This window comes from Cronobacter sp. HA18006 (assembly GCF_011605445.1).
Classification (GTDB): domain Bacteria; phylum Pseudomonadota; class Gammaproteobacteria; order Enterobacterales; family Enterobacteriaceae; genus Cronobacter; species Cronobacter sakazakii.
In genome coordinates, this window is sequence record NZ_JAANQB010000022.1 from 171,032 (window position 1) to 228,702 (window position 57,671).

The window sequence follows — 57,671 nt, forward strand, 5'->3', positions numbered from 1 at the left end:
ATCTCTTTACTGGCTTTCCAGATAAGGAACAGACCACCCAGCAGCAGGATCAGATCCCGCATCGAGATCGCTTGATCGAAAACGGTAAACAGCGGATTAGTGAGCTTCACGACCCAGGCGATCGACGCCAGAAGCGCGAGGCGCATAATCATCGCCGCGCCGAGGCCCATTTTGCGCGCCAGCGCCTGCTGAGATTTCGGCAGTTTCGCCACGACCAGAGAGAGAAAAATAATATTGTCGATCCCAAGCACAATCTCCAGCAGCGTCAGCGTACCGAGTGCCAGCCAGGCGTTGGGATCCGTTATCCATGCAAACCACATTCAAAAAAGTCCTGCTCAAAGAAACAAAACGCTAATTATATGCGTCGGGGGAGGGCTGTTGACAAAATTTTAAGGGATTCATAACAAAAAATGGCGCGCCAGCAGGGCGGCGGTAAAGTTTTTCTTCAGATAAAAGCCGCGCGGCAGCGTCATTATCGGCTCGCCATGTACGCCGAACGCGGGCGTCAGCGCTTTGCTGTTGGCGGCTTTTGGACGCAGCTGCAACACCTCGCCGTGTCGCGCGGTGATGCGCTCTACCTGACCTAACACAATCAAGTCCATTAACTCTTCCCAGTCACGACGTAGCTGATCGTCTTCCTGCGGCGACGGGCTCCAGAGCAACGGCGCGCCAACGCGGCGCTCTGCCAGCGGGATTTCGCGCTCGCCTTCTACCGGCACCCACAGTACGCGTTTGAGCTTGTGGCGCACGTGACTGGTTTCCCACGTCACGCCGGTATTGCCGGTAAGCGGAGCGACGCACACAAACGTCGTCTCAAGCGGGCGGCCCTGGCTGTCGATGGGGATCGTTTTCAGCTCCACGCCAAGCGCTGCGAAATCCTGCTCGGGTTTACTGCCTGCGCTCGCGCCAAGCCAGCGCTCCAGCAGCACGCCGATCCAGCCCTTATCACGACGCAAATCGGTGGGCGTTTCGAGGCCTGCCAGCGCCGCCAGTTCGCCAAGCGTCAGCCCCGCCAACTGCTGCGCCTGATGCAGCAGCTGTGCTTCATCGACGGGCGGTTGAACAAGAGGAGCAAGGGAAGTCATAATGATTACCTTCTGTTTAAAAAATGAACAGCAAAATGCCTGCTTGTGGAAAGAGTTTACCTGCTTGTGAGCAAGCAATTCAATTACATGATTTTAAATGATTTTTATGAAAAAGAAGGATTTCTCAGGCGTCAGAAATAAAGGTTGTTCAAATCTGGTCACCGACAATAAACAGGATCTTACACCAGTTTATCCACAGAAAAATGGGATAACTGTGTAAATCCCTCACTACTGTTTCGATTTACAGCCTTGACGGACGGGGAAAAACGCCTTTTTCAACAAATTGTGACTAAGTTATTGGCATAATCTGTGGATAAAAACGACGCTGGTCGATCTTTCGTCAGAGTAAGGATCGTGAGTGTGATGATCGTCACACTGAGCGGTGAATATCACGTTTTTTTTAGTTTAATTGTTTGAATAGCAATGCAATTTTCTCTATAAGAATAATCCCTGGTTTTGGGTTGCTTTGGGTTTTCCCTGGGAAATAAGACACTTCTTCACAAAGATATCCACAGAAAAAGTGAATAAAAGCGGGTCTTAACCGCTTCCCCTGTTTATAACCCCGCATATTTTTGTGAGTTATTCAAATGTTATTCCTGTTCACAGCGGCTAACAGAGTGGTTTACCGTCAATGAGGAGTATGAAACAATCGTTACTATCCAGGTTTATTTTGAGGTAGTCCGGTGATCGATGATGATGGCTACCGCCCGAATGTTGGTATCGTGATCTGTAATCGTCAGGGACAGGTAATGTGGGCCAGGCGTTTTGGTCAGCACTCCTGGCAATTTCCGCAAGGGGGTATTAATCCTGGCGAGTCGGCGGAGCAGGCGATGTACCGCGAGCTTTTCGAAGAGGTCGGTTTACAACGAAAAGATGTGCGCATCCTTGCGACTACCCGAAACTGGTTACGTTACAAATTACCAAAACGTTTGGTGCGTTGGGACACAAAGCCGGTATGTATCGGCCAGAAACAAAAGTGGTTTCTTCTGCAGTTAATGAGCAACGACGCCGATATCAACATGCAAACCAGCAGTACGCCAGAATTTGACGGCTGGCGGTGGGTAAGCTTCTGGTATCCGGTGCGCCAGGTGGTCTCTTTCAAGCGCGATGTCTATCGTCGGGTGATGAAAGAGTTCGCAAGCGTTGTGATGCCGTTGCAGGAGAGCGCGCCACCGCAGCGTAATCCTTCGCCTGCCTGGCGACGTAAAAGAGGTTAAGCCACGCAAATTATGCTCACCCGGTTGCGAGAAATAGTCGAGAAAGTGGCCAGCGCCCCGCGCCTCAACGAGGCGCTGGATATTCTCGTTACGGATATCTGTCTTGCGATGGATACCGATGTTTGTTCGGTTTATCTCGCCGATCACGACCGGCGTTGCTATTACCTGATGGCAACGCGTGGGCTGAAAAAACCGCGCGGGCGCACCGTAACGCTGGCCTTTGATGAAGGTATCGTCGGCCTGGTCGGGCGCCTCGCCGAGCCGATTAACCTTGCCGATGCGCAAAAACACCCCAGCTTTAAATACATTCCCTCTGTGCGTGAAGAACGTTTTCGCGCTTTTCTCGGCGTGCCGATTATTCAGCGCCGCCAGCTGCTTGGCGTTTTAGTCGTCCAGCAGCGCGAGCTGCGCCAGTATGACGAGAGCGAAGAATCCTTCCTGGTGACGCTCGCCACCCAGATGGCGGCGATTTTGTCGCAGTCTCAGCTGACTGCGCTGTTTGGCCAGTATCGTCAGACGCGTATCCGCGCGCTGCCGGCCTCGCCGGGCGTGGCGATCGCGCCGGGCTGGATGGACGCCACACTGCCGTTGATGGAGCAGGTCTACGAAGCCTCGACGCTCGATACCGGGCTTGAGCGCGAACGCCTGACCACCGCGCTTGAAGAAGCCGCTGGCGAATTCCGCCGCTACAGCAAACGTTTTGCCGCAGGCGCGCAAAAAGAGACGGCGGCGATTTTCGATCTCTATTCCCACCTGTTGTCCGACGCGCGGCTGCGTCGTGAGCTTTACGACGAGGTGGATAAAGGCTCGGTCGCCGAGTGGGCGGTCAAAAAGGTTATCGAGAAATTCGCTGAACAATTTGCCGCGCTGACCGATGGTTATCTGAAAGAGCGCGCGGGCGATCTGCGCACGCTCGGGCAGCGGTTGCTGTTCCATCTCGACGATAATATTCAGAGCCCGAACACCTGGCCTGAGCGTTTTGTGCTGGTGGCGGATGAGCTTTCCGCCACAACGCTCGCCGAGCTGCCCCAGGACAGGCTGATGGGCGTCGTCGTGCGTGACGGGGCCGCCAACTCCCATGCCGCTATTATGGTGCGCGCGATGGGCATTCCAACCGTGATGGGCGCGGATATTCAGCCTTCTGTGCTGCATCATCGTATGCTGGTGGTCGATGGTTATCGCGGCGAACTGCTGGTCGACCCGAGCCCGGTGCTGCTTCATGAATATCAGCGGCTCCTCAGCGAAGAAAATGAACTTAGCCGGATTGCCGAAGATTATGTCGAACAGCCCGCCTGCCTGAAGAGCGGCGAACGGGTGCAGGTCATGCTCAATGCGGGTTTGAGCCCGGAGCATGAAGAAAAACTCGGCAGTCGTATCGACGGCATTGGTCTTTATCGCACCGAAATCCCGTTTATGCTGCAAAGCGGTTTTCCGTCCGAAGAAGAGCAGGTAGCGCAGTACCAGGGCATGTTGCAGATGTTTAACGACAAGCCAGTGACGCTGCGCACGCTTGATGTCGGCGCGGATAAACAGCTGCCCTATATGCCCATCAGCGAGGAAAACCCTTGCCTTGGCTGGCGCGGGATACGCATCACACTCGATCAGCCGGAGATCTTTTTGATCCAGGTGCGCGCCATGTTGCGTGCCAATGCTGCAACGGGCAATCTCAGCATCCTCTTACCGATGATCACGAGCATCGACGAAGTGGACGAAGCGCGTCGGCTTATCGACAGAGCTGGCCGCGAAATGGAAGAGATGCTCGACTATGAAATCCCTAAACCGCGGCTGGGCATTATGGTGGAAGTCCCGTCGATGCTGTTTATGCTGCCTCACCTGGCAAGCCGCGTTGACTTTATTTCCGTCGGCACCAATGACCTCACCCAATATCTGCTGGCGGTAGACCGCAATAACACGCGCGTCGCCAGTCTCTATGACAGCCTGCATCCGGCGATGCTGCGCGCGCTGAAAATGATCGCCCTTGAGGCGCAACGCCTCGGCATCGATCTCTGCCTGTGCGGCGAAATGGCGGGCGACCCGATGTGCGTCGCGCTGCTGGTTGGCATGGGCTATCACCATCTCTCGATGAACGGCCGCTCGGTCGCGCGCGTGAAGTATCTGCTTAGACATATCACGCTGGAAGAGGCCGAGACGCTCAGCGCGCGCAGCCTCGAATCGCAATCAGCCACAGAAGTGCGTCACCAGGTGGCGGCGTTTATGGAGCGTCGCGGCATGGGCGGTCTCATTCGCGGCGGCCTGTAACACTGCTATAACCGGTTGTGCTCTTACATATCTTTTACAACTTCCTGCCCTCGCCCACGCCAGGCTTTATGCTATGATCCGCAGCCTCAGGAGCGTCCGGAAAAGGGCGCAGCATCTCACCCGCTGTCCACTTTCAGCGGGATAACAACAGGTTTTGGTGACAGATGAATAGTGGCTATCTGCATTTTCCCGATTTTGATCCGGTAATCTTCTCTCTTGGACCGGTTTCGCTTCACTGGTACGGGCTGATGTATCTTGTGGGCTTTGTGTTCGCCATGTGGCTCGCCGTTCGTCGCGCTAATCGTCCTGGCAGCGGCTGGACAAAAAACGAAGTGGAAAACCTGCTGTATGCGGGCTTTCTCGGCGTCTTCCTTGGCGGGCGTATCGGTTATGTGCTGTTTTACAATCTGCCGCTCTTCCTCGAAAACCCACTCTATTTGTTCCGCGTCTGGGATGGCGGGATGTCCTTCCATGGCGGACTCATCGGCGTAATCTGCGTGATGATCTGGTTTGCGAAGCGCACCAAACGTAACTTCTTCCAGGTCTCCGATTTTATCGCGCCGCTGATCCCCTTCGGGCTTGGCGCGGGCCGTCTGGGTAACTTTATTAATGGCGAGCTGTGGGGCCGTGTCGATCCGGGCTTCCCGTATGCCATGCTTTTCCCCGGTTCGCGCAGCGAAGATATCGGCCTGCTGGCCTCGCATCCGGAATGGCAATCGCTGTTTAACACTTACGGTGTGCTGCCCCGCCATCCGTCGCAGCTTTATGAGCTGTTCCTCGAAGGCATCGTGCTGTTTATCATTCTGAATCTGTTTATCCGTAAACCGCGTCCGATGGGGGCGGTCTCCGGCCTGTTTCTGATTGGTTACGGCGCATTCCGTATTATTGTTGAATTTTTCCGTCAGCCGGACGCGCAGTTTACCGGCGAGTGGGTGCAGTACATTAGCATGGGGCAAATCCTCTCCATTCCGATGATCGTCGCAGGCGCAGCCATGATGATCTGGGCTTATCGCCGCCGCCCACAGCAGCAACTTTCGTGAGACGCCATGAAACAGTATCTTGAACTGATGAACAAAGTGCTCCATGAGGGAGCACAAAAAGATGATCGTACCGGCACCGGGACGCTTTCGATTTTTGGCCACCAGATGCGTTTTAACCTGCAGGAAGGTTTTCCGCTGGTTACGACTAAACGTTGTCATTTGCGCTCCATCATCCATGAGCTGCTCTGGTTTCTGAAAGGCGACACTAATGTCGCTTATTTACATGAAAATAACGTCACCATCTGGGACGAGTGGGCAGATGAAAACGGCGATCTGGGCCCGGTATACGGCAAACAGTGGCGCTCATGGGCGACATCCGATGGCCGCCATATCGACCAGCTGGAAACCGTCCTGAACCAGCTGAAAAACGATCCAGACTCGCGCCGTATCATTGTTTCTGCCTGGAACGTCGGTGAGCTGGATAAAATGGCGCTGGCGCCTTGCCACGCGTTTTTCCAGTTCTACGTAGCGAACGGCAAGCTCTCTTGTCAGCTCTACCAGCGCTCCTGCGATGTGTTCCTTGGCCTGCCATTTAACATCGCCAGCTACGCGCTGCTGGTGCATATGATGGCGCAGCAGTGTAACCTTGAGCCCGGCGATTTCGTCTGGACGGGCGGCGATACGCACCTCTACAGCAATCACCTGGAGCAGGCGCGTTTGCAGCTCACACGCGAGCCTCGTCCGCTGCCGAAGCTGGTTATCAAGCGTAAGCCGGAATCGCTCTTTGATTACCGGTTCGAAGATTTCGAAATCGAAGGCTACGATCCTCACCCGGCCATCAAAGCGCCCGTCGCGATTTAATGCTTACCCTGCCATAACCGACGCACTTCCGCGTCGGTTTTTTTATTCCTGTTATTCATTCTTCGGCACATTTTCCAGCGCTTATGCAAGCACATGCAAACGAGCCGATTTCTTTCGAGATGTCTTCCGGTTTCGCGGATTACCGCTGGTCACGTTTACTGGCAGTGGCACACTTGCGCCATGAACCGAAAACAGCAGGGCTATAGCCTGATTGAAGTGATGGTGGTGCTGGTGATTATTATCAGCATGAGCGCGGCGGGCGTGTATGGCTGGCAGCGCTGGCAAAACCAGCAACGTTTATGGCAGACCGCGCAGCAAACGCGTGATTTTCTTGAGGCACTCAGGGAGGAGGCGAACTGGAGTAATGTTGACTACAAACTCTGGGTAAATCGTGGTTCGCAGGGATGGTGCATGGGCACACAGACGAGCAGCGAGCAGACGTGTCGTAAAGGAGCAAAGGATCAGTTTTCACCACCGTGGCCGGAAGTAGAGATCGCTGAAATGACGCCCGGGCTGGCCTTCTTTGGATTACGCAATACAGCCTGGCCAGGACACATCATTTTACGTAGCCCCGTTGGGGAGTGGCGCATCATTATTTCGGTCTGGGGGCGGATCCGGCTATGCGAGCCAGGAGAAGAGACATCATGCGTGTAAAGGAGAAAGGATTCTCTCTGCTTGAGGTGCTGATTGCGCTTGGCATAAGCAGCGTATTGTTAACCGGAGCCGCAAGGCTGCTTCCCGCGTTGCAGCTCGGCATACTGCGTCAGGCGCAACAAACGCTCTTGCAAGAAGAGCTCTGGCAGCTGGCATTTACGGTGGGCAAACAGATACAGCGAGCCGGTTACTGCTATGGCGGTTGTGATAGCCGCGCACTGCAACTCAATAGCGACGGCAGCTGTTTGCTGGTGCAGTGGGATGCGAACAGCAATGGCCATTTCGAGAGCGCGCCTTCATCCGAAGCTGAGCAAACGGGGTATCGCCTGCGCGACGGTAGCCTTGAGACACTAAGGGGCGCTACATCCTGCGAGGGGAAAGGGTGGGAGAAAATGACGAATCCCGCCATGGTGCGCATCGACAAATTTCAGGTGCAAGAAAAACGGCGGCCCGGCTTCTCTCCGCTATTTACCGTGGCGTTGCGCGCAACAATGCTCCGCTACCACGGCGATCCGGTGGCTGTGGAGCATAGCGTCAGTGGGTTTAACTTATGAGCGCCAGAGAGAAGGGCATGTCGACCATTGCTATGGTTCTGGCTTTGTTGCTGCTGGGCAGTCTGATGTTAGGTGGGCTTCAGCAGCAACTGGACAGCCGTTTTGGCCGCGCGGCAAACGAAAGTGCGGCGATTAAAGCGTTTAACGCGGCGCTTTCAGCGCTGGCATTGTCGCAAAGCCAACGCTGGGTGTTTACACCACAGTGGCAATGCCAGACGTTGCCTGAAGTCAAAGGACGGGCTTGCGTCAGGCAGATGCAAACATATCTGCTGGTCGCAGCAGAGGGCGCGGATGAGAATGCCGTGCCCCTCACGCTCTGGCGCTGGGCGCAGCCTGACGGTGATCGCCTGCGTTTTATGCCGCATGGCTGGAGCGACTTCTGTCCGCTCACGGAGGCGAAGCAATGCCAGTTACCTTAGCTCGCCAGCGTCAGGCCGGGTTTAGCTTGCCCGAAGTGTTGGTGTCTCTGGTTTTGTTCATCGTCATCATCGGGGCGTTAACGGGGTATTACCAGGTACTGGCGCAAGGGTTTCTTAATCAGTGGCACTATCGGGAGCTCTGGCGTTTTGCGAGTCAGCAGGCAGAAATCAACCCGCCACCTTTGCCTGAAGGCTGGAAAGCGACGCGGGTGGAGACTTCCGTAGCGGGATGTGTCAGCATTTCGGTTATTGTGTCGAGCCCTGGGGGCAGGCAAGGGCAGTTAAGACGTTTACATTGCCCCTCTGAAAAGCAGTAGTCAGGAGTCACTATGTTACGGGTTTATCACTCCAACCGGCTTGATGTGCTGGAAGCGATTATGGAGTTCATTGTTGAACAACAGCCGCTTCCCGATCCCTTCGAGCCTGAGATCGTCCTGGTGCAAAGCACCGGTATGGCGCAGTGGTTGCAGATGAGCCTGGCACAGAAATTTGGCATCGCCGCGAATATCGAGTTTCCACTTCCGGCAAGCTTCATCTGGGACATGTTCGTGCGCGTGCTGCGCGATATTCCACAGGAGAGCGCCTTTACCAAACAGAACATGAGCTGGAAACTCATGAAGCTTTTGCCAGGTATGCTCACTTTGCCTGACTTCGACATGCTGCGGCACTACCTGCACGATGACGAAGATAAACGCAAACTGTTCCAGCTCGCCTCACGCGTGGCGGATCTCTACGATCAGTATCTGGTGTATCGCCCCGAATGGTTGACCCGCTGGGAGGCAGGAGATGTTGTCGATGGTCTTGGCGAGCCACAGCGCTGGCAGGCGCCGCTCTGGAGGGCGCTGGTTGAACACACCGCAGCGCTCGGGCAGCCGCAGTGGCACCGCGCTAACCTTTATCAGCGTTTTATTCGTACGCTTGAGACGGCGGAAAGCCGCCCGGAAGGGCTGCCCGCCCGCGTGTTTATTTGTGGCATCTCGGCACTGCCCCCTGTCTATCTACAGGCTTTACAGGCGCTGGGTAAACACATTGATGTGCATCTTCTTTTTACTAACCCGTGCCGTTATTACTGGGGCGACATACAAGACCCGGCTTTCCTCGCGCGTCTGTTAAGCCGCAAGCGTAAACTGCATGCGAAAGAGGGAACGGCACCGCTTTTTAAAGACAGCGAAACGGCCCCCGCTCTGTTCAATGAAGAAGGCGAGCAGGAAGTGGGAAACCCGCTGCTTGCTTCCTGGGGCAAATTAGGCCGTGACTACACGTACCTGCTTTCAGGCCTTGAGCGTTTTGAGGAGATGGATGTATTTGTCGATCTCGAACCCGATAACCTGTTGCACAGTCTGCAGTTCGATCTGCTGGAACTACGTAATCAGGCGCAGGCGGGCGTGACGCTAGAGGAGTTTGAGCGCAGCGATGGAAAACGCCTGCTGGATCCTGACGATCGCAGTATCAGTGTGCATGTCTGTCATAGCCCCCAGCGCGAAGTGGAAATTCTCCATGACCAGCTTCTGCAAATGCTGGAGGCCGATCCACAGCTGACGCCGCGCGATATCATCGTGATGGTGGCGGATATCGACAGCTACAGTCCGTTTATTCAGGCTGTCTTTGGCAGCGCGAGCCAGGAGCGATACCTGCCGTTCGCCATCTCTGACCGGCGCGCGCGTCAGGCTCACCCTGCGCTTCAGGCATTCATTACGTTACTCTCGCTGCCGGACAGCCGTTTTGTCTCTGAAGATGTCCTGGCACTGCTGGAAGTCCCGTCGCTTGCCGCCCGTTTCAATATCAGCGAAGAGGGGCTGCGCTTCCTGCGACAGTGGGTGAATGAGTCCGGCGTACGCTGGGGCATTGATGATGACAACGTGCGTGAACTGGCGCTGCCAGCGACCGGTCAGCACACCTGGCAGTTTGGTCTTACCCGTATGCTGCTGGGCTACGCCATGGAAAGCCATCTTGGCGAATGGCAGTCGGTGTTGCCGTATGATGAATCCAGCGGGTTAATTGCTGAACTGGTCGGCCATCTTGCTGAACTCTTAATGCAGCTTAACCTGTGGCGCAAAGGCCTTTCGCAGGCGCGGCCGCTGGCGGAATGGCTGCCGGTCTGTCGGGAAATGCTCGATAGCTTCTTTGCCCCTGATGCTGAGACCGAAGCCGCGCTGGCGCTCATCGAACAGCAGTGGCAGGCGATTATCGAGCAAGGCATTAGCGCACATTATGAAGATGAAGTGCCACTCACGTTGCTGCGTGATGAGCTGGCGAAAATGCTCGACCAGGAGCGCATCAGTCAGCGTTTTCTCGCCGGGCCGGTAAACTTCTGTACGTTGATGCCGATGCGCTCGATTCCTTTTAAGGTCGTATGTTTGCTGGGCATGAACGATGGCGTTTATCCAAGAACACTCGCGCCACTGGGTTTTGATCTGATGAGCCAGAAGCCGCAGCGCGGGGATCGCAGCCGTCGCGACGACGATCGTTACCTCTTCCTGGAGGCGCTGATTTCCGCTCAGCAGCAACTTTACATCAGCTACATTGGCCGTTCGGTACAGGATAACAGCGAAAAGTATCCATCAGTGCTGGTGCAGGAGCTGGTGGATTATCTTGCCCAGAGCCATTATCTGCCGGGCGACGAGGCGTTGAACTGTGATGAAAGCGCCAAAAAGGTAAAAGCCCATCTGATGCGGCTTTATCCCCGTACCCCTTTTGATGCGGAAAACTTTCAGCCTGCCAGAGAGACTCAGAGCTACGCCCGCGAATGGCTGCCCGCCGCCAGCGAGCAGGGTGAGGCGCATCCGGAATTTATCAAACCGCTGACACCAGTCACGCTTGAGGAACTGCCATTTGAACAGTTCCAGCGCTTCTGGCGCCACCCGGTGCGGGCCTTTTTCCAGTTGCGGCTGAAAGTTAACTTCCGCACGGAAGAGAGCGAACTGCCGGATGCCGAGCCTTTTACGCTGGATAGCCTCGGCCGCTACCACATGAATCAGCAGCTACTGAATACGCTGGTGGAGCAACAAGATCCTGAAGCCCTCTATCGTCGATACCGTGCGGCAGGAGAGCTCCCCTACGGCGCGTTCGGCGAGCTGTTCTGGGAAAGCCAGCTACAGGAAATGCAGGCTCTGGCCGAGCGAGTGCTGGCTGAGCGCGATGGCGGCGAAAGCCAGGAGATTGCGCTTGAGCTTGGTAATGTCGAAATGACGGGCTGGTTGCAGCATGTGCAGCAGGACGGGCTGTTACGGTGGCGGCCTTCCATACTGCGTGTTGAACATGGAATGCAACTTTGGCTTGAGCATCTGGTCTACTGTGCCTGTGGCGGTGAAGGAACCAGCCGCCTTTATGGCCGTAAAGATAGCTGCTGGCGCTTTCCGCCCGTACCGCGTGAGCAAGCGGAACACTATTTGCGCGAGCTTACCGAGGGGTATCAGCAGGGAATGCGCGAACCGCTGATTTTGTTGCCGCAGAGTGGTGGTGAGTGGCTAAAAGCCTGTTATGACGTGAAGAACGATGCCATTTTGTGGGATGAAGAAACCCAGTTGAAAGCACGTAATAAGCTGATTCAGGCCTGGACGGGTAACCAGATGGTAGAAGGCGAGGGGATGGATATCTGGTATCAGCGTCTGTGGCGTAACCTGGAGCCGGAGTATTACGAGGCCATCATCCGCGAGGCGCAGCGTTATCTGCTGCCGCTGTTCCGCCATCACCAACCCTGACCATTAAGCGCAGACGGCGACGTTGACGCCCTCATAAGAAGGACGTAGCCGTATGCGCCGCATGTTAATGATGAATAGCAGAAGCAGTAAATGAGAGGTTTATTGATGCCTGGATGTCGTAACTGGTACAAAGCGCTGTTGTTATGCATGGCCTTCTGGGCTCCCTTGTCTCAGGCCGATACAGGCTGGCAACCACTGAAAGAAACGATCCGTAAAAGCGATCGTGATAACCGTCAATACCAGGCTATCCGGCTCGATAACGGAATGGTGGTTTTACTGGTCTGCGATCCGCAGGCCGTAAAATCGCTCTCCGCGCTGGTGCTGCCGGTAGGTTCGCTGGAAGACCCTGACGATCATCTGGGGCTTGCGCATTATCTTGAGCACATGACGCTCATGGGCTCCAAAAAATACCCTGAGCCTGACAGTCTGGCGGAATACCTGAAGCTGCACGGCGGAAGCCATAACGCCAGCACGGCACCTTACCGCACCGCCTGGTATCTGGAAGTAGAAAATGACGCTCTCGATGGCGCGATGGACAGGCTTGCGGACGCGATCGCTGCACCGAATCTCGATAAAACTTATGCCGATCGTGAACGCAACGCGGTAAATGCGGAATTAACCATGGCGCGTGCGCGCGACGGGATGCGTATGGCGCAAATCAGCGCCGAAACGTTAAACCCGGCGCATCCGGGCTCGCGTTTTTCCGGCGGCAACCTGGAGACGCTGCGTGATAAGCCTGGCAGTCCGCTCCATCAGGCACTGGTGGGCTTTCGGGATAAATACTACTCCGCGAACCTCATGAAAGCCGTGGTCTACAGTAACCGCCCGTTGCCGGAGCTTGCCCGCATGGCCGCGCAAACCTGGGGACGCGTGCCGAATAAAAACCTGACGGCGCCTGAAATCACTACCCCTGTCGTAACACCCGCACAGCAAGGCATTTTTATTCACTATGTCCCTGTGCAGCCGCTTAAGGCGTTGCGCGTTGAATTTCGCATCGATAACAACAGCGACAAATTCCGCAGTAAAACCGATGAACTCATCGGCTACATGATAGGCAGCCGCAGTCCTGGCACATTATCTGACTGGCTGCAAAAAGAGGGGCTTGCCGAAAGCGTCAGAGCGGACTCCGATCCGGTTGTCGCCGGAAACAGCGGCGTGATGGTCATTTCCGTCTCGCTCACAGACAAAGGGCTCGCACAGCGCGACCGCGTTGTGGCAGCTATTTTCCGCTATCTTCAGACGCTGCGCGATAAAGGCATTGATAAACGCTATTTCACCGAGCTCTCTCATGTGCTGGATCTCGATTTCCGCTATCCCTCTATCACCCGGGATATGAACTATGTTGAGTGGCTGGCTGACAGTATGCTGCGCGTGCCCGTTGAGCATACGCTGGATGTGGTGAATATTGCGGATCAGTTTGATCCCGGGGCGGTGAACGCGCGCCTTGCGATGATGACGCCGGAAAACGCGCGAATCTGGTATATCAGCCCTGAAGAACCGCACAACAAAACGGCCTATTTTGTCGGCGCGCCTTATCAGGTTGAGAAAATCCCGGCTGCAACGCTAAAACAGTGGCAAACGCTGGGGCAGCAGATTGCGCTTACCCTGCCGGAGCCAAACCCTTATATCCCGAGCGATTTCAGCCTGATTAAACCGCAGAAGCCGTATGCGCATCCTAAGCTGCTGGTTCAGGAGCCGGAGCTACGCGTGCTCTATATGCCAAGCCGCTATTTCGCCAGCGAGCCGAGAGCGGATATCACCCTGGTGCTGCGCAATGAGCAGGCGATGAACAGCGCGAAAAACCAGGTGTTGTTCGCGCTGAATGATTATCTGGCCGGGATTGCCCTTGATCAGCTGAGCAACCAGGCCTCCGTAGGCGGCATCAGTTTCTCCAGCAGCGCCAACAGCGGGCTGATGATTAGCGCGAATGGCTACACCCAGCACTTACGTAAGCTGTTCCTGACGTTGCTGGACGGCTATTTCAGCTACGAGCCTACCGAGGATCAGCTGGCGCAGGCGAAATCCTGGTATAAGCAGATGCTGGCATCGGCGGAGCAGGGCAAAGCCTACGATCAGGCTATTATGCCGGTACAGATGGTCTCTCAGGTGCCGTATTTCCAGCGTGAAGCGCGCCGCGCGCTGTTGCCGGAAATCACACTAAAGGACATCCTCGCTTATCGCGAGAGCCTGAAAACCCATGCCCGCGCGGAATTCCTTGTGGTCGGCAACCTCGCCCCTGAGCAGGTGAAAAATTTCACACAGGAGGCCGTTCGTCAGTTGGGCCTGAAAGGGAAAAGCTGGACGCGCACCCGGGACGTCAGCGTAGATAAAGCGCAGCAGGCTATCTTTAACAAAGCGGGCAGCAGCACGGATTCCGCCCTGGCCGCGTTGTTTGTGCCTGTCGGGTATAACGAATCGACCAGCTCTGCCTGCAGCGCCATGCTTGGGCAGATTATTTCGCCCTGGTTCTACAACCAGCTGCGTACGCAGGAGCAATTAGGTTATGCCGTCTTCGCCTTCCCGATGCCTGTTGGCCGCCAGTGGGGGATCGGTTTCTTGCTGCAAAGCAGCGAAAAGCAGCCCGATTATCTCTGGAAGCGCTATCAGGCTTTCTTCCCGCAAGTGGAGTCGCGGCTTCGCACGCTGAACGCGCAGGATTTTGCGCATATACAGCAAAGTATCATTAACGACATGCAGCAGGCACCACAGACGCTTGGCGAAGAAGCCTCGCAGGTGAGTAAAGACTTCGATCGGGATAATTTAAACTTCGATTCTCGTGATAAAGTTGTGGCCGAAATCAGACAGCTGACGCCGCAAAAACTGGCCGACTTTTTCCATCAGGCCGTACTGGCCCGACAGGGTATGACCATCCTCTCACAGGTCTCCGGCAGCCAGAGCCCGCAGGCGCGTTATGCAGCGCCTGAAGGATGGCCGGTGTATCAGAGCGTCAGCGACTTGCAACAATCTTTACCGCTTCTGAGTGATACGCAATGACCGATGAGCCCGCAGCCTCCCTTGATCCCCTCCGCCTGCCCTTAACGGGCGAGCGGTTGATAGAAGCCTCTGCTGGCACCGGGAAAACCTATACCATCGCAGCGCTGTATCTGCGTCTGCTGTTAGGCCTGGGCGGCGAGGCGGCTCACCCGCGCCCGTTAACCGTTGAAGAGCTGTTAGTCGTAACCTTTACCGAAGCCGCGACGGAAGAGCTACGCGGGCGTATCCGCAGCAATATTCACGAACTGCGTGTGGCCTGCCTGCGCGAGCGCACCGACGATCCACTCTACCAGCGGCTGCTGGATGAGATTCCGGATAAACCACTGGCGGCCCGCACGCTGCTGCTGGCGGAACGGCAGATAGACGAGGCGGCCATCTTTACCATTCACGGCTTCTGCCAGCGCATGCTGAGCCTGAATGCCTTTGAATCGGGGATGCCATTCGAGCAGCAGTTAATTGAAGATGAATCGCTGCTGCGTTATCAGGCCTGCGCCGATTTCTGGCGTCGCCACTGTTACCCGCTCGCCAAACCCCTGGCGCGCGTGGTCTGCGAACAGTGGGACGGGCCGGAATCGCTGCTGCGCGATGTAAACAGCTTTCTGCATGGCGAAGCGCCGAAGCTCAAAACGCCACCGCCGGATGACGAAACGATTGAATCGCGCTATGAAAACGCGATAGCGCGTATTGACGAGGTCAAAGCCCTGTGGCGTGAAAACGCTGAAGAACTGGCGGCGCTGATTCAAAATTCGGGCGTCGATAAGCGCAGCTACAGCAGCCGTTATTTGCCCGCATGGCTTGACCAGATGGCCGCCTGGGCGCAGGAAGAGACCACTTCCTGGCAACTGCCGGGCGCGCTTGAGAAATTTGCCCAGAGCACGCTACTTGAGAAGACCAAAAAAGGCGATGCGCCGCGCCATGCGGTATTTGATGCAATCGATGCGTTGCTGGCCGAGCCTTTCACCATCCGCGATCTGCTCATTGCCAGAGCGATGGCGGAAATCCGCTACACCGTTGCTCAGGAGAAGCGCCGCCGCGGCGAGCTGGGCTTTGACGACATGCTGAGCCGCCTCGACGAGGCGCTGAATCAGCCGGGCGGCGAGGCGCTGGCGGCGGCGATTCGCACCCGTTACCCGGCGGCGATGATCGATGAGTTTCAGGATACCGACCCGCAGCAGTACCGTATTTTCCGTCGCATCTGGCTGGGCCAGCAAGAGACCACATTGCTGCTTATCGGCGACCCGAAACAGGCAATTTATGCGTTTCGCGGTGCGGATATTTTTACTTACATGCGCGCTCGCGGCGAAGTAAACGCTCACTATACACTTGATACGAACTGGCGTTCGGCACCAGGCATGGTGGAGAGCGTCAATAAAATATTCAGCCAGATGGAAAACGCGTTTATGTTTCGCGATATCCCTTTTCTGGCGGTGAAGCCTGCCGCACGCAACCAGTCGCTGCGTTTTACTTTTGCCGGGAAGACTCAGCCCGCCATGAAGCTTTGGCTTATGGAAGGCGACGGCGCAGGAGTAAGTGATTACCAACAAACAATGGCGCGCGTCTGTGCGCAGCAGATCCGCGACTGGTTAAGCGCGGGTATGAAGGGTGAAGCGCTGTTGTGGCGCGAAGAGCGTGCGAGACCGGTTCAGGCGTCAGATATTACGGTGCTGGTGCGTAACCGCATCGAAGCGAATCTGGTGCGCGAGGCGCTGAATGCGTTAAACATTCCCTCTGTTTATCTTTCTAACCGCGACAGCGTCTTCGCCACCCAGGAGGCGCTGGAGATGCTCTGGTTGCTACAGGCCGTGCTGGCACCAGAGGTGGAAACGCGGCTTCGCAGCGCGCTGGCGGCAAGCATGCTCGGGCTGGATGCGCCAGCCATTGAGGCGCTCAATGAAAATGAAAACGCCTGGGATGCGCTGGTAGAGGAGTTCGACGGCTACCGGCAGATCTGGCTGCGGCGCGGCGTGATGCCGATGCTGCGCGCGCTGATGACGCACCGGCAGGTGGCGGAAAACCTGCTCGCCACACCGGGCGGCGAGCGCAGGCTGACGGATATTCTCCACCTGAGCGAATTGCTCCAGGAGGCTTCTGCGCAGGCCGACAGTGAATATGCGCTGGTGCGCTGGTTAGCCCAGCATATCGCCGAGCCGGACGCGAGCGCCTCCAGCCAGCAGCTGCGTCTGGAAAGTGATAAACATCTGGTTCAGGTCGTCACTATTCATAAATCGAAAGGGCTTGAATATCCGCTGGTCTGGCTGCCCTTTATTGCCGATTTCCGCGAACAGAAACAGGCCTTTTACCACGATCGCGAGACGTTTACGCCGATGCTCGATCTGAGCAACGCCGAAGAGAGCCTGGAGCTGGCAGAGATGGAGCGGCTGGCGGAGGATTTACGTCTGCTTTATGTGGCGTTGACGCGCTCCGTCTGGCATTGCAGCCTGGGCGTGGCGCCGCTGTTTCGCCGCCGTGGCGCGAAAGAAGGCGAAACCGATCTCCACCGCAGCGCGCTTGGCAGGCTGATTCAACAAGGCGAAGCGCTGGATGCGAACGGCCTGCGTCGCTGTATTGAAGCCTTGTGCGATGAAAATCTGGCGCTGGAGATCCCGGGCGAGCCGGATAACACGCCCTGGATGCCGCCGGAGTCAGCGCCGCCGACGCTTGCCGCACGTGAGCTGCAACGACGCATTATTGATGAATGGCGCGTCACCAGTTATTCAGGTTTACAGCAGCATGGTGCAGGGCGCGCGCTGGATCTGCTGCCAAAGCTGGATCTGGACGGTGCGGGCGCGCGTGACGTGCCTGATGAACCGGTAATGTCTCCGCATACGTTTCCACGCGGCGCGTCGCCAGGCACTTTCCTGCACAGCCTCTTTGAGGAGATCGATTTTACCCAGCCGGTATCGCCGGAGTGGGTAACGCAGCAGTTGCAACTGGGCGGTTTCGACGAAGCCTGGCAGCCGGTCTTGAGCCGCTGGATAGATGACGTGTTGAGCGCGCCGCTGAACGAGACCGGCGTGTCGCTGAATCAGCTTGGCGCGAAAGATAAACAGGTGGAGCTGGAGTTTTACGTGCCGATTGACGCCGCGCTGCGACCTGAGGCGCTTGACGCGCTGATTCGCGAGCACGACCCGCTTTCCGCGCAGTGTCCGCCGCTCGATTTCCGCCAGGTGCGCGGTATGCTGAAAGGCTTTATCGATCTGGTTTTCCGCTGGCAGGGGCGTTATTACCTGCTGGATTATAAATCGAACTGGCTTGGGGACAGCCCGGAAGCGTATACGGTGGAAGCGATGTCGCAGGCGATGCAGACGCACCGATATGATCTGCAATATCAGCTATACACGCTGGCGCTGCACCGCTATTTGCGCCATCGCCTGCCGGACTATGATTACGAGCGTCACTTCGGTGGCGTGATTTACCTGTTTTTGCGCGGCGTGACGAAAGAAGATATGCGCCAGGGCATCTTTACGACTCGCCCGGCGCAGGCGCTGGTCACGGCAATGGATGCGCTGTTTGCCGGCGCGGAGGAGAAAGCGTCATGAAAATGCATCAACTGATCCAGCAGGCCGTAGTGCAAAAGCTTCTGCGCCCGCTGGATGCCCAGTTCGCGATGATGGTGGCAAGCGATGATGAACCGGCGGTGATGCTCGCCGCCGCGCTGGTGAGCCGCGACGCCGGTGAAGGCCACGTCTGTCTGCCGCTCTCCCGGCTGTGTGCGACGCACTGCTTCGCCGGGCGTCACGATGAAATGGCGCAAACGCTGTTTGAGGCGGCGGGCAATCCGGACGACTGGCGCTCGCTGTTACTGGCATCGCCTGCGGTGAGTGAGGACGACGCGCCGACGCCGCTGAAGCTCATCGGCGAGCGTTTGTATCTGAACCGTATGTGGCGTCATGAGAGGGCGGTCGCGGCGTTCTTTCGCGAGCGTAACCATAGTATTGAACTGGAAGAAGCGCGCCTGAGCGCGGTACTGGAGGCGCTTTTTGGGCCACCAGGCGATGAAGTGGACTGGCAGAAAGTGGCGGCGGCAGTCGCGCTCACCCGGCGCATCTCGGTGATTTCCGGCGGGCCGGGCACCGGGAAAACCACCACGGTGGCGAAACTGCTGGCGGCCATGGTGCAGCTCTCGGAAGAGAAACTGCCGCGTATCCGCCTTGCCGCGCCGACCGGTAAAGCCGCGGCGCGCCTGACGGAATCGCTCGGTGCTGCGCTGCGTCGTTTGCCACTGAGCGACGCGCAGAAAAACGCGCTGCCGGAAGAAGCCAGCACGCTGCACCGCCTGCTGGGTGCGCAGCCGGGCAGCCAGCGTCTGCGCTACCACGAAGGTAACCCGCTGCATCTGGATGTTCTGGTGGTGGATGAGGCTTCGATGATAGACCTGCCGATGATGGCGCGGCTTATCGCGGCGCTGCCGGACCATGCGCGGGTGATTTTTTTAGGCGATCGCGATCAGCTGGCGTCCGTGGAAGCGGGCGCGGTGCTCGGTGATATCTGCCACTACGTGAACCACGGTTTTACCACTGAACGCGCCACCGAGCTTGCCCGCATCACGGGGTGTCACATTAACGGCGGCGAGCCTCATCCGGCAGGCGCGCTGCGCGACTGCCTGTGCCTGCTGCAGAAAAGCTATCGTTTTGGCAGCGATTCCGGCATCGGCCAGCTCGCGTTTGCTATTAATCGCAGCGATCATCGCGCCGCCAGAGCGACGTTTAGCCGGGGATTTGACGATATCGCCTGCAAAACGCTGGCGGGTAACGACGATTACGCACAGATGATTGACGAGACGCTGGCAGGCTACGAGCGGTTCTTAACGCTGGTCCGCGAGCGTGCCGAGCCGGAGGCCATTCTTGCGGCCTTCAGCGAATTCCAGATGCTCTGCGCGCTGCGTGAAGGGCCGTTCGGCGTCGCCGGGCTTAACGAGCGTGTGGAACATGCGCTGGCGCAGCGGCGGCTGATTCGTCGCACGCCGCTGTCGCGCTGGTATGAAGGGCGGCCGGTGATGATTTCGCGCAACGACAGCGCGCTGGGGCTGTTTAACGGCGATATCGGCGTGGCGCTGGATCGTGGCGATGGCCTGCGCGTCTGGTTCCCGATGCCCGGCGGCAAGCTGAAACCCGTCGTGCCAAGCCGCTTGCCGGATAATGACACCGCGTGGGCAATGACGGTGCATAAATCACAGGGTTCGGAGTTCGATCATGCGGCGCTGCTCCTGCCGGGGCAGTTCGCGCCGGTGGTCACGCGAGAGCTGGTCTATACGGCGATTACGCGCGCGCGGCGACGGTTGTCGCTGTATGCGGATGAGCGGGTGCTGGAGATGGCCATCGCGACCAGAACGGAACGGCGCAGCGGCCTGATGGCCTGCTTTGAACAATAAGCGCGGCCCGGTGATGGCCAGGCCGCAGCGGGGCTGTCAGGTTAAATCCGCCATCAGCACCTTCGAGCGGCGCTGATAGTTGTACATCTGCTTTTTGCTTTCGGGCAGCAGGTCGATATCCACCGGCGCGAACCCGCGCTCCTGGAACCAGTGAATGCTGCGGGTGGTTAGCACAAACAGTTTGGATAATCCCATCTGTTTGGCCTGGGTGGCGATGCGCTGCAACAGGACTTCGCCGCGCGCTGAGCTGCGGTAATCCGGATGCACAGCCACGCATGCCATTTCACCGATTTTCTCTTCCGGGAAGGGGTAGAGCGCGGCGCAGGCGATGGTCAGATTATCGCGCTGGATAATCGTGAATTTGTCTATTTCCATCTCCAGCTGTTCGCGCGAGCGGCGCACCAGAATGCCCTGTTGCTCCAGCGGCCGGATAAGCTCCAGAATGCCGCCGATGTCATTAATGGTGGCGCGGCGGATCTGCTCGGCGCTTTCCATCACAATCTGCGTGCCAATGCCGTCACGGGAGAACAGCTCCTGCAGCAACGCGCCATCTTCCTGATAGCTAATGAGGTGGCAGCGACGCACGCCGCTGCGGCAGGCTTTAACCGCGCCACGCAAAAAGCGCACGGTGCCGGAGTGGTAGTCGCCTGCGGCTTCCAGCGTGTCGAGCCGCGCCTGCGCCTCGTTCGGGAACAGCTCGGAAATAATGTCGCCGTCGTCGCTCATCACGCCCTGCGACGAGCAGAACCCGATCATCTTCTCAGCCTTAAGCTTGATGGCAAGCTGGGTGGCGACTTCTTCAGACGTCAGGTTAAAGCTCTCGCCCGTTACCGACACCGCCACCGGCCCGAGCAGCACAATCGCGCCGCTGTCGAGCTGGCGGTGAATAGCGTCTTCATCGATGCGGCGAATACGCCCGCTGTGGCAGTAATCGACGCCGTCATCCACGCCGAGCGGCTGTGCGATGATAAAGTTGCCGCTCACCACATTAATATGCGCGCCCTGCAGCGGCGTGTTGCCGAGGCTCATTGAGAGACGGGCGGTGATATCGAGCTGCAACAGCCCGGCGGCCTGCTTTACCAGCTCCAGCGTTTTGGCGTCGGTGACGCGGGTGTGTTTGTGATAAACCGGTTCATGATGGTGTTCGGCAAGGTTAGCGTCGATTTGCGGACGCGCGCCATAGACCACCACCAGGCGGATGCCAAGACTGTGAAGAAGACCTATATCGTTGACGATACTGGAAAAGTTTTCATGCTCAATGGCCTCGCCGCCAAGCATGATGACAAACGTTTTGCCCCGATGGGCATTAATATAGGGAACAGAATGGCGGAATCCCTGGACCAGTTCAGTTCGACGCTCCTTCACCACGGCAAAACCTCTCAGTGAATGGTTATTCGTAATTTGTGTATTTTTATTCTTTTATTATCCCATGCGCAAGTGGCAATTTTATGGCGGCGGCGCGTCATTACCGCGAACTTAGACGTTCAAAGGCATTTGTTTACCCTTTTATAGATGACAGTTTCGCTACCATTCGCTAAAGTTTTTGGCCATTTTGGTCGTAAGTTGAGTTATTCGCATTAGTGCTCGGGAGTGGCATGTCAGGTTCCAGTCATCTTTTTAGTCGCCGCCAGCTGTTACAGGGCGCGGGGGCGATGTGGTTATTGAGCGTCAGCCAGGCAGGCCTGGCTGCGTCGGGCCAGGTTATTGCGGTGCGCGTCTGGCCTGCTTCCGCCTATACCCGCGTGACGCTGGAATCTAACCGTGTGCTGAAATATCGCCAGTTCGCGCTAAGTAACCCGGAACGCATCGTGGTCGATCTCGAAGGCGTTAACCTGAACGCGGTGCTAAAAGGCGTGGGCAGCCAGATCCGCGTCGACGATCCGTTTATAAAATCCGCGCGCGTCGGGCAGTTTGACCCGAAAACCGTGCGCATGGTGTTTGAGTTAAAGAAAAACGTGACGCCGCATCTCTTTGCGCTGGCACCGGTCGCCGAGTTCCGCGAACGTCTGGTTATCGATCTCTACCCGGCTAACGGCACTAACGAGCAGGATCCACTGCTGGCGCTGCTTGAGGATTACAACAAGGGCGAGCTGGATAAACAGGTGCCGCCTGCCACCAGCGGCCCGCAGCCGGGCAAAGCAGGGCGCGATCGCCCGATAGTCATTATGATCGACCCCGGCCATGGCGGAGAAGACCCCGGCGCGATTGGCAAAAATAAGACGCGTGAGAAAGATGTGGTGCTGCAAATCGCCCGCCGCCTGCGCGCGCTGATTGAACGCGAAGCGAACATGAAAGCGTTCATGACCCGCAACGAAGATATTTTTATTCCGCTGAAAGTGCGCGTGGCGAAGGCCCAGAAGCAGCGCGCCGACCTGTTCGTCTCTATTCACGCTGACGCCTTTACCAGCCGCGCCGCGCGCGGTTCGTCCGTTTTTGCGCTCTCAACTAAAGGCGCGACCAGTACGGCGGCGAAATACCTGGCGCAAACGCAAAACGCCGCGGACCTGGTGGGCGGCGTGAGTAAAAGCGGGGACGTTTATCTCGATCACACCATGTTCGATATGGTGCAGTCGCTGACGATTTCCGACAGCCTGAAATTTGGCAAAGAGGTGTTAGGGCGTCTCGGGCGGGTGAATAAACTGCATAAGAATAAAGTGGATCAGGCGGGCTTCGCCGTGCTGAAAGCGCCGGATATTCCGTCGATTCTGGTCGAAACCGCGTTTATCAGTAATGAGGAAGAGGAGCGTAAGCTTCGCACCGCGACATTCCAGCAGGAAGTGGCGGAGTCGATTCTGGCAGGGATAAAAGCGTATTTCGCCGATGGCGGGACGCTGGCAAGGCGCGGATAACGCGCCTTTTTGACTGGCCGTAAAAGGCAGACAAAGGGAATGCTGAATTGCAGGCATAAAAAAACACCCGTCAGGGTGTTCATTTTATTGGTTGCGGGGGCCGGATTTGAACCGACGACCTTCGGGTTATGAGCCCGACGAGCTACCAGGCTGCTCCACCCCGCGTCCGTCTTACTGCTTCACATTGTCGCGCTGTGCGCGTTAATTGGTTGCGGGGGCCGGATTTGAACCGACGACCTTCGGGTTATGAGCCCGACGAGCTACCAGGCTGCTCCACCCCGCGTCCGTGGATGCGCACTATACTCCGCTGAGCTTTCGTTGCAACCTTTTTTTAAAACAATAAGCTGAATCGGCGTCAGCTTGCCGAAATATTATCCGTGTTGATGATTCTTTAATCCCGATGCCTGTCTGAAAGGGCTTATGCGTTTCCTTGCGAGCGCCGGTTTGCTATCTTCGCCTGCGGACAGCGCAATAGCGGAGAGAGTCATGAAAGGACGTTGGGCAAAATATCTGGCGGCAGGGGCGATGATCGCGCTGCTTTCCGCCTGTTCCTCCAAACCGACCGATCGCGGTCAGCAATATAAAGACGGCAAATTTACGCAGCCGTTTTCGCTGGTAAACCAGCCGGACGCCGTTGGCGCGCCCATTAACGCCGGAGATTTCTCCGAGCAGGTCGCGGCTATTCGCAGCGCCTCGCCGCGTCTTTTTGGCTCTCAAAGCAGCGTCTATAATGCCGTACAGGAGTGGCTGCGCGCCGGTGGCGATACCCGTTCGCTGCGCCAGTTCGGCATCGACGCCTGGCAGATGGAAGGGGCGGATAATTACGGTAACGTCCAGTTCACTGGCTATTACACGCCGGTGGTGCAGGCGCGCTATACCCGTCAGGGCGAATTCCAGTACCCGATTTACCGTATGCCGCCGAAACGCGGACGCCTGCCGTCGCGCGCCGAGATTTACGCTGGCGCGCTCAGCGATAACTACGTGCTGGCATACAGCAACTCGCTGATGGATAACTTCATTATGGATGTGCAGGGCAGCGGCTATATCGATTTCGGTGATGGACGCCCGCTGAATTTCTTCGCCTATGCCGGTAAAAACGGCCATCCGTACCGCAGCATCGGTAAAGTGCTTATCGATCGCGGTGAAGTGAAGCGTGAAGATATGTCGATGCAGGCGATTCGCCACTGGGGCGAAACCCACAGCGAGCAGGAAGTACGCGCGCTGCTGGAAGAAAACCCGTCTTTCGTTTTCTTTAAACCGCAAAATTACGCGCCGGTGAAAGGCGCAAGCGGCGTACCGCTGATTGGCCGCGCGTCGGTGGCCTCTGACCGCTCGATTATTCCGGCAGGCACCACGCTGCTGGCAGAGGTGCCGCTGCTGGACAATAACGGCAAGTTCAACGGACAATATGAGCTCAGGCTGATGGTGGCGCTGGATGTCGGCGGCGCGATTAAAGGCCAGCATTTCGATATTTATCAGGGCATCGGCCCGGACGCCGGGCACCGCGCAGGCTGGTATAATCACTACGGCCGCGTCTGGGTGCTGAAAACCGCGCCGGGTGCCGGCAACGTGTTCAGCGGCTGATTATGCTATTCTGAGCAACCTGTCGCCCGGCGGCGTAACGTCTGCCGGGCCTGCGGATTTCTGAGCAAGGGTGAGGGAGAACTCTCACCCTTTTTATATCTGAGGTTTTATGGCTGTAGTTATCACAGACGCCTGGCGCAGCCGCTTTGGCGGCACGGCCCGTTTATATGGCGAAGCGGCGTTGCAGCTCTTTGCCGACGCGCATGTCTGCGTGGTGGGTATCGGCGGTGTCGGCTCGTGGGCGGCGGAAGCGCTGGCACGCACCGGTATCGGCGCGATTACGCTTATCGACATGGATGACGTGTGCGTCACCAATACCAATCGTCAGATCCATGCGCTGCGCGATACGGTCGGGCAGGCGAAATCCGAAGTGATGGCCGGGCGTATTCGCCAGATCAACCCGGAGTGCCGCATCACCGTGGTGGATGATTTCGTCACTGTCGATAATGTGGCGCAATACATGAACGCCGGGTTTAGCTATGTTATCGACGCTATCGACAGCGTGCGGCCAAAGGCGGCGCTGATTGCGTACTGCCGTCGTAATAAAATTCCACTGGTCACCACCGGCGGCGCGGGCGGGCAGACCGATCCGACGCAGATCCAGGTGGTTGATCTCGCCAAAACCATTCAGGACCCGCTGGCCGCGAAACTGCGCGAGCGGCTGAAGAGCGATTTCGGCGTGGTGAAAAACAGCAAAGGGAAACTTGGCGTGGACTGCGTTTTCTCCACCGAAGCGCTGGTCTATCCGCAGGCCGACGGCTCGGTGTGCGCGATGAAAAGCACGGCGGAAGGGCCGAAGCGTATGGACTGCGCTTCAGGTTTCGGCGCGGCCACGATGGTGACCGCCACGTTTGGTTTTGTGGCGGTGTCGCACGCGCTGAAGAAGATGATGGCGAAAGCGGCGCGCAGCGCCGTGTGATCAGGCGTTGCGGGCGGCGTTCTGTACCGCCTGCGCCAGCGCCGCCAGGCCCTGGCCGCGAGACGCGCTGAGCTGGGCGCGCAGCCCTAACTCGTCAAATAACGCCAGCGGAGAGTGTTCCTGTAGCTCCTGCGGCGTTTTGCCTTCCACGGCGGTGAGCAACACCGCCAGCAATCCGCGCACGATGCGCCCCTCGCTGTCGCCATAAAAGTGCAGGCCGCCGTCGGGGCGTTTTTCATAGCCGAGCCAGACCCGGTTTTCACAGCCGGGGATCTCCTGCGCCTCTTGTTTTAATTCCTCCGGCAGCGCCGGAAGCTGTTTGCCGAGCAGGATCAGCTGGCGATATTTATCTTCCCACTGGGTGAGCGGGCCAAACGTCTCACGCAGCGTGTCAGGGGTAATGGAAGCGCCGAACGGGTGCCCGGCAAGGTAAGCAGTCGTCATTTAATCCACCAGTATGTCCAGCGCGCGGTCGATGGCGGCGATCAGCGCCTCGACGTCGCCTTGCGTGTTATAGGGCGCGAAAGAGGCGCGCAGCGTGCCACTGACGCCAAGCGCCGCCAGCAGCGGCTGGGCGCAGTGCTGGCCGGCGCGCAGCGCGATGCCGGATTCCGCGAGCAGTGTCACCAGATCGCTGTGGTGCACGCCTGCGAAATCAAACGCCAGCAGGCTGGAATCCTGACAGCGAAACGAGCGAAAGCCCGTGCGTTTCGCCAGTTCCGCCTCGGCAAGCGTCGCAAGCCCCCGGCTGTAACTTTCAGCTTTCACCAGATCGATATCCTCAAGCCAGGCGAGCGCGGCGCTAAGACCGATAACGCCCGCGACATTCGGCGTGCCCGCCTCAAAGCGGTACGGCACCGGCTGGGTTTTAAAGCCATCGAACGTCACTTCGGTTACCATTTTTCCGCCGCCCAGCCACGGCGACATCTGCGCCAGCAGGTCCGTTTTGCCATACAGCACGCCAATGCCGGTCGGGCCATAAAGTTTGTGGCCGGAGAAAGCGTAAAAATCGATATCCAGATGCTGAACGTCAGGCGGGCAGTGAACCACGCCCTGCGCGCCATCCACCACCACCACCGCGTCTGCAGCATGGGCACTGGCAATCGCCAGCGCGAGATCCGGGCAGCCGCCGGTGACGTTGGACATCTGGCCGAGCGCCAGCAGGAATGTGCGTTCATTAATAAGCGTGGGCAGAGCTGAGAGATTCGGCAGACGGTCGGCACCCAGCGGCAGTTTCACGACCTTCGCGCCGGTCTGTTCCGCCACCATCAGCCACGGCACCAGGTTGGCGTGATGCTCTGCTTCGCTGACGATAATCTCATCGCCCGGCTTCAGGCGCGGACGCGCGTAGCACTGGGCAATGAGATTAATGGATTCGGTGGTGCCTCGCGTCCAGACGATATCGCGGCTGTCTGGCGCGTTAATCAAGCGGGCGACGCCGTCACGCGCGGCTTCGTAACGCTCGGTAAGGCGCTGCGCCTCGGCAAACTGGCTGCGATGCACATTGCCTGCGCTCAGCGAATAGAACTGCTGGCTGGCGTCGATAACCGGCTGTGGCTTTAACGCCGTGGCGGCGCTGTCGAGATAGACGCCCGCGTCACGAAGCGAGGGAAATTGCGCGCGAAATTGGGCGGGACTGAATGCTTTCATGATACTCCTCTTTCCAGTCCTTCGATCGTGGCCCATTTGACGTCGTTAAACAAGGTCATTGATAACCATCGGATAAGTCTGTTTATTCTGGCAAACGGCAGAAAGCAGGTTATGCTGAATAGTGTTAGGTGAATATTTCAGCCTGTTAGCAGACGAAGTTTACATAGCATTAAACTCTAAAGGAGAAGAACCATGAATAAACTTGCCGCTGTAGTATCAGCATGCATGATGACTTTTGCTCTGAGCGCTTGTTCCGGTCCTAACTACGTAATGCATACCAATGATGGCCGTTCTATCGTGACCGACGGGAAACCGAAAACCGATGACGATACCGGTATGATCAAATATAAAGACGCCAACGGTAATCAGCAGCAGATCAACCGTACTGACGTGAAAGAGATGGTTGCGCTGGAGAAATAATCGACTCGCGCAGGCAAAAAAAAGCACCGCAAAGTGCGGTGCTACATTAATCACTATGGACAGACAGGGTAAATGTACAGGAAGTGAAAGAGTAGCTTAGCTACGATGGTCTGAATCGCAGACCAAATGCAAACACAACAACACAACATCACAACCGTAAGCCAAAAGCCCTCCAGAACTCTCATTCCTAAAGACTTTTCGTTCCGGCTCAGGAAGTGCCGCCACTATAGGTATTTGCTGGTGTAACCTCAACGGACAAATTATAATGGCTCAGATAAAAAAAACTAATGGGTGACGACTTGTTTCTCGTTTGTTAATACGCATTTACACATAAGCCAAATCATCATGTCCAAGCGATTACCGCCGTTAAACGCATTACGTGTTTTTGATGCCGCCGCACGCCATTTAAGCTTCACCAAAGCCGCCGAAGAGCTGTTTGTCACCCAGGCTGCCGTCAGCCATCAGATAAAATCACTGGAAGATTTCCTGGGGCTTAAGTTATTCCGCCGACGCAACCGTTCTCTTCTGTTAACGGAAGAGGGGCAGAGTTATTTCCAGGATATCAAAGAGATTTTCTCACAGCTGACGGAAGCGACGCGCAAACTCCAGGCGCGCAGCGCAAAAGGCGCGTTGACGGTAAGCCTGCTGCCGAGTTTCGCGATCCACTGGCTGGTGCCGCGGCTCTCCAGCTTTAACAGTAGCTGGCCTGGGATCGACGTGCGTATTCAGGCGGTGGACCGGCAGGAAGATAAGCTTGCCGATGACGTAGACGTGGCGATTTTTTATGGGCGAGGCAATTGGCCGGGCCTGCGCGTAGAAAAACTCTACGCCGAGTATCTGCTGCCGGTCTGCTCGCCGCTGCTGCTCACGGGCGACAAGCCGTTAAAAGCGCCCGAGGATCTAGCCCGCCACACGCTTTTGCATGACGCTTCGCGCCGCGACTGGCAAACTTATACGCGCCAGCTTGGTCTCAATCATATTAATGTCCAGCAGGGGCCCATTTTCAGCCACAGCGCGATGGTACTGCAGGCGGCCATTCACGGCCAGGGCGTGGCGCTCGCCAACAATGTGATGGCGCAGTCGGAGATCGAAGCGGGCCGTCTGGTCTGCCCGTTCAACGATGTCCTGGTCAGTAAAAACGCTTTTTACCTCGTTTGTCATGACAGCCAGGCAGAACTGGGTAAAATAGCGGCCTTTCGACAATGGATACTGGCGAAGGCGGCGAGTGAACAAGAAAAATTCCGTTTTCGCTATGAACAATAACGACGATTCGCGCGATGTAATCGCGCTTTACTGTAGGGTTACATCATGACCAGCCGTTTTATGCTGATTTTCGCCTCAATCAGTGGCTTTGTTTTTGTGGCGCTGGGTGCCTTCGGCGCGCACGTCTTACGTAAAACGCTCGGCGTTGCGGAGATGGGCTGGATCCAGACCGGCCTTGAATATCAGGCGTTTCATACGCTCGCGATTTTAGGGTTGGCGGTCGCGATGCAGCGTCGCATCAGCATCTGGTTTTACTGGAGCAGCGTTTTCCTGGCGCTCGGCACGGTACTTTTTAGCGGCAGCTTATATTGTCTGGCGCTCTCTCATCTGCATTTATGGGCCTTCGTTACGCCGGTCGGCGGCGTAAGTTTTCTGGCCGGTTGGATATTAATGTTAATTGGCGCGGTGCGTCTGAAGCGTAAAGGTTCGGTTCATGAATAAGGTCATTTTGTACTGCCGTCAGGGTTTTGAGAAAGAGTGCGCGGCAGAGATAACCGACAAAGCCGCGCAGCAGGGCGTGTTTGGTTTCGCCCGCGTCAAAGAAAACAGCGCCTATGTGATTTTCGAGTGTTATCAGCCGGAAGAGGCCGATAAGCTTGCCCGTGAGCTGCCATTCAGCTCGCTGATTTTTGCCCGCCAGATGTTTGTGGCAGGCGAGCTGTTGCAGGATCTGCCGCCGGAAGATCGCGTGACGCCGGTCGTCGGGATGTTACAGGGCGTGGTGGAGAAGGGCGGCGAGCTGCGCGTTGAAGTGGCGGATACTAACGAAAGCAAAGAGCTGATGAAGTTCTGCCGCAAATTCACCGTGCCGCTGCGCGCTGCGCTTCGCGACGCAAAGATTCTGGCGAATTTCGAAACGCCGAAGCGCCCGGTGGTGCATGTCTTTTTCATCGCGCCGGGCTGCTGCTACACCGGGTATTCCTATACCAATAATAACTCGCCGTTTTATATGGGCATTCCGCGCCTCAAATTCCCGGCGGACGCGCCAAGCCGTTCAACGCTGAAACTGGAAGAGGCATTCCATGTGTTTATCCCGGCGGATGAGTGGGATGAGCGTCTGGCAAACGGCATGTACGCAGTGGATCTGGGGGCCTGCCCTGGCGGCTGGACCTATCAGCTGGTGAAACGAAACATGTGGGTCGCGTCCGTGGATAACGGCCCGATGGCGCAGAGCCTGATGGATACCGGGCAGGTGACGTGGCTGCGTGAAGACGGCTTTAAATATCGCCCGACCCGCACCAACATTACCTGGATGGTGTGCGACATGGTGGAAAAACCGGCCAAAGTCGCGGCGCTGATGGCGCAGTGGCTGGTGAACGGCTGGTGCCGCGAAACCATTTTCAACCTCAAGCTGCCGATGAAAAAGCGTTACGAAGAGGTGTCGCAGAATATCGCCTCGATTCAGGCGCAGCTGGATGAACACGGTATTAACGCGCAGATCCAGGCGCGTCAACTTTATCACGACCGTGAGGAAGTGACCGTTCACGTGCGCCGCTGGTGGGCTGCCGTCGGCGGGCGTCGCGACGAGCGATAAGCGCGTTGAGTGACGCATAAGGAAACGGCGGGTGCGCTGCGCTTACCCGCCCTGGGGAATATGCGGTTAAATAATTATGGTATGGCGGGTGCTCGGCGCTTACCCACTCTACGGGATATGCTGTTGAATAATTATGGTATGGCGGGTGCGCTGCGCTTACTCACCCTACGGGATATACGGTTGAATAATTAATGTAGGGCGGGTAAGCGTGAGCGCACCCGCCTTTTTACTGGAAGCGCCCCAAAATCATCCATGCAACCGCAGCTGCTGCAAATTCCCGTCGAGTTGTAAATCCGTTTTCAATGTCGCCACCGCGCGGCAAACAAAGGCGCTCTCACGGTGCGCTTCGAGCTTTTTACGCCACTTCTCCGGCACGTCGTCAAGCTGCTCGTAGAGCGCTTCGAGCGTGCCAAAGTCATTAATCAGCTGCGTGGCGCTTTTCGGGCCAATCCCCGCAACCCCCGGTATTTTCGAGCTACTGATCCCCGCAAGCCCCCAGAAATCCGCCAGCTGGCCTGGCGACACGCCAAATTCACTCTCGATAAACGGCGCGTCCAGCCAGCGTTTCTGGAAATAGTCGCGGATGCGAATTTCCGGACGTAAGAGCTGGCAATAGCCTTTATCGGTCGACACGATGGTTGCCTCATGGCCCGCTGCCGCCACTTTCACTGCGAGCGTCGCGGCGAGATCGTCAGCCTCGTTGCCTTCCACATGCCAGCAGGGCACGCCGCGGCGGGTAAAAGCGTCGCGAAGCGCGGGCATCTCCTGATGCAAATCGTCCGGCATTGGCGGGCGTCCGGCTTTGTAATCGGGCAGAAGCTGGTGACGCCAGCCCTGCGCGCGGGCTTCATCGTCAAACACCGCGACGGCGTGTGTCGGCTGACTGTTACCAATCAGTTGCTCCAGCGCGTGCAGACAGGTATCCACGCACGGCGTGCCCTGCACCGCATGTATCCGGCGGATCAGGTTTAGCGCATCGACTATCAGCAAATGAACGGGCATGGCGGCACCCCTTACGAAAATGACAGGCCGTTACCGTAACATTTTTGCCGGATGCTCACCATTAAGCCGTGTGGATTCAGGAAGATAACGCGCAAAAAAACGCCCTGCGAACAGGGCGGTGAGGAGGGGGTTAATCGCAGGCGACCACTTTAACTGCCAGTCCGCCGCGTGAGGTTTCACGATAGCGTGCGTTCATATCCTTGCCAGTCTCGAACATGGTTTCGATGACTTTATCGAGGCAGACGCGCGGCTCGCTGGTGCGGCGCAGCGCCATGCGCGCGGCATTGACGGCCTTCACTGAGGCGATGGCGTTACGCTCGATGCATGGCACCTGTACCTGTCCTGCCACCGGGTCGCAGGTCAGCCCCAGGTTGTGCTCCATGGCGATTTCCGCTGCGATGCAGACCTGCGCCGGGCTGCCGCCGAGCAGTTCCGCAAGGCCCGCCGCCGCCATTGAGCAGGCGACGCCCACTTCGCCCTGACAGCCAACTTCGGCACCCGAGATAGACGCATTCATCTTATAAAGTGAGCCAATCGCGCTCGCCACCAGCAGGTAGCGCGCCAGTGAGTTAGCGTTTACTTCACGAATGAATTTGTCGTAGTACGCCAGTACCGCCGGCACGATACCGCACGCGCCGTTGGTCGGTGCGGTGACCACGCGACCGCCTGCGGCATTTTCTTCATTGACTGCCAGCGCGAACATGTTGATCCAGTCCACGACGTTCATCGGATCGGCGTCGTTCTTGTCGTGGCTGACAAGCATGCGACGCAGCGCGGCGGCGCGACGCGGGACGCGCAGTTTGCCGGGCAGAACGCCTTCGGTGGTAGTGCCGCGCTCAATACCTGCGCGCATCACGTCCCACACCTGAGAGAAATGGGCTTCGAGTTCTTCTTTGCTGTGCAGCGCCAGCTCGTTTTTCATCATCAGGCCGGAGAGCGACAGGCCGGTTTCACGGCAGTGGCGCTGAAGATCTGCGGCGGTGTTATACGGATACGGTACGTCGATTGCGGACGATTGCGTCTGGCCGAAGTGGGCTTCGTCAACAATAAAGCCGCCGCCAATCGAGTAATACGTCTGGCTGTAGACAACATCGTCGCCCGCAAGCGCGGTAATACGCATGCCGTTTTCATGCAGCGGCAGGTTATCGGCATGAAAATTCATGCACTGATCTACCGGGAACGCCACTTCGTGCGCGCCGTTCGCCAGCATCAGACGGCTGTGGGTATTTACGTCCTGAATGAAACCGGGAATGGCGTCGATGTCTACGGTGTCCGGCAGGTTGCCGGCAAGGCCCATAATAATGGCGATATCGGTATGGTGGCCTTTGCCGGTCAGCGACAGGGAGCCATACACATCCACCACCACTTTCGTCGTCTTATACAGCAGGTTCTGCGCGACAAGGTCGTCGGTGAACTGTTTGCCCGCTTTCATTGGCCCTACGGTATGGGAGCTGGAAGGACCAATACCGATTTTGAAAATATCAAAAACGCTGATCATGATGTGTACCATCGAATAAATAACGGGGGAGGGCTCGCGCCGCCGGGCGGCGGCGCGGACAAAACATTAGCTGAAGAGTGAGTAGAAAATCGCGGAGATGGCGATAAGACCCATGATGGTCACAAATACGTTGCTGATGTGGCCGCTGTATTTGCGCATCGCCGGGACTCTCGCAATGGCGTACATCGGCATCAGGAACAGGATCATCGCGATAATCGGGCCGCCCAGCGTTTCGATCATGCCGAGAATGCTCGGGTTCAGGGTCGCTACGATCCAGGTGGTGATCAGCATGAACAGCGCGGTGATGCGGTTCAGTTTGTTTACTTCGATGGTTTTGCCACGGCTGCGCAGCGATTTAATCACCATGCCGTTGAAGCCTTCACGTGCGCCCAGATAGTGGCCCAGGAACGATTTGGTGATGGCGATGATTGCGATAACCGGACCTACCCAGGCGATAACCGGCACATTGAAGTGGTTAGCCAGGTAAGACAGGATGGTGATGTTCTGTGCTTTCGCTTCCGCCAGGTTTTCCGGGGAGAGGCTCAGTACACAGCTGAATACGAAGAACATCACGGTAACGACCATCATGATGTGCGCGTACGCCAGAATGCGGGAGCATTTTTTCTCAGCTTCAGCGCCGTACTCTTCACGTTTCGCCACGGCGAAAGCGGAGATGATGGGCGAGTGGTTAAAGGAAAACACCATTACCGGGATAGCCAGCCACAGGGTCATCAGCAGGCCATTACCGGTAGAAGCATGGCTGAAAGAGAGAGTTTCCAGCGCTGCACCACTCCAGTTCGGGATCAGGAAGCAGGCCATCAGCATCAGGACAGCAACGAACGGGAACACCAGTACGCTCATCGCTTTCACGATCATCTGCTCGCCGAAACGCACGATAGTCATCATGCCGACAATCAGAATCAGAGAAAGGATCGCGCGCGGCGGAGACGCCAGCCCCAGCTGGTGCGTAATGAAGCTATCAACCGTGTTAGTGATCGCTACGCTGTACATCAGCAGGATAGGGTAAATCGCGAAGAAATAGAGCAGAGTGATGACTTTACCTGCACCAACGCCGAAATGTTCTTCGACCACTTCGGTGATGTCTTCACCCGGGTTTTTACCGGACAGCACGAAGCGGGTCAGCGCGCGGTGTGCGAAGAAGGTCATCGGGAATGCAAGAATTGCCATGATAATCAGGGGAATCAGGCCACCAACACCGGCGTTGATCGGCAGGAAAAGCACCCCTGCGCCAATCGCGGTGCCGTACAGGCCAAGCATCCACATGGTATCAGTTTTTCGCCACGCGCTGCTTTTGGCTGCTGTAGCAACATTGACGGTTTGAGTCGTTTCCATCTGTGTATCTCCTGGAGGAAGCAAAAACGAACTTTAAAGTGACATTCAATAAATTTGCGACGAACGGTAAAACGAAATCCTGTAGAGCGGGATTTTTTTGTAATTTTTCCCCAAATCTCTGGCGGTGCGAAAGATACATTCACGCACTGAATCTATCAGTGATCCCGATCCCAATTGCAATAATCCACTTTTTTATTACGCGTTTTTTAGATCATATCACTGGCTTTGGGCGCGACACCGTTATTAATGCGCGCAGAGCCTGACACTGACGGCAGATGAGGTAAATAGAGCGGAAGAAAATGATGATTAATTTTCTGTAAAAACCAGCAAAAACAGCACGTCCGGATTCTTTCGCAGAAATTTCCGGGATTATGCGCGGTGTTTTTTAGAGCGCAAACGTTTTGGTTAAGTCTCAGATGATAAAAAAGGCGGCCTCGCGGCCGCCTGATTTCAGGTACAGATTTCGTAGCAGGGAATATAGGCAGAACCAGGCAGTTTCATGCGGTGCTGAGCAACGAACCCTTGCAGGAGATCGTCCATGCGCTTCATCATCTGCGCATCCCCATGAATTTTATAGCGTCCGTACTTCTCAATGGCGCGGATGCCCACCTCTTTCACGTTACCTGCGACGATACCAGAGAAGGCGCGGCGCAGGTCGGCCGCCAGAATTTCCGTCGGCTGATCGGGGTAGAGCTTCAGGTTAGCCATGTTTTCGTGGGTCGGCTCGAACGGCACCTGGAGATCCGGCGAAATGCGAATCGCCCAGTTAAAGCTGTACGCATCACCCGTTTCGCGGCGGCACTCTTTCACCAGCGGCATCGCTTTTTTCATTTCGCGCGCCACTTCCGCCGGGTCGTCGATGATGACGCGATAGTGGCGGCGGGCCTTCTCGCCGAGCGTGTTGACGATAAAGTCGTCCAGCACGCGGAAGTAATCGGCGCTCTCTTTCGGGCCGGTCAGGATCAAGGGCAGCACTTGATCCGCATTGTGTGGGTTCATCAGAATACCGAGCAGATAAAGCAGCTCTTCCGCCGTACCAACGCCGCCCGGGAAGATGATGATCCCGTGGGCGATACGCACGAACGCTTCGAGGCGTTTTTCGATATCCGGCATGATGATAAGTTCGTTCACCAGCGGGTTAGGCGGCTCTGCGGCGATGATAGAAGGCTCTGTCATGCCGATAAAACGCCCTTCTTTATAGCGCTGCTGGGCATGGCCGACCGCCGCGCCTTTCATCGGCGCTTCCATCGCGCCCGGCCCGCAGCCGGTGCAGATGTTCAACTCGCGCAGCCCCAACTGGTTGCCGACGCGGCGGGCGTAGAGATATTCGGTTTCGTTAATGGAGTGGCCGCCCCAGCAGACCACCATATTCGGCGCCTCGCCCACGTGCAGCGCTTTCGCGTTGCGCAGGATAGAAAACACCAGGTTGGTGATATGAATGGAGTCAGTCAGATTCAGATGCTGAAAGCGCCCGGCGTTATGGATTTGCCCGTTGACGAACAGAATGTCGCGCAGTACCGCGAAGAGGTTGGCCTGCAACGAACGAATAATCTGCCCGTCGACGAACGCCTCTTCTGGCGGATTAATCAGCTCAAGCTTTACGCCGCGCTCGCGGCGCAGCACGTTGATGTCGAAATTTTCAAAGCGCGACAGCAGCGCTTTGCTGTTATCGGTCTGGCTACCGGAATTGAGAACCGCAAGCGAACAATTGCGAAACAGTTGATACAGGTCGCTGCTGGCGGTGCGCTTAAGCATATCCACTTCCAGCTGCGACAGCAGATCCATCGAGCCCAGCGGGCTAATATGTGTAATCAAGTAAGCTCCTTACGGGGCGATAAACGCCGCTCCCTCTGATTACAATAGCCCCGCCATGTGACATTTAACAACCCACCCCGCACCGCCTTCATGACGGATTTGCGGGATGTTTAGCAATTACTGACGCGCCAGACGCCCGGTGGCTGGCGTAAAGTCGCCGTTGCTGCGCCACGGGTTGATATCCAGACCGCCGCGGCGGGTGTAGCGCGCATACACACTGAGCTGTTCCGGCTGGCAGAATCGCGTGATGTCGTTAAAGATGCGCTCAACACACTGCTCGTGAAATTCGTTGTGATGGCGGAAAGAGACCAGATAGCGCAGCAGTTTTTCCCGGCAGATTTTCGGCCCGCGATAGTGAATTTGTACGGAGCCCCAGTCCGGCTGGTGCGTGATAAGACAGTTGGATTTGAGCAGGTGGCTCACCAGCGTCTCTTCCACCGTCTCTTCACCTGCGGCTCCGGAAAGCAGCGCGGCGTCGAATTCATAATCGGTGATGTGAATATCCTGATTATCGATGCAGTCGCCGCTAAGACGGGCGACCGGCTCGCCTTCCACTTCATCAAGGCGGCGAAGCGTGACGGAGACATCGCCCTGCGCGCAGGCGCGTAAATCGCGCTCCAGCGTCTCGCGTACCGCGTCCAGGCTTTCAAACTGCGTCTGGTTAAAGCTGTTGAGATATAGCTTAAAGCTTTTCGATTCCACCAGGTTGACGCTGGTCGCGTTAATCTCAACCTGACCTATCGCCACCTGCGGCAGGCCGTTGCGGTTAAGCCATGATAGCTCGTACATCGTCCAGATATCCGCGCCGTGGAAGGGCAGGGCATCGGCGCGCAGGCCCAGCGGATCGCGGTTTAAACTGCGCGGAACTGGCTGGAGCAGCGAGGCGTCGTAAACGTCGCGATAATCAGTGGATTTGCCGAGCGTCAGGCCGTGAAGCGCCTGATGATTTTCATAAGAAGTCATGTGTCACCGTGATAATACAGGTACAATACAGGGTTCAGTGTATCTTACCTGACCTGAAGAGAGAATCTGGTGCAAAACGAAGTCCAACAGGCGCTGGCGGCATTCAGCGCGCGCTACTGCGAAGCGTGGCGGCAACAGCGGGGCAGCCTGCCCGTCAGTGAAGAATATATCGGTATTTCCTCCCCGTGCATTGTATCCACCCACCCGGACGCGGTAGAGTGGGAACCTCAGCCGTTTACGCCTGAAGATTCGCTCGGCGCGGTTGAGAAGGCGCTCGACATTGTGATTCAGCCGGACGCCCATGCCTTTTACGCAAGCCAGTACGCTGGCGATATGGCCGCGCGGTATGATGACGTAGCATTAACGCTGTTACAGGCATGGAGCCAGGACGATTTCCGCCGCGTGCAGGAAAACCTGATAGGCCACCTGGTGACGCAAAAACGCCTGAAGCTGTCGCCGACCATTTTTATTGCTACGCTTGATAGCGAGCTGGATGTGATTTCGCTGTGTAACCTGACCGGTGAAGTCGTCCAGGAGACGCTCGGCACCCGCAAGCGCCGCGTGTTGGCACCGTCGCTCAGCACATTTCTGAGCCAGCTTACCCCCTTCGTGTAATCCTTTTTTGCCTGCACCCGTGTAAGAGATCTCTCACAAACCCTGTGAGAGATCGCCGTCAGAGTAAGGGTTTTCTTACGTCAGCTAAAAATGAATAGTCTTATAATTCAAAGGCCTTTGTGCTCACGCTTCGCTTACGAATGAAACTTATCTTAAATTGAACCTGTAAGCCGCCTTGTAAGTGCAGGCGGATTGCGAGATTCTATCCCTGCCGACACGGAGTGGCGCTGAAGCGAACATCAGGATGATGGCGCTTCAAAAAGGACACGCCGGAGGGCGATTCAGGGAAGGCTTCAGGATGAAGCGAAAGGACGGCGCAGGAGCGCTGAGGGACACCTCCAGGAAGGAGAATGTGAGCCGGTCAGGATTACCGGTGGGTCAGGAAGACCAGGGACACGCATCAGGATGATGCACCAGTGACATCAGGACGATGTAGGCAGGACGCGTAAACGGACGTAAGGTCGAAAGGCCGCAGGAAAAGTTGTCACGGACGAGCAGGGAGCACCGAAAAGTAGCCGGACTGCTGCGAAACGAACCGGGAGCACTGTGTTATCACAGTGCTCCCTTTTTTTATGCTTTTTTTTCTGCCGCCGGGAAATGGTATGCTGCGCGCCCGGTTTTTTTGATTCACAGAGGTTGTTATGGAACGCCATCAACGGGTTCGCCAGCAGTTGCAGCGCGTCGAGCAGGTGTTGCGTCATCATCAGCAGTGGCAAAGCGCCGCGCCGCATTCCTCCGCGTTTGAAAGCACGCAGCCTTTTTGCATGGACACGCTTGAGCCTTACGAATGGCTGCAATGGGTGTTGATCCCACGCCTGCACGCGCTGCTGGACGCCGGCGCGCCGCTGCCGCAGGCGTTTGCCGTTGCCCCTTATTATGAAGTTGCGCTTGAAGCGAGCCATCCGGCGCGCGACGCCGTTCTGGTGACGCTGGTTGAGCTGGACGCGCTGTTCGCCGGTGACGACGCGTGAGCCTCGAAATCCTTTATCAGGATGAATGGCTGGTGGCGGTCAATAAGCCGTCCGGCTGGCTGGTCCACCGCAGCTGGCTCGATCGCGACGAAAAGGTCGTCGTCATGCAGACGGTTCGCGATCAGATAGGCCAGCACGTTTTTACCGCTCACCGTCTCGACAGGCCCACATCCGGCGTGTTGTTGATGGGCCTTTCCAGCGAGGCGGGAAGGCTTTTAGCGCAGCAGTTTGAACAGCATCAGATCCAGAAACGCTACCACGCTATCGTGCGCGGCTGGCTCACCGACAGCGCCGTGCTGGATTATCCGCTGGTGGAAGAGCTTGATAAAATCGCCGATAAATTCTCACGGCAGGATAAAGAACCGCAGCCAGCCGTAACGCACTATCGCGGCCTTGCGACCACCTCGCAGCCGGTCGCCGTCGGGCGTTATGATTCAGTGCGCTACAGTCTGGTGGAGATGCTGCCGCAGACCGGCCGTAAACATCAGCTGCGCCGCCATATGGCGCATCTGCGCCACCCGATTATCGGTGACTCAAAGCATGGCGATCTGCGCCAGAACCGCGCGGCGGCCGAGCATTTCGGCTGTAACCGCTTGATGCTTCACGCCAGCGAGCTGACGCTGACGCACCCGTTTACCGGCGCGCCGCTCACTATCCGCGCAGGTCTGGATGACGTCTGGCGTCAGGCGCTGGCGCATTTTGGCTGGCAGACGCATCTCCCCGCTGCCGATGGGGTTGAGTTTCCCGCTGTGAACCCTCACGATGAAGACAGTCTGAATCCAGAAGGAGAGTAAGCGATGGCAAGCGTAGGGATTTTTGTCGGCACGATGTACGGGAATTCACTGCTGGTGGCAGAAGAAGCACAGGCGATCCTCAAAAAGCAGGGACATGACGCGACGGTATATGAAGATCCCGATATCACCGACTGGGAGCGTTATGGCGATGGGTACGCGCTCATTGTCACTTCCACGACCGGTCAGGGCGATCTGCCGGACAGCATCGTGCCGCTCTATCAGGCTATCAAAGATCAGCACGGTCATCAGCCGACGCGGCGTTACGGCCTGATTGCGCTCGGCGACAGCAGCTACAGCCATTTTTGCGGCGGCGGCAAGAAATTTGACGCGCTGTTGCAGGAGCATGCGGCGCAGCGCGTCGGCGAGGTGTTATACATTGACGCCGCGGAATATCCGGAGCCGGAAACGCTTTCCAGCCCCTGGGTCGAGCAGTGGAGCGCGCTGCTTAAGTAAACCACGCGGTCGGCGCTTTGTGCGCCGACGCGGTTTATATCCCGGAGATCCGCTGCGCTTCACGCGCCACGTTATCCATTTCATCGAGTAATTCCAGCAACTCCGGCTCCAGGTCGCTTGCGGGAACGCCGCTGCGCAACTGCTGTTCAATCAACTGACAGAGGTTTTTCAGACGCGGCACGCCGCTGTAGCCGCAGCTCCCGTGCAGTTTATGGATAAGATCGGTCAGCCCTTCCGGGTTTTCACCGACCAGCTGTTCTTCCACGCGGTTGCGAACTTCCGGTAAAAACGCCAGCAGCATGTGCAGCATATCGCGCGCCAGATCGGGTTTATTGGCGGCCTGTCGCAGGGCCAGACTCCAGTCGAGCGTGGCGTCAGCCTTCACCGCGGGGGGCGCTATCGCGGGTACACTTGCCACAACCGGCACGGCGTAGCCGGGCTGATAACGCAGCAGCATGGCGCGTAGTTTCTCTTCTTCAATGGGCTTCGCCAGATAATCGTTCATCCCGGCGCTGAGCAGCTTTTCCTTCTGCCCCGACATGGCATGCGCCGTGACCGCGATAATCGGCGTATGCTGCTGTTGCGGCAGTTTACGGATAAGCTCGCAGGCGTGAATGCCGTCCATATCCGGCATCTGGATATCCATCAGAATAATGTCGAACGGCTGCAGCATGGCGCGCTCCACCGCCTGATGCCCGCTTTCGCACAGCACCACATGCTGAACCATATCTTCAAGCAGCGCGCCGATAAGCTTCAGGTTGGCCGGGTTATCGTCCACGGCCATCACCGTCATCGGCATCCGGCTTTGATCGCCTTCCGGCAGCTCACGGGCGTGAATGAGCCGGCAGTGCTCCAGCAACAGCGGCATTAATCGCGTGGCGGTCACTGGTTTCAGCAGGCAGGCGCTGGCCCCCTCTTTTTTCAGCATTTCGGCGTTTATCTGCGCGTGGCACGGCAGGGCGAGGATCAGGCAATCGGTGAACGTCGCCGCGCGGGCCAGCTGATCGTGGCGCATCGACAGCGGCTCGCGATCCGTGACGGGCGCGGCGTACAGCAAAATGTCGTAATGTGCCTGCGGCAGTGACGCCAGATCGGGGCTGTAGACGACCGTGAGCGGCGTATTGGCCAGCAGATCGCGCGTGCTTTTCGCTGCGGCTTCGTTTTTCTCAACATACGCCAGACGCATTCCCGCCAGCATATCGGTGGCGTGGCGGTCCACCAGCGCGTTCGGGTTGAGATCAAGGCTGATATGGAACCAGAACGTCGAGCCGCGATGCGGTTGGCTGTGGAAGGAGATATCGCCGCCCATTTCGTTCACCAGCTTCTGGGTTATCACCAGCCCAAGCCCGGTACCGCCGTGGCGGCGTGAAATGCTGGCGTCAGCCTGGCGAAACGCCTGGAACAGACGCGACTGATCGCGCTCCGGAATGCCGATGCCGGTATCGCGGATTTGCACCTCGATCTGCACCTTGTTGTTACTGATGGCGCGCTTCTCAACCACGATGTCAATATTGCCGTGGTCGGTAAATTTAATCGCGTTGCCCACCAGATTCGTAATCACCTGCTGGAGACGCAGCGGGTCGCCAATGACATTGTCCGGTACGTCGTGGCGCACGCTGATGGTCAGTTCCAGCCCTTTATCATGCGCGGAGTGCGCGAGCAGCGTGACCACTTCATCCAGCGTACTGCGCAGCGGGAACGGAATGCTCTCCAGCAGCAGTTTCCCTGCCTCAAGCTTCGAGAAATCCAGCACGTCATTGATAATGCTGAGCAGGTTATTCGCCGAGCGCTCGATGGTATTAAGATGATCGCGTTGGGTGGGCGTGAGGTCAGTTTTCAGCGTCAGGCGGGTAAAGCCAATCACGCCGTTCAGCGGCGTGCGCAGCTCGTGAGACATATTGGCAAGGAATTCAGACTTGATGCGCGCCGCTTCCTGGGCGCGTTTTTTCGCCAGATCCAGCTCGACGTTCTGAATTTCCATCTGCTCCAGCGTTTCACGAAGATCAGACGTTGCCTGGTCGATATTGTGCTGCATCTCTTCATGATAAGCGGCAAGCGACATCGCCATCGAGTTGATGCCGTTTTTCAGCATATCCAGCTCGCCCAGCATAAAGCCTTCCACGCGGCTGTCGAGCTGGCCGCGGCGAATGCGGTCGACGGTATTAACCATATTGCGGATAGGCGCGGTGACGTCGCGCATCAGACGCCAGGCGAACAGCACCGCGCAGGCCATGCAAATCAGCATCATCAGCAGCGAAATCGCAATCTCCTGGTACTGCTGCAGCCGCACTGATTTCAAATCAAGCTCCAGCGCGACATAGCCCAGCGGGTTAGTGCTGAGCTTGGCCTCAGAGATTTCAGACTCATCAGGTGAATAGCGCTCGGAAACCACGGGCGTGCGCAAAATCAGCATGTCGTCGCGGCGCGTCACGCTAAGCCCGGTCGGCATGGATGCGCCGTCAGTAAGCTGCAGTTCGGAAGGGTCAAGCTGATAATTGGAGGTGACAAACAGCTTATTGTGCCGATCGTAAACCGAAATGGCGCGTACAATTTCTGAATGCCGACGATGCAGTACGCTGACCAGCTGGCGCACCGACTCCTTATTTTGCAGGCTCATGCCATATTCGCTGGCGACCGCCAGCGGCTCGATAATACTGGCACCGGCGTCTTCCAGCTGACGCTGCAAATCATGATAGCGGTGCACAACGAAGAAAACGCTGAGCAGCAGGCCGATGATAAAGGTGGGCGCCAGGATAAGAATCATCATCCGCGCCCGCAGGCTGTAGTTGGTCATGGGGTTCCGTTATGGGACAATCAGCGACATTCAGTTTATGTGAGAAATTTCCTGGCGATGGCGCAATTCTACTCTGCAAAGCGACGCGTGACGACGCGTGAAATCATAACCGTGACGGCCGACGGCCTCGATGCCTTCGGGCAGGGCGTGGCGCGCCACCACGGCAAGGCGTTGTTCATCGCCGGTCTACTGCCAGGCGAGCGCGCGGAAGTAGTGATCAGCGAAGACAAAAAACAGTTCGCCCGCGGCGATGTTAAAAAGCGGCTTTCAGAAAGCCCCGAGCGCGAGACGCCGCGGTGTCCGCATTTTGGCGTATGCGGCGGCTGCCAGCAACAGCACGCCAGCGTGGCGCTACAGCAGCGCAGCAAGGCGCAGGCGCTGAGCCGCATGATGAAGCGCGAGGTCGATGAGGTCATCAGCGGGCCTGCGTGGGGCTACCGCCGCCGGGCGCGTCTGAGCTTGAATTTCACGCCGCGCAAACCAGGCTTACAGATGGGGTTTCGCAAGGCGGGCTCAAACGATCTGGTGGATGTGCATCGCTGCCCTGTGCTTGTGCCCCGTCTTGAGGCGTTGCTGCCGAAACTTCGCGACTGCCTGAGCAGCCTTGATGGCGTTCGTCACCTTGGCCATGTCGAACTGGTGGATGTTACTAGCGGTCCGCTGATGGTCTTGCGTCATCTCAAGCCGCTAAGCGCCGCCGATCGCGAAAAACTGGAATGCTTTTCGCATTCCGAAGGCGTGGCGCTGTACCTTGCGCCACAGAGCGATACCCTTGAGCACCTTAATGGCGAGATGCCGTGGTATGAATTCGACGGCCTGCGGCTTACCTTCAGCCCACGCGATTTTATTCAGGTCAACGATGCTGTAAATCAGCAGATGGTGGCCCGCGCGCTGGAATGGCTGGAGATTCAGCCCGGCGAGCGGGTGCTGGATCTCTTCTGCGGCATGGGTAACTTTACGCTGCCGCTGGCCCGGCGCGCGGAAAGTGTGGTGGGCGTGGAGGGCGTTGCGGCGCTGGTGGAGAAAGGCGACTATAATGCCGGGCTTAACGCCTTGAAAAACGTCACTTTCTTTCAGCATAACCTGGAAGAAGACGTCACCCGGCAACCATGGGCGAAGCAAGGGTTCGACAAAGTGCTGCTCGATCCCGCGCGTGCGGGCGCGGCGGGCGTGATGCAACATATTGTGAAATTAAAACCGCGTCGGGTGGTCTATGTCTCCTGTAACCCTGCCACGCTGATGCGTGACAGTGAGACGCTGCTCGCGGCGGGCTATCGCACGGTACGGCTGGCGATGCTGGATATGTTTCCACACACTGGCCATCTGGAATCGATGGCGTTATTTGAAAGAGATTAAGTAGTCAGGCCACCGCGCGGTGCGGGCAGGCTGTCCCGAAAGGAGAGGACGATGGTTGCGGTAAGAAGTGCACATCTTAATAAAGCTGGCGAATTTGACCATGAAAAATGGGTGGCGAGCCTCGGCATCGCCAGTCAGCCGTCGTGTGAACGCTTAACCGAAACCTGGCGCTATTGCGAGCAGCAGACTCAGGGCCATCCTCAGGCGGATCTTCTGCTCTGGCGCGGTGTGGAGATGGTCGAAATCCTCACCACGCTCAGTATGGATATCGACACGCTGCGCGCCGCGCTGCTTTTCCCTCTGGTGGATGGCGGCGTGGTTAGCGAAGAGGTGCTCAAAGAGAGCGTGGGTAAATCCGTCGTCGGATTAATCCACGGCGTGCGCGATATGGCCGCCATTCGCCAGCTTAAAGCCACGCATCACGACTCTGTCTCTTCTGAACAGGTAGATAACGTGCGCCGCATGCTGCTGGCGATGGTCGATGATTTCCGCTGCGTGGTGATAAAACTTGCGGAGCGCATCGCGCACCTGCGCGAAGTGAAAGACGCGCCGGAAGATGAACGCGTACTGGCGGCGAAAGAGTGCACCAACATTTATGCGCCGCTGGCGAACCGTCTTGGCATCGGCCAGCTCAAGTGGGAGCTGGAGGATTTCTGCTTCCGCTATCTGCACCCCGAAGAATACAAGCGCATCGCAAAGCTGCTGCATGAGCGGCGCATCGACCGCGAGCACTATATTGACGAGTTTGTGACGCATCTGCGCACCGCCATGAAAGAAGAGGGCGTTAAGGCAGAGGTTTACGGGCGTCCGAAACATATCTACAGCATCTGGCGCAAGATGCAGAAAAAGCATCTGGCGTTTGATGAACTCTTCGACGTGCGCGCCGTGCGCATTGTCGCGGAACGCCTTCAGGACTGCTACGCCGCGCTCGGGATAGTTCACACGCACTATCGCCATCTGCCGGATGAGTTCGATGATTATGTCGCCAACCCGAAACCCAACGGCTACCAGTCCATTCATACCGTGGTGCTTGGCCCTGGTGGTAAAACCGTGGAAATTCAGATCCGCACCAAACAGATGCACGAAGACGCTGAACTCGGCGTGGCGGCGCACTGGAAGTACAAAGAAGGCGCGGCAAGCGGCGTGCGTAACGGTCACGAAGACCGTATCGCCTGGCTGCGTAAACTCATCGCCTGGCAGGAAGAGATGGCCGATTCCGGCGAGATGCTCGACGAACTGCGCAGCCAGGTGTTTGACGACCGCGTTTACGTGTTTACCCCGAAAGGCGATGTCGTCGATCTGCCCGCAGGCTCCACGCCGCTTGATTTTGCCTATCACATTCACAGCGATGTCGGGCACCGGTGCATCGGCGCGAAAATCGGCGGCAGGATCGTGCCGTTTACTTACCAGCTGCAAATGGGCGATCAGATTGAAATCATCACCCAGAAGCAGCCAAACCCAAGCCGCGACTGGCTGAACCCGAACCTCGGCTACGTCGGCACCAGCCGGGCGCGCGCGAAAATTCACGCCTGGTTCCGCAAACAGGATCGCGATAAAAACATCATCGCCGGTCGCCAGATCCTCGACGACGAGCTGGCACATCTCGGTATCAGCCTGAAAGAGGCCGAGAAACACCTGCTGCCACGCTACAACTTTAATGAAGTCGATGAGCTACTGGCGGCGATTGGCGGCGGCGATATTCGCCTTAACCAGATGGTGAATTTCCTCCAGGCGCAGTTCAACAAGCCCAGCGCGGAAGAGCAGGACGCCGCAGCGCTGCGCCAGTTGCAGCAAAAAACCTATACGCCGCAGGGGCGCAACACGCGGGATAATGGCCGCGTCGTCGTCGAAGGCGTGGGTAATCTGATGCACCATATTGCCCGCTGCTGCCAGCCGATCCCTGGCGACGATATTGTCGGCTTTATCACCCAGGGTCGCGGGATTTCCATCCACCGCGCCGACTGCGATCAGCTGGCGGAGCTTCAGTCGCATGCGCCGGAGCGTATCGTTGACGCCGTCTGGGGCGAAAGCTATTCAGCAGGCTATTCGCTCATTGTGCGCGTAACAGCGAACGACCGCAGCGGCCTTTTGCGCGATATCACGACGATCCTCGCTAACGAAAAGGTCAATGTGCTTGGCGTCACCAGCCGCAGCGATACCCGTCAGCAGCTGGCGACCATCGATATGGAAATCGAAATCTATAACCTCCAGGTTCTCGGGCGCGTGCTGGGTAAGCTCAACCAGGTGCCTGATGTCATCGATGCGCGCCGCCTGCATGGCGGATGACGCGCGGCGGCGCAGTCGGTAACGGCGTCGCCGCCTCTTATTTTTCCTCCTGCGTGAGGCGCGTGGCGATATCGCCACGCCTGTTTTATAAGGATTTTCCATGACTCAAATCGACCGCCTGCTCGGCATTATGAAGCGTCTGCGCGACCCGCAAACCGGCTGCCCGTGGGATAAAGAGCAAACCTTCGCGACCATCGCTCCATATACCCTTGAAGAAACCTACGAAGTGCTTGATGCCATTGCGCGTGAGGATTTCGACGACCTGCGCGGCGAACTGGGTGACCTGCTGTTCCAGGTGGTGTTTTACGCCCAGATGGCGCAGGAAGAGGGGCGTTTTAATTTCGACGATATTTGCTCCGCCATCAGCGATAAGCTTGAGCGCCGCCATCCGCATATCTTTGGCGACGCGGATTTCGGCAACAGCGCCGAGGTGCTGGCCAACTGGGAGAAAACCAAAAGCGCCGAGCGCGCTGAAAAAGCACAGCATTCCGCGCTGGACGATATTCCGGAAAGCCTGCCTGCACTGATGCGTGCGCAGAAAATCCAGAAGCGCTGTTCAGCGGTTGGCTTTGACTGGACGTCGCTTGGGCCGGTGGTCGACAAAGTGCATGAAGAGATAGACGAAGTGATGCACGAAGCGCAGCAGGCGGTTATCGACGAGGCGAAACTCGAAGAAGAGATCGGCGATTTGTTGTTCGCGACCGTCAATCTTTCCCGCCATCTGGGGGCGAAAGCGGAGACCGCGCTGCAAAAAGCCAACCGTAAGTTTGAGCGCCGTTTCCGCCAGGTCGAGGCGATTATTCGCGCGCAGGGTCTGGAAATGGAGCAGGCGAGCCTCGATCAAATGGAAGCGGCCTGGCAGACGGTTAAACGCCAGGAAGTTGATAGTTAACGTTTTTTCACGTCAAGCGCCTGTTGTTAACACTTATTTCAAACAAGCGCTTGATTTGCGTCAAAAACATTTCTGAGAAAAGGGCTATTTTCTTCCGGCTTGGGTCTGGCGAGACCAGCCGGTGATCGTGCAGAATGAAAGTTTGTGACCCCCGTCCTGTTCGGGTATACTACTTTCCCGTCCTGGTTATTCCATCGTCTTTAAACCTAACTTCTCAGGTTCAGCATGACAACGAACTATATTTTTGTGACCGGCGGGGTCGTTTCCTCTCTGGGTAAAGGCATTGCCGCAGCCTCCCTCGCAGCCATTCTTGAAGCCCGTGGCCTCAACGTGACCATCATGAAACTGGATCCGTATATCAACGTCGATCCTGGCACCATGAGTCCAATCCAGCACGGGGAAGTGTTCGTTACTGAAGACGGCGCTGAAACCGATCTGGACCTGGGGCACTACGAGCGTTTTATCCGCACCCGCATGACGCGCCGCAACAACTTCACGACAGGCCGTATCTACTCTGAAGTTCTGCGCAAAGAGCGCCGTGGCGACTATCTGGGCGCGACCGTTCAGGTTATTCCGCACATCACCAACGCTATCAAAGAACGCATTCTGGCGGGCGGCGAAGGCCATGACGTCGTGCTGGTTGAAATCGGCGGCACCGTAGGCGATATCGAATCCCTGCCGTTCCTTGAAGCCATTCGTCAGATGGCGGTTGAAGTGGGTCGCGAACACACGATGTTCATGCACCTGACGCTGGTGCCATACATGGCGGCGGCAGGTGAGGTGAAAACCAAACCGACCCAGCACTCCGTTAAAGAACTGCTGTCTATCGGTATTCAGCCGGATGTGCTGATTTGCCGTTCCGATCGCGCGGTTCCGGCTAACGAACGCGCCAAAATCGCTTTGTTCTGTAACGTTCCGGAAAAAGCGGTTATTTCTCTGAAAGACGTCGATTCCATTTATAAAATTCCGGGCCTGTTGAAATCGCAGGGGCTGGACGATTATATTTGTAAACGATTCAGCCTGAACTGCCCGGAAGCTAACCTGTCTGAATGGGAACAGGTTATTTATGAAGAAGCGAATCCGGCGGGCGAAGTCACTATCGGTATGGTCGGCAAATACATTGAACTGCCGGACGCCTATAAATCGGTTATCGAGGCGCTGAAACACGGTGGCCTGAAGAACCGCGTGACCGTCAACATCAAGCTTATCGATTCGCAGGACGTAGAAACCCGCGGCGAAGAACTGCTGAAAGGTCTGGATGCGATCCTTATCCCTGGCGGCTTCGGTTATCGCGGCGTGGAAGGCAAAATCGCCACCGCGCGCTATGCCCGTGAAAACAACATTCCTTACCTCGGCATCTGCCTCGGTATGCAGGTTGCGATGATTGAATATGCACGCAATGTTGCGGGCATGGAGAACGCCAACTCCACGGAATTTGTGCCAGACTGTAAATACCCTGTCGTGGCGCTCATCACCGAGTGGCGTGATGAAAACGGTAATGTCGAGACGCGTAGTGAGAAGAGCGATCTTGGCGGGACGATGCGTCTGGGCGCGCAGCAGTGCCAGTTGTCCGATGACAGCCTGGTGCGCAAGCTGTACGGCGAGCCAGTGATTACAGAACGTCACCGTCACCGTTATGAAGTCAACAACATGTTGTTGAAACCGATTGAAGCAGCTGGCCTGCGCGTTGCGGGCCGTTCCGGAGATGATCAGTTGGTCGAGATCATCGAAGTGCCGAATCATCCGTGGTTTGTCGCTTGTCAGTTCCACCCGGAATTTACTTCCACACCGCGCGACGGGCATCCGCTGTTTGCAGGCTTCGTAAAAGCCGCCAGCGAGTACCAGAAACGCCAGGCGAAGTAAGCAGAGTTAAAACGGCAACGCGCGACGATTTCGCGCGTTGTTTGTCTGGAGTTTTAGTTTAACTTGTACTGAGGAAAATCTAATGTCCAAAATCGTTAAAGTCATCGGTCGTGAAATCATCGACTCCCGTGGTAACCCGACTGTTGAAGCCGAAGTTCACCTGGAAGGCGGTTTCGTAGGTATGGCTGCTGCCCCGTCAGGTGCTTCCACTGGTTCCCGCGAAGCGCTGGAACTGCGCGATGGCGACAAATCCCGTTTCCTGGGCAAAGGCGTAACCAAAGCGGTTGGCGCGGTTAACGGCCCGATCGCTCAGGCTATCGTTGGCAAAGATGCTAAAGATCAGGCTGGTATCGACAAGATCATGATCGATCTGGACGGTACTGAAAACAAATCTAACTTCGGTGCAAACGCCATTCTGGCCGTTTCTCTGGCTAACGCTAAAGCTGCTGCTGCTTCCAAAGGCATGCCGCTGTACGAGCACATCGCTGAACTGAACGGCACTCCGGGCAAATTCTCTATGCCGGTTCCGATGATGAACATCATCAACGGCGGCGAACACGCTGACAACAACGTTGATATCCAGGAATTCATGATCCAGCCGGTTGGCGCTTCCAGCGTTAAAGAAGCCATCCGCATGGGTTCTGAAGTTTTCCATCACCTGGCGAAAGTTCTGAAAGGCAAAGGCATGAACACCGCTGTGGGTGACGAAGGCGGCTACGCGCCGAACCTGGGTTCTAACGCCGAAGCTCTGGCTGTTATCGCTGAAGCGGTAAAAGCAGCGGGTTACGAACTGGGCAAAGACATCACCCTGGCGATGGACTGCGCAGCGTCTGAATTCTACAAAGACGGTAAATACGTTCTGGCGGGCGAAGGCAACAAAGCGTTCACCTCTGAAGAGTTCACCCACTTCCTGGAAGACCTGACCAAACAGTACCCGATCGTTTCCATCGAAGACGGTCTGGACGAGTCTGACTGGGACGGTTTTGCATACCAGACCAAAGTGCTGGGCGACAAAATCCAGCTGGTGGGCGACGACCTGTTCGTTACCAACACCAAAATCCTGAAAGAAGGCATCGAGAAAGGCATCGCTAACTCCATCCTGATCAAATTCAACCAGATCGGTTCTCTGACCGAAACTCTGGCTGCGATCAAAATGGCGAAAGACGCTGGCTACACCGCTGTCATCTCTCACCGTTCTGGCGAAACCGAAGACGCAACCATCGCTGACCTGGCGGTAGGTACTGCGGCAGGCCAGATCAAAACCGGTTCCATGAGCCGTTCTGACCGCGTTGCTAAATACAACCAGCTGATTCGTATCGAAGAAGCGCTGGGCGAAAAAGCACCGTACAACGGCCGTAAAGAGATCAAAGGCCAGGCATAATCGCCCGACCTTTCTCTGTGAAAATGCCAGTCGATTGACTGGCATTTTTTTACTTAAAATCGACTTCCATCTGCTGCGGAATGGTCAACCCGTTCGTGGTCTGCACACAGCGTGCAATATAGTCGGTAAAGCGCGGCGGTTTCGGCATACCGAGCTTCAGCAGCTTATCATTAGAGAAACGCACGTTCAGCGTGGCGAACGCGCCATATAAACGCATCGCTTTCAGCATCAGACGCTCATTACACGGCCCGAAAATTGTTTTCAGCTCACGGCGCATTTTCACTAACGTTTCATAACTCACCTGCGCATAGTTATCCGCGATAGGCGCTTTTTCCTGGGCCTTCGCCATAGCGATATCAATGTCAGCGAAACGCACGCTGTTCTCTTCGCCGGCAGAAATATGCACCACTTCGCCTTGCGCGATATCTTTATCAAGCAGCAACAGCAACGCCGCGGCGCAATAATCTACCGGGATCACATCCACGCGGTCTTCCAGCGAGCACATAAATTTCTGAAGCATCAGCCCCATGCTGAAGACCCAGAAAATACTGGTGGAAGGCTGGCAGCCGTGATGGGTATGGCCAACCACGATAGAAGGGCGGGCGATCACCAGCGGCAGTTGCGGACAGTGCTGGCGCATCAGCTGTTCAATCGTCGATTTCGAATGCGTATAGGTCACCAGGTGCTCGGCGTTTTCACGAAACTCGGTGCTTTCAGGCACCAGTGAATGCGGCTCAGGCGTACAGGACATCGCCGTGCCCACATGCAGAAAGCGCTGCAAACCTGCCACCTCAGCCATACGGCGGGCGAACGCCAGGGTTCCTTCAACATTCACCTTCCAGATTAGCGGATTGTTGCCAAACGACGCCACGGCCGCGCAGTTAATGACATGCGTGACGCTATCAAGGCGGGTATCGTGCAGGAAACTCTCCGGCTCGCCTAAATCACCGCATAAAACTTGCGTGGTGTTCAGCATCGCAAGCTGTGCCTCGCTGAGGTTGAACTTACGCATATTGCTGAGCACGCGCGCCAGTCCGGCTTCGCTGTTCTGCGCACGCACCAGCAGCAATAAATTGATCTTTTCGGTGCGCTGAAGAATTTTTTCTAATACTGCACCGCCCAGAAAACCCGTTACGCCCGTTATTAATAAAGTCTTCATTTCTGTTATTCCACCTGGGTTAATTGGGCGGATTGTAGGAGCAAAAAAGTAAACGGCGTTTAAATAACAATGAGGCGGAAAAAGAGGAAAATTAAGGTTATTTTAAGGAAAGTCGCATGAGGCATTTTTCTATGACATCGTAATGATGAGAAAAATCCTTTCTCTATAATAAAAATATTTATCTTATTGAATTTATGTGCTTTTATTGAGTTAGCAGGAAATGATAATAAACCGAAAAATCCCACGAAAATTACGTCTGGTTACATTATTGTAGATTTAAAAAAGCCGTTGCAGATTATTCGCATCTTGCAACGGCTTTTTATTACAGCAATAACGGCAGCGTGGCGCTGGCGGTTTGTTGGCTGATTTCACGGTAATGGCTATCCGTCGCTATCAGCCCTGCTGTTAATAGTTCCACCAGCAGCATCGCACCCACTTTCGCGTTCAGCGCACCCGCATTCAGCGGGCCTTCCGGTTTGGCCGCGACAAGCAGCATATTGCTTAGTGATGCCAGCGGGCTGCGCGGCGTATTACTGAGCGTAAGCACCGGCGCGCCCGCCTTACGCGCGAGCGTCACGGCATGCAGCAGGTCGCGCGTGGAGCCAGAGCTGGAAATGGCGACCACCAGATCGGTTTCGCCAAGCGTAGTTGCGTTCATCGATGCGCGGTGCATATCGCTAAACAGATGCGCCGCTTTGCCAAGGCGCAGCAGCTTGTAATGCAAATATTCGCCAATAATAGCGCTCGCCGCGACGCCGTAAATCTGCACCGACCGCGCCTGATGCAGCGCCTGTGCGGCCTGTTCCAGCACCGCGCGATCCAGCAGTTGCGCGGTATCACGCAGCGCCTGCACCGATTCCTCCACCAGCGCGTCCAGCGCATCGCCGCTCTGCGCGCGCGGTGTCTGCCCGCGCTGAACATCCAGCGCCAGCGCCATTTTAAATTCGGTATAGCCTTTGCACCCGAGCGCGCGGCAGAGCCGCGTCACGCTGGCTTCACTGGTGTCACTCTCGCGGGCGAGTTCGGTGATAGTGAGATAAAGCACGCGCGCCGGGTCGCTCAGCACATAGTCCCCGAGTTTGCGCTGTGTGGGGCTAAACCCTGACAGCGCCTGGCGCAGCTTAAGCAGTAAATTTTCATGGTCAGACATAACAGGATCCTGAAGCACCGACGACTGCCGATGAGTGTGCGGGAAAGCCCGACAACAATGCCAGCCATTTTAAAAAAGTATGATCGGCTTCGCTATTATTGGTGATAATTTTCACAATATATTTTTATTGTGATAAATATTTTCATCAACATTACGGTGGGGGATTCACCATGGCATTTTTCAGCGGAACATCGTCAGGGCGCTGGTTTGAAAAGGCGCAGCGTTTTGGTAAATCGTTTATGTTGCCGATTGCCGTGTTACCGGCGGCGGGCCTGTTGCTTGGCGTGGGTGGCGCGCTCTCCAATCCCAACACGCTCACGGCGTATCCTTTTCTCGATGTCGGCTGGCTGCAGGCGATTTTCACGATCATGAGCAGCGCCGGGGCGATCGTCTTTGCGAATCTTTCGGTGCTGTTTGCCGTTGGCGTGGCGGTGGGGCTCGCGCGTACCGATAAAGGCACGGCCGGTCTTGCCGCGTTACTGGCGTTTCTGGTGATGAACGCTACCATCAATGCGCTGCTGACTTTGACCGGCCAGCTCGCGCAGAGCAATCCTGGCGCGGTCGGCCAGGGAATGGTGCTCGGGATCCAGACGCTGGAAACCGGCGTTTTCGGCGGCGTGGTGATTGGCCTTGTGACCTGCGCGCTGCATCAGCGGTTTAATAAAATCGCGCTGCCGCAGTTTCTGGGATTTTTTGGCGGATCGCGGTTTGTACCTATCATCAGCGCGCTGGCGGCGATTGTGGTCGGCGCGGCGATGACCGTCGTCTGGCCACATTTTCAGAAGCTGATTTTCGGGCTTGGCGGGCTGGTTGAGGCGACCGGTTATGTCGGCACGCTGCTGTATGGTTTTGTCCTGCGTATGCTTGGCCCGTTCGGCCTGCATCATATCTTCTATCTGCCTTTCTGGACGACGGCGCTCGGCGGCAGCGAAATCGTCAACGGCCAGCTGGTGGAAGGCACGCAGCGTATTTTCTTCGCGCAGCTCGCAGACCCGACCACGCAGCAGTTTTATATCGGCACATCGCGGTTTATGTCCGGGCGCTTCATTACCATGATGTTTGGTCTGATCGGCGCGTGCCTTGCGATGTACCACACCGCGAAGCCAGAGAATAAAAAGCGCGTCGCCGGTCTGCTGCTTTCTGCGGCGTTGACCTCATTCCTCACCGGCATCACCGAGCCGATTGAGTTCTCCTTCCTGTTTGTCGCGCCCGTGCTTTATGTCATCCACGCCTTCTTCGACGGGCTGGCTTTTATGCTGGCGCACATTCTGCACATCACTATCGGCCAGACATTCTCAGGCGGTTTTATCGATTTCATTCTCTTTGGGGTCTTGCAGGGCGAGGCGAAAACGCACTGGCTAATGGTGCCGCTGGTCGGCGTGCCGTGGTTTTTCCTCTATTACTTCACGTTCCGTTTCCTCATTACACGTTTCGATTTCGCCACACCCGGCCGGGAGAAAGAAACCCAGGACAGCGTGGCGATAAAAGACAGCGAGCGGGCGCAGGCCGTCGTGGCCGGGCTCGGCGGGCGGGAAAACCTTCAGGAGGTCGACTGCTGCGCCACGCGGTTGCGCGTCACCGTGAACGATGGAACCAAAGTCGATGAGGCCGCGCTGAAGGCGACCGGCGCGCGCGGCGTGATCCTTCGCGGCAATGGCGTACAGGTCATCTACGGCCCGCATGTCACGATTATTAAGAACGAAGTCGAAGAGCTATTAAGCTGAGGTCAACGATGTTAGAGCAGATTAAAGGAAAGCTGGTGGTCTCCTGCCAGGCGCTGGAAAACGAACCGCTGCACAGCCCGTTTATTATGGGGAGGATGGCGCTGGCCGCCGCACAGGGCGGGGCGGCGGGGATCCGCGCCAACAGCGTGGCCGATATCATCGCGATAAAAGAACAGGTCGCGCTGCCGGTCATTGGCATCATTAAACGGGATTATCCCGCAAGCGACGTGTTTATCACCGCGACGATGCGCGAAGTCAGCGAGCTGATGGAAGCGGCGCCTGAGATGATCGCCCTGGATGCCACCGCACGTCCGCGCCCTGGCGGCGAAACGCTCGAACAGTTCGTCGGGAAGATCCGCCATACCTGGCCTGATGTACTGCTGATGGCGGATGTCTCAAGCGTTGAAGAGGCCGTGACGGCTGAAGCGCTCGGTTTCGACTGCGTGGGCACCACGCTTTATGGTTACACGGCGAACACCCAGGGGCATCGTCTGCCGGAGAACGATTTTGCGCTGCTAAACGCCGTGCTGGCAGCGGTGACGGTCCCGGTTATTGCCGAAGGGAATGTGGACACACCGGAGGGTGCGGCGCGCTGTCTGGCGCTCGGCGCGCACGCGGTGGTGGTGGGCGGCGCGATTACGCGCCCGCAGCAAATCACTCGCCGCTTCGCCGACGCGCTGCGCTCACCAGTTGTCTGATGAGCCGCCGCCGTCACTTGAGCCGCCATCGCCCGAGCTGACGCTGTGGTGGCTGCTGTGATGGCTGGCGCTGTCGCTGCCTGAGGACGAGTGAAGGTGGCTGGTCGCAAGCCAGGCGGCGGAGGTATCGCCGGACGATGAGCCGTTACCTGCCGCGCTGAGCCGATAATTCGGGAAGGCAAACACCACGACCAGCGCCAGGATCATCAACAGAAAGGGCACGGAAAAGCTCAGCCAGAGAAAGGGCTCCACCCACGGGAAAAAGTTGCTGGTGATGGCAAGCGCGGGCGTCAGCAGGCAGGAGGTGCCGAAAAAGAGCGTCACCAGCGTTTTCTTTTTGCGCAGCATGATTAAGGCAAACAGCACGATGGCGAGAACAGGCAAGGCCAGCCAGTAAGAGAAATTCAGCAGCAACGGCTTAAGCCAGGCCTGTATCCACGAGGGCGATGTCGCAGGCGGCAGCGGCTGATGGCTGAGCAGCGCGTCGATACCGGTCAGCCCGTGACGCAGGCCCGCCGTGAGATCGCCCGCCCTGAACCAGGGCAGCATCTGTTCTTTGATTACCCGGCTCGCCAGTGCATCCGGAATCGTCTTCTGCAGCCCGCGCCCCGTTTCGATACGCACCAGACGATCGTGCCAGGCGACCAGAATCAGCACGCCATCGTTGCGCTGCGCATTGCCGAGCCGCCAGGTATTAAAAGTGCGCGTCGCAAAACGCTCCAGGTTGTCGCCTTTTAATTCCGGTAACACCAGAATTGCCGTTTGCGCGTGGGTGCGGGTATTGATAGCCGATACATCGTCAAGCAAGGCCACGTATTCCTGCCCGCTCAGCAGATCGGCGGGATCGTTAATAACGCCACGCATCGGCGGCACGTCGAGGGGCTGCGCCAGCGCGCTCCCGCTCACTAACGTCAGCGCTATTGTTAAAATGAATGACGTTAATATGCGTACCATAACTTTCGCCTTGTCCTTGTTATCCGGCTGGCCATCCCGCGCCATAGTAACTGCCGATTTACAGGCCTGCCAATGCCCTGGAATTCGGGGGGAATGCTTATCGGGCCTGGCTGCGGTGGCCCGGATAGCGCAAATGGCACATGCCAGTCCGACGGTTATCTGTAATAATTACCGTTTTAGTCATCAACTGAGTGAATCATGCAGTACCCGATTAATGAGATGTTTCAGACCCTGCAGGGCGAGGGTTATTTTACCGGCGTGCCCGCCATTTTTATTCGTCTGCAGGGATGCCCCGTAGGTTGTGCCTGGTGCGACACCAAACACACCTGGGAGACGCTCGCCGATCGGGAAGTGTCGCTTTTCAGCATTATCGCGAAAACCAAAGAGAGCGATAAATGGGGCGCGGCGAGCCCGGAAGATTTGCTGGCGGCCATTGAGCGCCAGGCTTATACCGCGCGCCATGTGGTGATCACTGGCGGTGAGCCGTGTATTCACGACCTGCTGCCCTTAACGGAGCTTCTGGAAGCACACGGTTATAGCTGCCAGATTGAAACCAGCGGCACCCATGAGGTGCGCTGTACCACGGGCACCTGGGTGACGGTTTCGCCGAAAGTGAATATGCGCGGCGGTTACGAGGTGCTGGATCAGGCGCTGATGCGCGCCGATGAAATCAAGCACCCGGTGGGGCGTATGCGTGATATCGAGGCGCTGGATGAACTGCTGGCGCGTCTGCATGACGAAAGACAGCGGGTGATCGCGCTGCAGCCGATTAGCCAGAAAGAAGATGCGACCCGCTTGTGCATTGAAACCTGTATCGCCCGCAACTGGCGGCTGTCGATGCAGACGCATAAGTATCTGAATATCGCATAAACAAAAAAGAGGGGCATGAAGCCCCTCTTTTTTGTGTGTGGCATGTGAGCGGTGGGTGCGCTGCGCTTACCCACCCTACGAGAATGCCATTGCTTTGGTATGGTAGGGCGGGTAAGCGCAGCGCACCCGCAGCAGAACTTCGCTTACCCACCCTACATACATTTAAAGATGTCCTGTGAGTAGGGCGGGTAAGCACAGCGCACCCGCCATCAGAACGCGCATCCGCCATCAAAATCACTCACACCGAAAGAAACTTATTCGCCGCGATACACGCAACCGGCGGTGCAGGTCTCTTTAATCATCACCGCGCTCAGCAGCGGCAGACGGGGTTTCATCTGATCCCAGATCCAGCGCGCCAGCACTTCGCTGGTCGGGTTTTCAAGGCCCGGAATATCGTTCAGATAATAGTGATCCAGGCTATCGTAAATCGGTTTAAACGCCGCTTTTAGCTCGGCAAAATCGATAATCCAGCCGGTATGAGGGTCCACCTCGCCCGTTATCTCCAGGCGCACCATAAAAGAGTGTCCGTGCAGACGACCGCACTTGTGGCCTTCGGGGACATGGGGGAGTCGGTGAGCGGCTTCGAAGATAAAATCTTTAAACAGGGTGGTAGGCATAACGCAGTCTCAGTCTTGCTAAAAAACCGCCGCATAGTACCGGAATTGACCGTTTTTAGCATTAACTAAAACCCTCATAAACGATAAGCGCACAAAACGCATCGCTATTTAAAAAAATAATCATTAATTTCAATTGATTGGTTAACCCG

46 protein-coding genes and 2 tRNA genes (1 of these 48 cut by a window edge) are annotated in these 57,671 nt (G+C 56.8%); 31 read left to right on the forward strand and 17 right to left on the reverse strand.

Annotated features, from left to right (window positions below; translation table 11 throughout):
- Window positions 1–320, reverse strand: the start of a protein-coding gene (locus G9X48_RS15445; RefSeq protein ID WP_007894426.1) for a TerC family protein. The gene continues 394 nt to the left of window position 1, outside the view; only the first 320 of its 714 coding nucleotides appear in the window; it begins with the start codon at window positions 318–320; its stop codon lies beyond the left edge, outside the window.
- Window positions 321–398: 78 nt separating this feature from the next.
- Window positions 399–1,085, reverse strand: a complete 687-nt coding sequence (gene mutH / locus G9X48_RS15450; protein ID WP_097641573.1) for a DNA mismatch repair endonuclease MutH — start codon at window positions 1,083–1,085, stop codon at window positions 399–401.
- A gap of 683 nt (window positions 1,086–1,768) precedes the next feature.
- On the opposite strand from mutH, the gene rppH reads away from it, so the two are divergent.
- From rppH to recD, 12 genes are all read left to right on the forward strand, one after another.
- Window positions 1,769–2,302 carry an RNA pyrophosphohydrolase gene (rppH, locus tag G9X48_RS15455; protein WP_004385951.1) on the forward strand — a complete coding sequence of 178 codons (534 nt, stop codon included), beginning with the start codon at window positions 1,769–1,771 and terminating at the stop codon, window positions 2,300–2,302.
- Between the two features lie 12 nt (window positions 2,303–2,314).
- Window positions 2,315–4,561: a phosphoenolpyruvate--protein phosphotransferase gene (gene ptsP / locus G9X48_RS15460; RefSeq protein ID WP_105629598.1), complete on the forward strand. Its 2,247-nt coding sequence runs from the start codon at window positions 2,315–2,317 to the stop codon at window positions 4,559–4,561.
- Between the two features lie 164 nt (window positions 4,562–4,725).
- Window positions 4,726–5,601: a prolipoprotein diacylglyceryl transferase gene (gene lgt, locus G9X48_RS15465; protein ID WP_004385953.1), complete on the forward strand. Its 876-nt coding sequence runs from the start codon at window positions 4,726–4,728 to the stop codon at window positions 5,599–5,601.
- Between the two features lie 6 nt (window positions 5,602–5,607).
- Window positions 5,608–6,402 (forward strand): thymidylate synthase, encoded by a 795-nt coding sequence (gene thyA / locus G9X48_RS15470; RefSeq protein WP_097641574.1) that lies wholly within the window; start codon window positions 5,608–5,610, stop codon window positions 6,400–6,402.
- Window positions 6,403–6,582: 180 nt separating this feature from the next.
- Window positions 6,583–7,056, forward strand: coding sequence for a prepilin peptidase-dependent protein (locus G9X48_RS15475; RefSeq protein ID WP_097641575.1), 474 nt, complete (start codon window positions 6,583–6,585; stop codon window positions 7,054–7,056).
- Window positions 7,047–7,610, forward strand: coding sequence for a prepilin peptidase-dependent protein (locus G9X48_RS15480; protein ID WP_097641576.1), 564 nt, complete (start codon window positions 7,047–7,049; stop codon window positions 7,608–7,610). Before G9X48_RS15475 ends, G9X48_RS15480 begins: the two co-directional genes overlap by 10 nt.
- Before the next feature lie 17 nt (window positions 7,611–7,627).
- Entirely contained in the window at window positions 7,628–8,029 is a 402-nt protein-coding gene (locus G9X48_RS15485; protein WP_007894440.1) for a DUF2509 family protein, read from the forward strand.
- The gene (locus G9X48_RS15490; RefSeq protein ID WP_097641577.1) at window positions 8,014–8,346 is read left to right on the forward strand and encodes a prepilin-type N-terminal cleavage/methylation domain-containing protein; all 333 of its coding nucleotides are present in this window, start codon (window positions 8,014–8,016) and stop codon (window positions 8,344–8,346) included. Before G9X48_RS15485 ends, G9X48_RS15490 begins: the two co-directional genes overlap by 16 nt.
- 12 nt (window positions 8,347–8,358) lie before the next feature.
- On the forward strand, window positions 8,359–11,730 hold the full coding sequence (gene recC, locus G9X48_RS15495) for an exodeoxyribonuclease V subunit gamma (RefSeq protein WP_014728138.1): 3,372 nt from the start codon (window positions 8,359–8,361) through the stop codon (window positions 11,728–11,730).
- Window positions 11,731–11,835: 105 nt separating this feature from the next.
- A complete protein-coding gene (gene ptrA / locus G9X48_RS15500; RefSeq protein WP_097641579.1) occupies window positions 11,836–14,724 on the forward strand; it encodes a pitrilysin in 2,889 nt (962 codons plus the stop codon).
- Entirely contained in the window at window positions 14,721–18,263 is a 3,543-nt protein-coding gene (gene recB / locus G9X48_RS15505) for an exodeoxyribonuclease V subunit beta (RefSeq protein WP_097641580.1), read from the forward strand. Before ptrA ends, recB begins: the two co-directional genes overlap by 4 nt.
- On the forward strand, window positions 18,260–20,095 hold the full coding sequence (gene recD / locus G9X48_RS15510; RefSeq protein ID WP_097641581.1) for an exodeoxyribonuclease V subunit alpha: 1,836 nt from the start codon (window positions 18,260–18,262) through the stop codon (window positions 20,093–20,095). The genes recB and recD overlap by 4 nt, the downstream gene beginning before the upstream one ends.
- Before the next feature lie 36 nt (window positions 20,096–20,131).
- On the opposite strand, the gene argA is transcribed toward recD, so the two are convergent.
- A complete protein-coding gene (gene argA, locus G9X48_RS15515) occupies window positions 20,132–21,463 on the reverse strand; it encodes an amino-acid N-acetyltransferase (RefSeq protein WP_007701355.1) in 1,332 nt (443 codons plus the stop codon).
- A gap of 227 nt (window positions 21,464–21,690) precedes the next feature.
- Between argA and amiC the strand changes: the two genes are divergently transcribed.
- Window positions 21,691–22,944, forward strand: coding sequence for an N-acetylmuramoyl-L-alanine amidase AmiC (gene amiC / locus G9X48_RS15520; RefSeq protein ID WP_012123899.1), 1,254 nt, complete (start codon window positions 21,691–21,693; stop codon window positions 22,942–22,944).
- Window positions 22,945–23,032: 88 nt separating this feature from the next.
- Here amiC and G9X48_RS15525 read toward each other — a convergent pair.
- Together G9X48_RS15525 and G9X48_RS15530 are read right to left on the reverse strand one after the other, a co-directional pair.
- Window positions 23,033–23,109 (reverse strand) — tRNA-Met (locus G9X48_RS15525).
- A gap of 41 nt (window positions 23,110–23,150) precedes the next feature.
- Window positions 23,151–23,227, reverse strand: a tRNA-Met gene (locus G9X48_RS15530).
- 203 nt (window positions 23,228–23,430) lie between these two features.
- On the opposite strand from G9X48_RS15530, the gene mltA reads away from it, so the two are divergent.
- Window positions 23,431–24,528: a murein transglycosylase A gene (gene mltA / locus G9X48_RS15535; RefSeq protein ID WP_004385385.1), complete on the forward strand. Its 1,098-nt coding sequence runs from the start codon at window positions 23,431–23,433 to the stop codon at window positions 24,526–24,528.
- 109 nt (window positions 24,529–24,637) lie between these two features.
- Window positions 24,638–25,447: a tRNA cyclic N6-threonylcarbamoyladenosine(37) synthase TcdA gene (tcdA, locus tag G9X48_RS15540; RefSeq protein ID WP_097641936.1), complete on the forward strand. Its 810-nt coding sequence runs from the start codon at window positions 24,638–24,640 to the stop codon at window positions 25,445–25,447.
- Here the strand turns inward: tcdA and csdE are convergent, their stop codons facing one another.
- Window positions 25,448–25,891 carry a cysteine desulfurase sulfur acceptor subunit CsdE gene (gene csdE, locus G9X48_RS15545; RefSeq protein WP_012123901.1) on the reverse strand — a complete coding sequence of 148 codons (444 nt, stop codon included), beginning with the start codon at window positions 25,889–25,891 and terminating at the stop codon, window positions 25,448–25,450.
- Window positions 25,892–27,097 (reverse strand): cysteine desulfurase CsdA, encoded by a 1,206-nt coding sequence (csdA, locus tag G9X48_RS15550; protein ID WP_097641937.1) that lies wholly within the window; start codon window positions 27,095–27,097, stop codon window positions 25,892–25,894.
- A gap of 192 nt (window positions 27,098–27,289) precedes the next feature.
- Here csdA and G9X48_RS15555 point away from each other — a divergent pair, with 192 nt between their 5' ends.
- The 4 genes from G9X48_RS15555 to rlmM all read left to right on the forward strand — a co-directional run bounded on the left by G9X48_RS15555 (window position 27,290) and on the right by rlmM (window position 30,314).
- Window positions 27,290–27,517, forward strand: coding sequence for a YgdI/YgdR family lipoprotein (locus tag G9X48_RS15555; RefSeq protein ID WP_004385389.1), 228 nt, complete (start codon window positions 27,290–27,292; stop codon window positions 27,515–27,517).
- 345 nt (window positions 27,518–27,862) lie between these two features.
- Window positions 27,863–28,780 (forward strand): glycine cleavage system transcriptional regulator GcvA, encoded by a 918-nt coding sequence (gcvA, locus tag G9X48_RS15560; RefSeq protein WP_004385390.1) that lies wholly within the window; start codon window positions 27,863–27,865, stop codon window positions 28,778–28,780.
- A 45-nt stretch (window positions 28,781–28,825) separates the two neighbouring features.
- Window positions 28,826–29,221, forward strand: a complete 396-nt coding sequence (locus tag G9X48_RS15565; RefSeq protein ID WP_007701398.1) for a DUF423 domain-containing protein — start codon at window positions 28,826–28,828, stop codon at window positions 29,219–29,221.
- Window positions 29,214–30,314 carry a 23S rRNA (cytidine(2498)-2'-O)-methyltransferase RlmM gene (gene rlmM, locus G9X48_RS15570; protein WP_054625605.1) on the forward strand — a complete coding sequence of 367 codons (1,101 nt, stop codon included), beginning with the start codon at window positions 29,214–29,216 and terminating at the stop codon, window positions 30,312–30,314. Before G9X48_RS15565 ends, rlmM begins: the two co-directional genes overlap by 8 nt.
- Window positions 30,315–30,560: 246 nt before the next feature.
- On the opposite strand, the gene xni is transcribed toward rlmM, so the two are convergent.
- From xni to queF, 5 genes are all read right to left on the reverse strand, one after another.
- The gene (gene xni / locus G9X48_RS15575) at window positions 30,561–31,316 is read right to left on the reverse strand and encodes a flap endonuclease Xni (RefSeq protein WP_097641938.1); all 756 of its coding nucleotides are present in this window, start codon (window positions 31,314–31,316) and stop codon (window positions 30,561–30,563) included.
- Between the two features lie 130 nt (window positions 31,317–31,446).
- Window positions 31,447–32,814 (reverse strand): L-serine ammonia-lyase, encoded by a 1,368-nt coding sequence (locus tag G9X48_RS15580; RefSeq protein WP_097641939.1) that lies wholly within the window; start codon window positions 32,812–32,814, stop codon window positions 31,447–31,449.
- A 66-nt stretch (window positions 32,815–32,880) separates the two neighbouring features.
- Window positions 32,881–34,167, reverse strand: coding sequence for an HAAAP family serine/threonine permease (locus G9X48_RS15585; RefSeq protein WP_004388154.1), 1,287 nt, complete (start codon window positions 34,165–34,167; stop codon window positions 32,881–32,883).
- A gap of 450 nt (window positions 34,168–34,617) precedes the next feature.
- A complete protein-coding gene (ppnN, locus tag G9X48_RS15590) occupies window positions 34,618–35,982 on the reverse strand; it encodes a nucleotide 5'-monophosphate nucleosidase PpnN (RefSeq protein ID WP_004388155.1) in 1,365 nt (454 codons plus the stop codon).
- A gap of 117 nt (window positions 35,983–36,099) precedes the next feature.
- The gene (gene queF / locus G9X48_RS15595; protein ID WP_097564017.1) at window positions 36,100–36,945 is read right to left on the reverse strand and encodes an NADPH-dependent 7-cyano-7-deazaguanine reductase QueF; all 846 of its coding nucleotides are present in this window, start codon (window positions 36,943–36,945) and stop codon (window positions 36,100–36,102) included.
- 69 nt (window positions 36,946–37,014) lie between these two features.
- On the opposite strand from queF, the gene syd reads away from it, so the two are divergent.
- From syd to G9X48_RS15615, 4 genes are all read left to right on the forward strand, one after another.
- Entirely contained in the window at window positions 37,015–37,560 is a 546-nt protein-coding gene (gene syd / locus G9X48_RS15600; RefSeq protein ID WP_097641941.1) for a SecY-interacting protein, read from the forward strand.
- 641 nt (window positions 37,561–38,201) lie between these two features.
- Entirely contained in the window at window positions 38,202–38,531 is a 330-nt protein-coding gene (locus G9X48_RS15605) for a YqcC family protein (protein WP_004388159.1), read from the forward strand.
- Window positions 38,528–39,325, forward strand: coding sequence for a tRNA pseudouridine(65) synthase TruC (truC, locus tag G9X48_RS15610; protein WP_097564015.1), 798 nt, complete (start codon window positions 38,528–38,530; stop codon window positions 39,323–39,325). The genes G9X48_RS15605 and truC overlap by 4 nt, the downstream gene beginning before the upstream one ends.
- Before the next feature lie 3 nt (window positions 39,326–39,328).
- Complete coding sequence (locus G9X48_RS15615) at window positions 39,329–39,778, forward strand: flavodoxin (protein ID WP_007777778.1); 450 nt, start codon at window positions 39,329–39,331, stop codon at window positions 39,776–39,778.
- A gap of 34 nt (window positions 39,779–39,812) precedes the next feature.
- Here the strand turns inward: G9X48_RS15615 and barA are convergent, their stop codons facing one another.
- A complete protein-coding gene (barA, locus tag G9X48_RS15620; protein ID WP_097641942.1) occupies window positions 39,813–42,572 on the reverse strand; it encodes a two-component sensor histidine kinase BarA in 2,760 nt (919 codons plus the stop codon).
- A 57-nt stretch (window positions 42,573–42,629) separates the two neighbouring features.
- Between barA and rlmD the strand changes: the two genes are divergently transcribed.
- From rlmD to eno, 5 genes are all read left to right on the forward strand, one after another.
- Window positions 42,630–43,928, forward strand: a complete 1,299-nt coding sequence (gene rlmD / locus G9X48_RS15625; RefSeq protein ID WP_063265359.1) for a 23S rRNA (uracil(1939)-C(5))-methyltransferase RlmD — start codon at window positions 42,630–42,632, stop codon at window positions 43,926–43,928.
- A 51-nt stretch (window positions 43,929–43,979) separates the two neighbouring features.
- Window positions 43,980–46,214 carry a GTP diphosphokinase gene (gene relA, locus G9X48_RS15630; RefSeq protein WP_004386865.1) on the forward strand — a complete coding sequence of 745 codons (2,235 nt, stop codon included), beginning with the start codon at window positions 43,980–43,982 and terminating at the stop codon, window positions 46,212–46,214.
- Window positions 46,215–46,314: 100 nt separating this feature from the next.
- Complete coding sequence (gene mazG / locus G9X48_RS15635) at window positions 46,315–47,106, forward strand: nucleoside triphosphate pyrophosphohydrolase (protein WP_097641943.1); 792 nt, start codon at window positions 46,315–46,317, stop codon at window positions 47,104–47,106.
- A 225-nt stretch (window positions 47,107–47,331) separates the two neighbouring features.
- On the forward strand, window positions 47,332–48,969 hold the full coding sequence (gene pyrG, locus G9X48_RS15640; RefSeq protein ID WP_004386866.1) for a CTP synthase (glutamine hydrolyzing): 1,638 nt from the start codon (window positions 47,332–47,334) through the stop codon (window positions 48,967–48,969).
- A gap of 82 nt (window positions 48,970–49,051) precedes the next feature.
- Window positions 49,052–50,350, forward strand: coding sequence for a phosphopyruvate hydratase (gene eno, locus G9X48_RS15645; protein ID WP_004386867.1), 1,299 nt, complete (start codon window positions 49,052–49,054; stop codon window positions 50,348–50,350).
- A gap of 49 nt (window positions 50,351–50,399) precedes the next feature.
- Here the strand turns inward: eno and G9X48_RS15650 are convergent, their stop codons facing one another.
- Both G9X48_RS15650 and G9X48_RS15655 read right to left on the reverse strand, forming a co-directional pair.
- Window positions 50,400–51,509, reverse strand: coding sequence for an SDR family oxidoreductase (locus tag G9X48_RS15650; RefSeq protein ID WP_007894504.1), 1,110 nt, complete (start codon window positions 51,507–51,509; stop codon window positions 50,400–50,402).
- 322 nt (window positions 51,510–51,831) lie between these two features.
- The gene (locus G9X48_RS15655) at window positions 51,832–52,659 is read right to left on the reverse strand and encodes a MurR/RpiR family transcriptional regulator (RefSeq protein ID WP_105629599.1); all 828 of its coding nucleotides are present in this window, start codon (window positions 52,657–52,659) and stop codon (window positions 51,832–51,834) included.
- A gap of 170 nt (window positions 52,660–52,829) precedes the next feature.
- Between G9X48_RS15655 and G9X48_RS15660 the strand changes: the two genes are divergently transcribed.
- Complete coding sequence (locus G9X48_RS15660; RefSeq protein ID WP_097641944.1) at window positions 52,830–54,383, forward strand: PTS transporter subunit EIIC; 1,554 nt, start codon at window positions 52,830–52,832, stop codon at window positions 54,381–54,383.
- Window positions 54,384–54,391: 8 nt separating this feature from the next.
- Entirely contained in the window at window positions 54,392–55,081 is a 690-nt protein-coding gene (locus G9X48_RS15665; RefSeq protein ID WP_097641945.1) for an N-acetylmannosamine-6-phosphate 2-epimerase, read from the forward strand.
- On the opposite strand, the gene G9X48_RS15670 is transcribed toward G9X48_RS15665, so the two are convergent.
- Window positions 55,067–56,035: a TPM domain-containing protein gene (locus G9X48_RS15670; protein WP_097641956.1), complete on the reverse strand. Its 969-nt coding sequence runs from the start codon at window positions 56,033–56,035 to the stop codon at window positions 55,067–55,069. The genes G9X48_RS15665 and G9X48_RS15670 overlap by 15 nt on opposite strands.
- A gap of 198 nt (window positions 56,036–56,233) precedes the next feature.
- On the opposite strand from G9X48_RS15670, the gene queE reads away from it, so the two are divergent.
- Complete coding sequence (gene queE, locus G9X48_RS15675) at window positions 56,234–56,905, forward strand: 7-carboxy-7-deazaguanine synthase QueE (protein WP_004386873.1); 672 nt, start codon at window positions 56,234–56,236, stop codon at window positions 56,903–56,905.
- 254 nt (window positions 56,906–57,159) lie between these two features.
- Here the strand turns inward: queE and queD are convergent, their stop codons facing one another.
- Window positions 57,160–57,522: a 6-carboxytetrahydropterin synthase QueD gene (queD, locus tag G9X48_RS15680; protein ID WP_004387911.1), complete on the reverse strand. Its 363-nt coding sequence runs from the start codon at window positions 57,520–57,522 to the stop codon at window positions 57,160–57,162.
- Between the last annotated feature and the right edge of the window lie 149 nt (window positions 57,523–57,671).

Excerpts from the sequence above, each read along its gene's own strand:
- recB (WP_097641580.1), top strand. The coding sequence starts at position 14,721 with ATGACCGATGAGCCCGCAGCCTCCCTTGATCCCCTCCGCCTGCCCTTA.
- G9X48_RS15650 (WP_007894504.1), bottom strand. The coding sequence starts at position 51,509 with ATGAAGACTTTATTAATAACGGGCGTAACGGGTTTTCTGGGCGGTGCA.
- barA (WP_097641942.1), bottom strand. The coding sequence starts at position 42,572 with ATGACCAACTACAGCCTGCGGGCGCGGATGATGATTCTTATCCTGGCG.
- mltA (WP_004385385.1), top strand. The coding sequence starts at position 23,431 with ATGAAAGGACGTTGGGCAAAATATCTGGCGGCAGGGGCGATGATCGCG.
- amiC (WP_012123899.1), top strand. The coding sequence starts at position 21,691 with ATGTCAGGTTCCAGTCATCTTTTTAGTCGCCGCCAGCTGTTACAGGGC.
- G9X48_RS15615 (WP_007777778.1), top strand. The coding sequence starts at position 39,329 with ATGGCAAGCGTAGGGATTTTTGTCGGCACGATGTACGGGAATTCACTG.
- eno (WP_004386867.1), top strand. The coding sequence starts at position 49,052 with ATGTCCAAAATCGTTAAAGTCATCGGTCGTGAAATCATCGACTCCCGT.
- G9X48_RS15480 (WP_097641576.1), top strand. The coding sequence starts at position 7,047 with ATGCGTGTAAAGGAGAAAGGATTCTCTCTGCTTGAGGTGCTGATTGCG.
- recC (WP_014728138.1), top strand. The coding sequence starts at position 8,359 with ATGTTACGGGTTTATCACTCCAACCGGCTTGATGTGCTGGAAGCGATT.
- queE (WP_004386873.1), top strand. The coding sequence starts at position 56,234 with ATGCAGTACCCGATTAATGAGATGTTTCAGACCCTGCAGGGCGAGGGT.
- G9X48_RS15585 (WP_004388154.1), bottom strand. The coding sequence starts at position 34,167 with ATGGAAACGACTCAAACCGTCAATGTTGCTACAGCAGCCAAAAGCAGC.
- lgt (WP_004385953.1), top strand. The coding sequence starts at position 4,726 with ATGAATAGTGGCTATCTGCATTTTCCCGATTTTGATCCGGTAATCTTC.
- ptrA (WP_097641579.1), top strand. The coding sequence starts at position 11,836 with ATGCCTGGATGTCGTAACTGGTACAAAGCGCTGTTGTTATGCATGGCC.
- xni (WP_097641938.1), bottom strand. The coding sequence starts at position 31,316 with ATGCCCGTTCATTTGCTGATAGTCGATGCGCTAAACCTGATCCGCCGG.
- G9X48_RS15580 (WP_097641939.1), bottom strand. The coding sequence starts at position 32,814 with ATGATCAGCGTTTTTGATATTTTCAAAATCGGTATTGGTCCTTCCAGC.
- G9X48_RS15660 (WP_097641944.1), top strand. The coding sequence starts at position 52,830 with ATGGCATTTTTCAGCGGAACATCGTCAGGGCGCTGGTTTGAAAAGGCG.
- G9X48_RS15490 (WP_097641577.1), top strand. The coding sequence starts at position 8,014 with ATGCCAGTTACCTTAGCTCGCCAGCGTCAGGCCGGGTTTAGCTTGCCC.
- gcvA (WP_004385390.1), top strand. The coding sequence starts at position 27,863 with ATGTCCAAGCGATTACCGCCGTTAAACGCATTACGTGTTTTTGATGCC.
- csdE (WP_012123901.1), bottom strand. The coding sequence starts at position 25,891 with ATGACGACTGCTTACCTTGCCGGGCACCCGTTCGGCGCTTCCATTACC.
- mazG (WP_097641943.1), top strand. The coding sequence starts at position 46,315 with ATGACTCAAATCGACCGCCTGCTCGGCATTATGAAGCGTCTGCGCGAC.
- ptsP (WP_105629598.1), top strand. The coding sequence starts at position 2,315 with ATGCTCACCCGGTTGCGAGAAATAGTCGAGAAAGTGGCCAGCGCCCCG.
- G9X48_RS15555 (WP_004385389.1), top strand. The coding sequence starts at position 27,290 with ATGAATAAACTTGCCGCTGTAGTATCAGCATGCATGATGACTTTTGCT.
- rlmM (WP_054625605.1), top strand. The coding sequence starts at position 29,214 with ATGAATAAGGTCATTTTGTACTGCCGTCAGGGTTTTGAGAAAGAGTGC.
- G9X48_RS15475 (WP_097641575.1), top strand. The coding sequence starts at position 6,583 with ATGAACCGAAAACAGCAGGGCTATAGCCTGATTGAAGTGATGGTGGTG.
- G9X48_RS15655 (WP_105629599.1), bottom strand. The coding sequence starts at position 52,659 with ATGTCTGACCATGAAAATTTACTGCTTAAGCTGCGCCAGGCGCTGTCA.
- G9X48_RS15485 (WP_007894440.1), top strand. The coding sequence starts at position 7,628 with ATGTCGACCATTGCTATGGTTCTGGCTTTGTTGCTGCTGGGCAGTCTG.
- thyA (WP_097641574.1), top strand. The coding sequence starts at position 5,608 with ATGAAACAGTATCTTGAACTGATGAACAAAGTGCTCCATGAGGGAGCA.
- tcdA (WP_097641936.1), top strand. The coding sequence starts at position 24,638 with ATGGCTGTAGTTATCACAGACGCCTGGCGCAGCCGCTTTGGCGGCACG.
- recD (WP_097641581.1), top strand. The coding sequence starts at position 18,260 with ATGAAAATGCATCAACTGATCCAGCAGGCCGTAGTGCAAAAGCTTCTG.
- G9X48_RS15605 (WP_004388159.1), top strand. The coding sequence starts at position 38,202 with ATGGAACGCCATCAACGGGTTCGCCAGCAGTTGCAGCGCGTCGAGCAG.
- csdA (WP_097641937.1), bottom strand. The coding sequence starts at position 27,097 with ATGAAAGCATTCAGTCCCGCCCAATTTCGCGCGCAATTTCCCTCGCTT.
- G9X48_RS15565 (WP_007701398.1), top strand. The coding sequence starts at position 28,826 with ATGACCAGCCGTTTTATGCTGATTTTCGCCTCAATCAGTGGCTTTGTT.
- rlmD (WP_063265359.1), top strand. The coding sequence starts at position 42,630 with ATGGCGCAATTCTACTCTGCAAAGCGACGCGTGACGACGCGTGAAATC.
- relA (WP_004386865.1), top strand. The coding sequence starts at position 43,980 with ATGGTTGCGGTAAGAAGTGCACATCTTAATAAAGCTGGCGAATTTGAC.
- mutH (WP_097641573.1), bottom strand. The coding sequence starts at position 1,085 with ATGACTTCCCTTGCTCCTCTTGTTCAACCGCCCGTCGATGAAGCACAG.
- queF (WP_097564017.1), bottom strand. The coding sequence starts at position 36,945 with ATGACTTCTTATGAAAATCATCAGGCGCTTCACGGCCTGACGCTCGGC.
- queD (WP_004387911.1), bottom strand. The coding sequence starts at position 57,522 with ATGCCTACCACCCTGTTTAAAGATTTTATCTTCGAAGCCGCTCACCGA.
- G9X48_RS15665 (WP_097641945.1), top strand. The coding sequence starts at position 54,392 with ATGTTAGAGCAGATTAAAGGAAAGCTGGTGGTCTCCTGCCAGGCGCTG.
- pyrG (WP_004386866.1), top strand. The coding sequence starts at position 47,332 with ATGACAACGAACTATATTTTTGTGACCGGCGGGGTCGTTTCCTCTCTG.
- G9X48_RS15670 (WP_097641956.1), bottom strand. The coding sequence starts at position 56,035 with ATGGTACGCATATTAACGTCATTCATTTTAACAATAGCGCTGACGTTA.